The sequence below is a fragment of the Marinobacter xiaoshiensis genome (assembly GCF_031631795.1).
GTDB classification, from domain to species: Bacteria; Pseudomonadota; Gammaproteobacteria; order Pseudomonadales; family Oleiphilaceae; genus Marinobacter; species Marinobacter xiaoshiensis.
On record NZ_JAVMBO010000016.1, the window covers coordinates 1 to 56,495 of the forward strand.

Here is a 56,495-nt window from a genome sequence, read left to right on the forward strand (position 1 = left end):
GTAAGCGTCCGCCCATCACACCTTGCTAATGCTCACCGGCCTCCAGTTGTGCGGTAGCAGTTCATCAATGGCGTTGTTTTTCTGCGTCGGCAGTTTCGTCAGAACATCTTTCAAATAGGCATACGGATCATGCCCATTGAGCTTTGCGGACTGGATTAACGTCATCACCGCAGCAGCGCGTTGACCACTTCGCAATGAACCTGCGAACAACCAGTTACTCCGACCCAATGCCCACGGGCGTATCTGGTTTTCCATCCAGTTGTTGTCGATGGGCACTGCGCCATCGTCCAGATAGCGCGTCAGCGCTGTCCAGCGTTTGAGACTGTAGTCCAAGGCTCTGGCCGTGCCGGAGCCATCCGGCACTTTCTGTCGGTGCGCCAACATCCATTGATGCAGGGCATCGGCTATTGGTCTGGCCTTTTCATTTCTGATTTGCTGTCGCTTATCCGGCGGCAGGTCTTTGGCTTCTCGCTCGATCTGATACAGCTGACCGATGTATTCCAGAGCCTGTGCCGCTATTTGGCTCTGGTTAGCTTGGTGTAGGTCGTAGAACTTGCGACGGGCATGGGCCATACAACCGATTTCGGTGATGCCGTTGCCGAAGCCCGCCTTGTAGCCCGAGTAATCGTCGCAGACCAGTTTGCCTTGCCAGCCTTCCAGGAAGGTTCGAGCGTGCTCACCCGCCCGGGTTGGGGCGAAGTCGTAAACAACGGCCTTCAGATTGGAGAACGGTGTGGTGCAATAGGCCCAGACATAGGCTTTGTGGGTTTTTTTCTTGCCCGGAGCCAGCATGCTGACCGGTGTTTCATCGGCGTGCAGAACGCCGTGTTCCAGTAGTGCATTTCTAAGAGCATTCACCAGCGGTTGCAGCTGCACACCGCAAGCGCCTACCCATTCCGCCAGAGTTGAGCGCGGGATAGCGAGGCCAGCACGACCGAAGATACGTTCTTGACGGTATAGTGGTAAATGATCCGAGTACTTGGCCACCAGCACCTGAGCCAGTAATCCGGCGGTGGGAATGCCTTTATTGATAACCTGCGGAGGCACCGGTGCCTGGGTCAGGGTTTCGCACTGCTCACAGGCCCATTTGCCGCGGATGTGGCGCTCCACTGTGAACTCGCCCGGCACGTAATCCAGCTTTTCACTGACGTCTTCGCCTATGCGCTTGAGCTGGCAGCCGCAGCGACACTGAGTGTTCTCGGGTTCGTGATGGATCAGGGTGCGGGGCAACTCCGGTGGCAGTGGAGCCCGCTTGGGTTGTATTTTTGGCTTGGGCGGTGTTTCGGCGGCTGTGAGTTGTGCCAGTTCAGCCTCGATGGCAGCAATGTCGCTGTCGATCAGCTCATCCAGCAAGCGGCCTTGAACCGCATCCAGTTGTTCGCTGCGACGGGCGAACTTGTGGCGTTTAAGGATGGCCACTTCGTGGGTCAGTTTCTCGATGACTGCATCGCGGTGTACGAGTGCTCGATCCTTATTTTCTACGCGATCGAACAGATCCGTGACTAGGGCACGGAGTTGATCGGCGGAGAGTTGATTAAGGTCGGGACGTTGTGACATGCAGAACAGTATCCCAAGTCACGGCCACTGTGACGATTCGCCATTCTGATGATGGTCTGGGTAACCGGCTTGTGGTTACAGAATCGAGATCACACCGGCGGCACCGAGGCGTTGCCACGGCAACCCTTGAACCAGCGCAGCCAATTGTTCGTCTGTTAATAACAGTTGCTTGCCACGCCAGGTTTCGCCCCAGTGGAACTTGCCGCGATTCAATCGACGGGCACAGAGCCATATACCAAGACCGTCGTGGATCAACACTTTCATTCGGTTGCCCCGTTTGTTGGCGAACAGGTACGCACAATGGGGCCTGGCTGAGCCGAACACCTGGACGACACGCGCCAACGCGGTGTCTGGCCCAGCCCGCATATCCAAGGGCTCGGTGGCCAGCCAGATCTCGTCAATGCGGATCATGGCAACAGTTCGCGCAGAAACGCCGCGCATTGCTGACCTTGATCGGCGGGCCATTCCACCACAACCGGGCCGCCGGCTCGCGGAATCTCGATGCGGATGGTGCGATCCTTATCGGCAGGTTTCGTGGTATGCACGGCCGTCGCTGGAAAACGAACCGGTAGAAAGGCTGGGGCTTGGCTTCCATCGTCTTGCTTCGACTCTCTGATCCAGCGCCGAAGTTGGTTGGCGTTGAGGTCGTTATCCAGGGCAATGCGGGAAACAGAAGCTCCAGGTCTGTGGCACTCGGCCACCAGCCGAGCTTTAAATTCCGGAGCGTGTCGGCGACGTTTTCGGTAAGGGCGGGTTACGCTTACGTTGTTCATAGATAGTGTCCACTAAAGAATAAGTGGACACTATCTTGAAGCCTTCGGCATCACACTCAAGATGGGTTTGCCGGACGCTTACCTCTAAACGTCTAAGTTCCCGCCAAACGGTAACCGGTGGGCCTCCAATTTGCTGAAACTGGCGAATTCCGTGAATGCTTGCCCAGGCACGAACACGGGGAGCTACGTCTTTGGTGAGGTTGCCATGCCAATCCTCAGCGTCGCTCCCGTCCTCCTTGAAATCACCATCGATGTTCTTGCAAATGTACTTCACGATATAGCCAGTTGCTGAGCCACGTTCGTAGTCGATATCCACTGCATCAAACCTGAACTCGTCGGCTCCAGGTTCATCGCCATCTTCAAGCAAAGCATATTCACGCATTATCTCGACGAGCCGGTTCTTTTCGCTCGGTTCGATAAACAATAAAAGATGCCAATGCGGAGTTCCGTCATGGTGTGGTTCGGTGATGCGAAATCCGTAAATGCGGATGTCTTCACGATCTAACTGAGCCCGAATACGCGCCCAAATTCCCGTGAGGTATTGTTGGGCTTTTTTTGGTGTCGAGCCGCTGTACTTTGGGTTTGGTTGGCCAGTGGCTTTAACTGGGTGGTATTTGCTTGGCGTCGTTAGGGTAAGGAACACTCCGTCGTGACCCAGTTGGCGAGCGATAGTCTCGAAGCCGGATGCTCGAACAATCAGCTCGGATCTTCGAACGTAAGGGTTACTGACAGAAAGCGAAGCCAGCTCTGCAAGGGTGTACTCTTGGCATTGGTCGTTCACAGCTATCATTTCTTCAAGCAACGAGCGGTTTCTGGTCAGCTGTTCGAGATGAAGTTTTAACCCCCAGTCTGATACGTAAATGCCTTTTTGTTTTGAGACCAGGCCGTAGTTGCGGGCGACGTTGTCCAGCACTTGCTTCTGCTCTTTCCGTAACAGACGGCGCCACCAGCGGTCGTTTTTAGTTCGCTCAATCCGGCTGTTGTCCGTCTCTCCATCGGGAAGCGAAAAGCCGTAACGAGCAAGCAGTTTGGCAATGGCTTTCAGGGCAGTGGCGGGATCTTTGATTCGCGCGTTGATTTCTCCACAGGTTCTTGCTTTGGCTTTTGCAAAATCGATGATCTGAGCATCATCTACGGTAAGTTTGAGGTCTCGCCGTTGGAGTTTTTCAATTAAGTTTTCGAGGGCTGTTTCCAATGCCACGCACCCCTGTTCCTGACCTATTAGGTACAGGCGAGGTTCAAGCTTTGGAAATACCTGGGGGAGCCGTTGCCGAAAATCTGTTACTGCCAGTCGGGTTTGTCGGGTACCAATGGTGTAGAGGCGACCTTCAGTGCGGTAGTAACGGAAATCTCGTTGATTAGGGGAGGTCATTGAACCCTCCCGTAACGGTTTGGCTTCGTTACCGTAACGAAAAGCTGTTCGGCTGAGTGAGCCGTTAACGTAACAATCCGAGCAGGTTCCGTTAGATCGTTATTTGCGTTTTGACCTACCTGTAGGTTAATGGTGTGGGTGAGCACTATGGCATGTACCCTTTGGCGCACCTGAGGTGAACCTAGTGCGCTCTGATACCTATACCTAATAGGGGAAGGTTTCTCACTTTCTGATATTACGTGACGGAGAGTAGCCATCACGCAATCTCAGATGTAGATAGTCGAACCTGTTTGTTGATGTAGTCGTGAAGGTCGCTCAGCCGATATCGAACGGCGCGACTACCGATTTTGATGAAGGGAACCCGGGCACCGGCCCAACGGTCGCGCTCAAGGAACGCTTTGCTGACGCCAAGGTAGTTAGCGGCTTCACTTGTGGTAAGTAAATTTTGGATCATGGTCATACTCCTGTCTGGATCGTATGACGCCTAGCTTGTTATGAGTGAGAAGGGGTTGGAACACGCCTAGGGGGTAGAGATATATTCCTAGGGGGTAGGAATATAAGTGGGTATCTCTCACTAAGGACTGTATTTTGGGTGAGTCTATATCAATGGTTGATCTCGAAAGCTGTATTTATTGGCGGTATGATCGAGAGCACTAAGGGATAATGTGATTAAGCATTAGGAATTTGGAGGCGTAGGTGGGCAGGAGATCAGTTGAAGGATACGAGGGAGGGAATTGGCCAAGTACAACGGGCAATCCATCTGGTGGTGGGCGCGGTAACGGAGAGTCTTTAGATGCACGGGATGATGACCTCGAAAGCGATCCGAGTTACGTAAAACCAAGCGATAAGTCTTGCTGGGACGCAGTGCATAAAGCATACAGTGAACTCGCGTCAGAATCCTTCCGGTCAATGCCCCCGATGCCATTACAGGCACGTAGGTACGAAGGTGCCATAACGCGTTTCGAAAACTATGGAAATCAAGTGTTGTTTCAGGTTGATACAGACCTGAGAGAGTCTCCATTCAAAATATCTGAACAGCTGGTTGGCTATTGGAAAGGTCAGTGTCTTCAGCATTTTTCTACCCATAATTTGATCGGCGATCGAGTGAGGTTCATCGGTTCTAGAAAACCGTTGTTTGATAACCCCTGGATGAGAGTCAATCGATTTGAAAACCTTAACTGGTCTGAAGAGAGGTTTGTCCACGATGCCTCCCTATTTCAACTAGAAAATAAACTGAGACTGGGCGACCTTGGAGATAGATCGATTATTCGAGACTCTTTGGGCCATGAAAATAAAAAGCACTGGTTCTTATTGTCAGGCAACTATATCTGTCGCAGCGTTGGCTTCGTTACGCTAGAGCAGGCCTCGGCGTGGATAGCCTCGATTGAAACCAACTTACAATGGCGCGAGGGATGCAGGTTCAGCATCCATAAAAACTGGTTTGAATGCAGTATTGTCGATGCCAGTGGGGCTATGCCACAGTCTTGGCCTTCCTAGTTCGGACTTTCAGCTTAGGTGGAGCTAAATACTGCGACAGTGCGCCGTTTGTAGTTGGAGGCAGTCAACTACCAACTACAAAAAATTAAAGTGTTCTAAGAAGCTTTTTTTTGTGAATTCCAATCCAAATGCTTATTCGGTGGGCAGGATCGTCGGTTCTCAGCACATGATCCACTTCATTAATAAAATCATCATATAGCCGGGATGCTGCGTGTCGGTTTGTGAGGTGCTGATATCTTTCATCATAGACCGCCATCAATTTTGTGTTCAAGGTTGCGAATGCGCTGTTCTTGGCTTTGGCACCACGTTTGCCCGAATTTTTTGCCCGTAATTGAGAAAAGTGGATTCCATCGATGAAGGCAATCAAGTCACGAGCCTCAGATAACAAGCTATCACGTGCGCTGATGGCTGTGTGATAGAGCGAATCTTGTACATCAAACTCGCTATTATCTCCCCAAGAGCGATCCATATACTGTGTTTCTCCGCGGCCATACGCGGTTAACCGTTCATGGGTTTCAATCGCTTCAAAACATTTGCCCAAGGCGAGAACCGCAAAATAGTCCTCTGGTGTAGCGTTTGGAAATTCCGCTTGGTCGTTAAGATCGTAATCTTCAAACAGTGCCAGTATTTTCCGAGGATCCGTTAGAAAGACTACCGTCTTCTCTCGGCTCTGCCCAAATATAAGTTCGTGCCTAAATCGTTGCTCGGCGTTCGTCATTAACCAGTTTGAGAACTCGATTGCAAACTGCAGCTCAGCAAGTGATCGTCCCTGTAATTGCTCTTGGCAGCTTTCAATAAGATAGCCAAATGCCATAGTGAAATCTTTATGTCTGGCTTTAAGCGGCTCCTCCAAACACATGTCATAAGGCTCAAACGGATCTCGGCGATCAAAAAGTTCAGAGTCAAGAAGCGACATCAACAGATTCCTTGTTGAAGTGGTTAATAAAAAAATCAGTGATCTTTTGCATAGGCAGCCGCAGGCGCTCCACATCAAAGATGATGTAACCGTCAGTCACGTCGTTAGGATCCTTGTGGTTCATTAGCCGTTTCAGGGCGTAGGCCGGAATATCGAGTCGTTCAGCAGCGGTGATAAAGGTGCGCCTCAGATCGTGCAGAGTGAAGGTAACACCCGACAGTTTAGAGACGCGCTGAATGGCAGTGCGTGGCTCGGATAAATGCCCGCGCTCCGCGTCGCTCGGAAACACATAAGGGCTTTCTTGCTCTTTAAATCGGCGTAACAGCAGCACTTCAATGGCATCGCTGAACGGTAACCGATGAACGCGCCCGTTTTTGGTCTCAGTGATCGTCAGAGTTTTGTCTTTAAAATCCACCTGTTCCCAAGTGAGGGTTGCAGCTTCAGTTCGGCGCAGGCCAGTGAGCAGCACCAGATGCAGATAGTCCCGCGTCGTTTGGGTGTTCAGTTGCATTGTGGCGTCGTACCAAGCCTTGAGCTGATGATCCTTGATCAGGCTTTGTCGGCGTTCAACCTTATACCAGGCACGTTGATGGCTCAGTACATCAACAGGGTTTGCCACCAGGAAGGGTTTGCCGGAGGCGTCTTGGTAACGCTGCAAGGCGTGATTAAACACGGCCCGTAGAATCCGCATCCCATTGTCAGCCCGAGCAGGGCTGCGCTGTCCGTATTCGGTATGGCGATTCAGCACCATATCCCGGTTGATGTCTTTAAGGGCTTTGCTTTGCCAGTCCTTGAACATCTCCCGCATAGAACGGTTGTAGTCGTTGAGCGTATTAGGCTTCAGGCTTTTACGGGTAAACAGGTAATCTTCGAAGGCATCTTTTAACGTGATGCGTTGCGCGCGCTGTTCCTGAACTTCACGGATCGGGTCTATCCCGGTCGCAACTTTACCCAGAAATTTCTGGGCTTCCTTGCGCGCTTGTTCCAGGGTCAGGTTGCCATAGCGGCCAAGCGTCTTTCGTTTAACCCGGCCATCGACTCGTTTTTCTACGATGAACGATTTGGCTCCACCACTGGTCACCCGTAAACCAAAACCCGAGATGACTGAATCCCGATAAAAAGCCTGGCTGGATTTACCGTCCGGGCCGATCTGGGGCAGGGGAACTTTGTCGATAAAGCTCTTGGTAATTCTCAAGGGTAGGGCTCCACTCGAATTCGCCGGAAAGTCTCTTGCGCCTAAATGTAGACGCTATGTAGACAAAATTGGTTAAATTCTAGCGGATTTCTTCAAACAACTGCAAATATCGTTTTCTACGAATGCCACATAGTGCGCTGTTTTATATCGCTTATTAAAGCGATTTCAAATTTGTTCAAAGAAGGGCGCTAATAACTTAAAATCTCTCGACCTTCGGGTCGTGCCGGTTCGATTCCGGCCCGGAGCACCATTAAAGTCAGCTTTCCACGACGTTTAATACTCAATACATTTGAAATCCGCTCAAACTGGATAGCCTTCCAGGCTTGAACGCCGAAGGCGAGGCAAAGGCTTTGTGCCGCCTGCGCTTTACAGCTATCTGCGCGCCTACCACTGTTTTTTTATACAGCACTGTTGAATTCACGAAATCAGGAAGCCACGCATTTTCATGGAGCTCGCGGTAATACTGAACTAACCTGCTTTTAAATTTGAGACTGAATACGAGAGGCGAGCTTGGAAACAACCAAAAAATGAGAAGTGATCTGAGAGCCAAAATAGTCGAAGTGTGTGACAAAAAAATTGCAGCTAAAGGCAGCACTGTCAGCCTTTCTTTCTATGCATTCTTCGCCAACAAAAATGATGACGCAGAGCGGTTAATGGAAGTAGCTACATGGTGGATACAGACGCACCAGCTTGATCATTTTGAAAAAGCACAGAAAATCAGAGGGATGATAAAGGACGGGCTTTGATCTCGGGTGAATAACAGATAATCACTCCAGCCATGGCGACTCACAAAGGGTAATTACCTTATCTCTGGCTTTGGAACGGAAAACTAGCTGGCGATCGGTGACGAATTCGATTAAGCCCAAGAACATATCGGTTGACGAATTAATGCGCCGGGCAGGGGTGTAGCAGCATTGAATACGGAGTAAACCAATGACCAATGAAAAAATCGTACTGATCACAGGTGCCTCTAGCGGTATTGGTGCAGCCACAGCTGAGAAACTCATCGAGGCGGGGCACAAAGTCGTTATTACGGCGAGAAGTACCGGCAAGCTAAACGACATAGTCAAAAGGTGGGGCAACGACAGGGTTTTAGCGGTAACGGCAGACGTGTCCAAGCTAAACGAAATTACAAACGTGGTGGATAAAGCCATAGAAACATTCGGCAGACTCGATGTGGTGTTCGCTAATGCAGGCACAGGCGTTAACGCTCCGGGCATCGAAAACGGTGATCCTGACGAATGGAAAACGATGCTGGACGTGAATATCAATGCGCTGTTGTTTACCGCCAAAGCCAGCCTGCCCGCATTAAAAGAAACCCAGGGGCACTTTATTATTACCAGCTCCATTGCGGGCAAGATCACATTGAAAGGTTCTGTGTATGGTGCCTCGAAGTGGTTTGCTTACGGATTTGGCCAAAATCTAGCCGCCGAAATGGCTGAATGGAACGGTCGTTGTACCACCATCTGCCCCGGCATGGTCAATACGCCCTTTTTTGATGAGGCCAAGCCAGACAAGCTAGACCCCAGCGATATAGCCGATGCGGTTGTGTATGCTATTTCTGCCGACCCTAGATGCGATGTGCGTGAAATTACGCTGATGCCAACTAAGTAATTGGTCTTGAGCGACATTCGTTATCTGCGGCTTTATATTTTTCAAGGAACTAGCATGTTCATAGCAGAAACGCCGAGACTAGTGCTTCGGGAGTTGACCCTCAACGACGCTGGTGCGCTTGGGGAAATTCTTGGCGATCCAGAAGTAATGGAATTTTCGACCAATGGGCCGTGCACTGATGACGACACCCGAAAGTTTATTGACGGGTGTCTAACGTCATACAAAGAGCATGGCTTTGGTCAGTGGGGGGTTGTGGACAGTTCTTCGGGAGCCATCATTGGTTTTTGCGGCTTGAGTCCGGTTGACCTGAACGGGGTACAGGAGGTGGAGATTGGTTATCGCCTCGCTCGAAATGCATGGGGCCAAGGTTTGGCTTCAGAGGCTGCCGCGGCAGCGCTCGCGTACGGCTTTTCGAAATGTGGCTTGGATTCCATCATCGCGATTATCGCTCATCGCCATGTAGCGTCTGTTAGGGTAGCGGAGAAAGTGGGACTGAAAATGGATTTCTCAACAACCTACCGTGGCTGGGACGTGGGGATTTGGCGGAAAAAACATGAAGAATGGAATACCAGAAAGCCTCTCACAGAGATATTAAAATGACGTCCAACGAAAAACTTGAACGAAATCCGGTAGCTGATTTTATACTGATCTTACAGCTGGTTGCCTGGTTCATCGCCCTGAGCCCACTTTTCGGTGACTTCACCAGTTCTGATGCTGCAGGTAATGGAATGGCTCAAGGGTATGCTTTTATATTTGCGACTGTTCCTGGAATGATTTTTATCTTTCTTAGCAATTTTTATTTGGCGTTTAAAAAGCAGTTGAAGAAGTGGTGCAGGGTGGTTTCAGCAATCAATATCTTGGGGTTGCTTCTTCTGTTTCTGGTAATCAGTTAGTTATAAATCCTGGCTATTCCCTGACCACCTTTTTCACCGAGTCCGCTTTTGAAGATTTGGAGCCAACCTTTCTCCAGGCTTCGTATTCTTCGCCATTGATCCACGTAACGCCTATGTGTTCTTCCCAGTTTTCAAAGTCTGCACTTCTGTAGCTATCACCTCCGCAGCCGCCTGCACCATAGGCGATTTCGCAAACTCTCAAAATAATATATTCACCGTCATAATCGAGTACCTTCTTGCCGCGGCCACTATTGGTGCACTGGGTGAACAGGCGGGATGGGACTTTGAATATGACTTCTGCGGTTTTCTCATCACCACTGCCTGTTACTCGGGTGATGGAGCAGGTACCTGCGTAAAATTCGTCGCCGTTGATGGTCACATCCGGCTCCAGAGGTTCCCACCAGGCTATGGGCGCCACTTCCTTTTCTGATTCAACACTCCCGCTTTTGTAAAACTCACAGCCAGTCAGCAGTGCTGCTGCCACTGGTAAGACGAAAAATATACGGAGAGCTTTTGTCACGCGGCTTGCCGTAAACAATTTACTCACTAACTGATACATGCGAACCGCCCATAGAGAAACCTGGAGCCTAGTATACAGATTATGATCACCAGCTTACTTTGGCGCCAAGGGCTTACGCGTGAAAATACACAGTATCGGCGTGCCCTGTTGCCGAATGACAGGTTCAATATCCCGATGCAGAGCGTGGTAGTGATAGAAGGGAACTCTGGGGAACAAGTGATGGATGGAATGCAGATTCTGGCCCAGCCAAAACCACTCTAATGGCTTCATCCAGGTGGGCATTATCAGGCTGTTGGTGTTGCGGTAACGCTCGGCAGATTTGTAAGGGATGTGTGGCCGATAGGCGAACCAGTAGGCGGTGAAAAAGCCACCCATCACATACCCAAGAAGAACCACCCAGGCAGCGCCGGGTACATCGATCAGGGCAAGAAAGGCCACGCGCCAACCCAGGGAAACCGCTATCTCTGCACAATACACGCTGCGCTCTTTAATCGTGGCTTTGCCCCAGTGGGCACTTACAAAAAACGTATTTTGTAACCACAAAAACTGAAACACCGTGCGAATTGCTCCAATGGGCCCCCGGCCAATTCCGCTGATCAGATAATCAGGGTCTTTGTCTGGCTGGTTGGTGTATCGGTGATGGGTAAAATGCTCAAGCCGGTGTGAGGCGTAGGGAATGGCGATCAGGGGAGCCATTAAATAACCGCACAGATCGTTCACCCAGCGCAGCTTGTCATGCTTGCCATGAATGTTTCCGTGAACGGCCTCATGCACCGGGGTGTAGGCCATGTAGGTGAGCGCAGCAAGAACAAGTGTCGCGGCCCAGGCTGGCATCAGGCCGAATACAAAAAGCACCAAGTTGCCGATAAAACCAACCAGCACCAACGCCACTAAAGCGACCGTTGGCCACCCGAATTGCCCCATGTAGTGTTTTGCGAAAACAACGGCTTCGCGGTTGGCTGCGCTCACATCCTGGGGCATGCTTTCCTCTCGTTTTAATATTTGTTGGGAATATGCTTTCAATGTAATGTCTTCCATAACCTGCGCACAGGGCAGCTCTGGCCAATCGGGAAGCCCTTGTGGCCAGTTATGCTGATCAAACCCAAACTATAAAAGTACCTTGATGATTAACGCTGACCCCATTCTTCATCCCATTGTCATCAGCCAGGTAATGATTAATTTCGCCGCCAGCCTGGGTGTCGATAAGGACGCCTGTCTGCAGGGCACGGGCATTACCGATGAGGCCTTGATGGATGGCGAGGCACTCATTGCCCGCGATCAGGAAATGCGTTTGATCGAGAACCTGATTCTTGCGCTGCCAGACACGCCTGCACTGGGCTTGAAGCTTGGAATGCAATACAACGTGGCGACGTTTGGCATTTGGGGCTTTGCGTTGAGTACCAGCCGCACTCTCAGGGATGCTGCCAAAACTGCCATCCGTTACCTGCCGCTAAGCACTGCCTATTGTCGGCTGTATTCGTTCGATGAAGATGGGTTCTTTGGAATTGGTTTAGACCCGGCATCTATCCCCCCGCATGTGCGCCAGTTTTTGCTGGAGCGTGACCTGGCAACGGGTGTGAATCTGGTGCGGGAGCTGAGTTTGTCGGGCCTCGCAATCAGTAAAGCTGAGTTTGAAGGGCTTGAGCCTGCGTACTCTGGTTTTATTGAAGAGGTTCTTGGAGTTAACCCCGCCTATAACAGCCAACGTAACGCAATTATGGTGGCGGGCCTTGCAGCCGATAAGCCGTTGCCCACGTTCAATGCAAGATTGGTGAGAATGCTGAACGATCAGTGCCGTTTGCAGCTGGAACAACGGCAAACCAGTGGATTGTCCGGGCTGGTTCGGCAGCAAATTCTAGGCCCGCTTGGTTTGGTGGCAACACTCGATGAGGTGGCCAGCGCGCTCGCTATGTCATCACGAAGCCTTCGGCGGAAGCTGGAGCAGGAAGGTACCAGTTTTCGGGCTCTGGTTGATGAAGAGCGCCGACAAACGGCTACGCAGATACTCAGCGGTAGTGACATGAAACTCGACGAGTTAGCCATTCATTTGGGCTATACCGATACAGCCAGCTTTACCCGGGCTTTTCGGCGCTGGATGGGCGTCTCTCCGGGTGAATATCGCAAAACCAACGTGTTGTAACATGCGCTAAAGGTCGCTTCGACAGCGAACGCATCCTGCCTGATACTGACTGTTTTCTGATTTACGGTGAACGGAGGTAACCCGCCATGACAAATCTGCTGAAAAGGCATACCGATGAGATGGGCATTACAACCCTTACCCTGAGCCAGCCTGAACGGCGCAATAGTCTTTCTCTGGGCATGCTGGATGCTCTGGGTGAAGCTCTCGAAGACATCGCCGCAGACAGCGCTACACGGGTTGTGGTGATTGCGGCTGAGGGTAAGGTGTTTTGTGCTGGCCATGATTTGAAAGAAATTCGCGACCAGCTGGATAGCCACGAGTTTCAGTTGGCGTTGTTTAAGCGTTGTAGTGAGGTAATGCAGCAGGTGGTTAACCTGCCAAAGCCCGTTATTGCCCGGGTGGCGGGTGTGGCGACGGCAGCTGGGTGTCAGCTGGTGGCGAGTTGTGATTTGGCGGTTGCAGAAACCTCAGCTCGCTTTGCCACGCCGGGGGTGAATATCGGGCTGTTCTGTTCAACACCTATGGTCGCACTCTCTCGAGACGTATCACGAAAGCACGCCATGGAAATGCTTCTTACGGGGGAGATGATCGACGCCGCTCGTGCAGAGCAGCTAGGGTTGGTAAACCGTGTGGTCGATGAATCCTTGCTGGATGAGACGGTGTACGCCATGGCTCGCACCATTGCTGAGAAATCCGGGCACACGCTGAAAATAGGTAAGGGCGCTTTCTATAAACAGCTGGAAATGCCCCTGGCCGATGCATACGACTACACGGCCAGGGTGATGGCAGAAAACCTGCTTGCGGATGATGCCCGGGAAGGCATCTGTGCGTTTCTGGATAAGCGTAAACCGGAGTGGCAAGACCGCTAGCGATTACTGCAGTTCTGTTCGCCAAGCTTGAGTCGATCTCCGACCCCAATATCATTAGCTTCAAAGAAGCCTGCGTTCATTTCCACGGCGGAGATGAACGCAACCTCCGCAGGATAGCTGGGGCAGCGCGCGCCACTGGATGAGTCGCAAGGTTCCATCTGTTTGATGTTGCCAATCACGCCTTGGTTATTCAGGTAGGCGATATCGAGTGGGATGAGAGTTTGGAACATCCAGAAGCCATGATCCGGGCTCTGCTGCTCCTGATACTCAAACAGCATCCCGGAACTGGTTGCCATAGACTTTCTGCCCATCAAACCTTTCTGGCGATCCCTTGGCGCACGCGCCAGTTCCAGGCTGACGCTAACGGCGTTGGAGGCTGTTACGAAGCACCCTTCAATAACTGGCAGGCCGACTGATGGCTCGACAGCAGCCGAACCAGAGCAACCAGCCAAGGTGGCCACAAAGCAGAGCAGGGTGTAGCGGTATCGCATCAGGTGCGCAGCCGGTAACCGGTTCTGAAAATCCACCAGATACCTGCCATGCATGCGAAGAGAAAGAGCAATGTCATCCCCACGCTAATTCCTATGTGCACATCAGACACCCCATAGAAGGCCCACCGGAACCCGCTAATCAGGTACACCACCGGGTTGAACAAGCTGATGGTTTGCCAGATTTCCGGAAGCATATCGATGGAGTAGAAGGTGCCCCCAAGAAAGGTAAGCGGGGTTACGATCATCATGGGAACGATCTGCAGCTTTTCGAAACCGTCGGCCCATATTCCGATGATAAACCCGAACAAGCTGAAGGTTACGGCGGTCAGTATCAGGAACGACAACATCCAGAATGGGTGCAGTATGCTGTAGTCCACAAACAGCCTGGCGGTGGCGAGTATGATCAGGCCCAGTATCACCGACTTGGTTGCCGCTGCGCCCACGTAGCCCAACACCACTTCAACGTAAGACACAGGGGCAGAAAGCACTTCATAGATTGTGCCGGAGAACTTCGGCATATAAATGCCGAACGAGGCATTGGAGATGCTTTGCATCAGAAGCGAGAGCATGACCAAACCGGGGATGATGTAGGCGCCGTATGCAATGTTATCAATATCGCCCATCCGGGAACCAATCGCTGAGCCGAATACCACAAAATACAGACAGGTGGAGATGACTGGCGAGAGCACACTTTGCATAAGAGTGCGCCGCATGCGGGACATTTCAAAGTTGTAGATGGCTTTAACACCGTAAAAATTCATGCTTTCTCCTGTTAGCCTTTGGTGGCTTGTTCGTGCACCAGGCCGACAAATATGTCTTCCAGGGAGCTTTCCCGAGTGCGCAGGTCGCGGTAATCAACGCCTATATCTCCAAGGGTTCGCAGTAATCGCGCAACGCCTGCCTGCTCCTGCTGGGAGTCAAAGGTATATATCAGTTCGTAGCCATCTTCGGACAGCTCAACTGGCTCGGTTAGCAATTCACTCGGTACCTCGTCCAGCTTGTTTTGCAGTTGCAGGCGCAGTTCTTTCTTACCGAGTTTGCTCATCAGTTGGCTCTTTTCCTCCACCAGAATGATTTCGCCCTGGCGAATCACACCAATGCGATCTGCCATTTCTTCGGCTTCTTCTATGTAGTGGGTGGTGAGAATAATGGTGACTCCGTCTTCCCGGAGTTTCCGAACCATTTCCCACATGTCGCGGCGAAGCTCTACGTCCACACCGGCTGTCGGCTCATCAAGGAACAGTATGCGTGGCTCATGGGACAAAGCTTTGGCAATCATCAGCCGGCGCTTCATGCCACCGGAGAGGGTCATGATACGGTTGTTCCGCTTATCCCACAGGGACAAATCCCTAAGCACTTTTTCAATGTGAGCGGGCTTGGGCGCTTTACCGAACAAACCTCGGCTGAACGATACTGCATTCCACACAGTTTCAAACGAATCGGTGTTGAGCTCTTGGGGTACGAGGCCAATGGTTGATCGAGCCTTGCGGTAATCCCTGATTATGTCATAACCACCAGCACGGACTTCACCGGATGTCATGTTGGCGATACCGCAAATGATGCTGATCATGGTGGTTTTGCCGGCGCCGTTCGGGCCAAGCAAAGCAAATATTTCACCCCGATTGATTTCCAGATTGATATTTTTCAGGGCCTGGAAACCGCCCTCATAAATCTTGTTGAGGTTTTTAACGGAAATATCCGGCTGCACGGGCGTATTCCTGTTTTTGAAAGTGGGTCAGATATGCGAGCGCGGCATTTTCTCATGTATGGCGCTGGTTTAGAAATCTTTGCCTTGACGCAGATAGTGTCCATAATGCTTTGTGGTTTTCAACAGGGGGTTTAAGCCCGGTATCGATATGTTACGAACGATTTTGATCTTGGGTTTTGTTTTGGGCCTGGCGACCGTAGCTGTATTTGGCGTTCGCTGGTTACAAACCCCAAACAATGGGCCTGCAGACGCTGCGTTACCTGTATGCGACTTGTTGGGCTCTCCCTGTGAATGGGAAACAGGGGCCGGTCTTTGGAGTGTTAGCCTTCAGATTATCGGCGACGAAGGGCAGGGCACGGAATACCGGCTAGTTGTTTCTTCACCGGTGGCGCCTGAGCGCTTCATTGCGGTTCTGAGGGGGGAGTCTATGTACATGGGAGAGTACCCAGTGCCGCTAAGTGGGGGGGGTAATGGTCAATATTCGGCACGGTTTGTTGCGCCTTTGTGCACCGCTGACACTGAGATGGTTTGGCGTGTGGATCTGCAGAGTGGCCAGCAACCTCTTTCGGAATCCGTGCCCTTGAAACTGGTATTTCAGAGTGAGGATCATTTAACGCGATAGTCTGGCCCTTATTCACCCCATACCTTGGCTGACAAAAGCTCAGGAAAGTGTAAAATCATGCAAGAATTCGCGCTAACTTCAGAGAAAATATGATGGATTATGGGGAAAGTGTACAAAAGGTACTTCTGAGGAAGATTCGCAAGGCCGAACAGGATCTGATGCAGCTGAAGCTGGATTATTGCCGTTTTGTTTTTGGCCTTACTCATCGGGCCAGAGTGGTATCGGGTGATACAACTTACCTGGTTCTTTCAGTCGATGTGGAGTCTATGGCATCTACAGATGAAGGCGCATTTACTCGCCCGTCTGTCGCAGGTGTACCTGCAGACACGCCGAGCCAGGCAGAATCGGTGCCTCTGGGCACAGACTGGGTATTGGAGCAGCAGCACAAGGGTTAAGAGATCAGATCAGTGCGTTAGCGGTAATAGCTGAATAAAGGCTGTTTTCAGGCTGAACGTACTGGTGAGCCTGCCAGAATTCCGCGCCTTCAAGCCCGGCGCGGAAACAGGCCAGCAGTACGCCGCAAGAAGTCAGTGTAGCTATCGCCTGCACGGCTTCTGACTGCCGAATACCGGTTTTACGGGCGGCAATCTGGGCCACCAACCCTGCTAATGAATCACTGTGCCGTTCTGATTGGTCGCACAGGGCGCAACCGGCGCCGTATAACCAGGCTGCCGCATAAGCACGAACCGCTTCCGGCGCGTTGCTGAGTTGCAGGCCACTTATTCGACAGTCCCTTTCCTGAAGACCTGCAAGAATGTGCAGCTGGGTAAACAACTCTGTACGATCTGTGGTAGCCAGGCGCTTCTGTTTTTGAACAGATGGCTTTTCCTTGGGTGTTACAGGCAGGAGTCGGTTGTCAGCTGCAGTCGCCAGTAGAGGTTCAGAGCGAGTCAGAGTTAACATTCGCCACACCAGGGCCACAACCAAAACAAGCAGGCCGACCTGAGTCAGTACAACAAGTCCTTCGATCATGAGCGGTGCTACCTTGAATGAACTATTTCAGAACGTTTCAACAGTGTAACGGATTGTATCCTTTAGTCGTCGCGAACTCTTGGTCATAAACGGCCTTTAAATCGACTAACCTGCAGAAATTGTGACAAGGTTCCCAGTGGCTAATGAAAGAGAGAAGGCCCCAATACTCCCAAAGGCAGCCTGATGACAATTATTCTGGTACTCCACACTCTGTTGGTTCTTACTTTTACCATCCGGATTTTGTTACGGGATGATCTATCGCCGCCCGGGCGGCTCGCGTGGTTTGTGGTTCTTAATTTATTGCCTTATTTCGGCAGTGCTATTTATTTCCTGTTCGGCGAAACAGATATCGGCAACCGCGCAAGCAAACGACACAAAGAGGTCTTCCGCGAAATAAGAGCGAAAGCGTCCTGGTTTATGGGTGACGCCACCAATACTGAAACACTGATTGATCCCGTATACCGCCCCGCGTTTCGCTATGCGGGTTCGATAAATGGCTTCCATCCTTCAACAGGCAATACTGCCGAGTTGATGAGAGATGGCGATGAGACTCTTTCCAGAATGGTGGCCGATATCGACGCCGCTACCGATCATGTTCACGTGCTTTACTATATCTGGCTTGACGACAACACCGGTCACGCCATTGCTGAAGCCTTGATTCGAGCCGCACAAAGAGGTGTGGTCTGCCGTGCCATGGCGGATGGGCTGGGTTCCCGTGCAATCATAAACTCGCCGCTCTGGCAGCGTATGAAAGAGGCGGGCGTTCGTATGGCGGTTGCTCTATCCCTGAAGCATCCCATTCGCACCATTCTGACCAGCAGATTGGATCTTCGAAACCACCGCAAGATTACAGTGATTGATGCCCGCATTACTTATTGCGGCAGCCGGAACTCCGCAGACCCTGAGTTTCTGATTAAAGCCAAGTACGCGCCCTGGGTAGATATCATGCTCCGGTTTACCGGGCCGGTGGTGGTTCAAAATCAATTACTGTTTGCCAGTGACTGGATGCAGGCTACCAACGAGTCTTTGGATGGTATCCCTTTATCGTCTGGGCGGGGCAAAGAAGGATTTCCTGCACAGGTTATGGGCGTTGGCCCAACTGAGCGTCATGGTGCTACACCCCATCTTTTTGCCAACCTGTTTGCATGCGCCCAAAGCGAACTGACACTCTCTACACCTTACTTTGTTCCCGATGCTACGGTTCTTGAAGCCCTTTGCGCGGCTGCCTACAGGGGTGTGAAAGTAGCGCTGATCTTCCCTAAAATTAACGACAGCTTGATTGTGGCCGCTGCAAGTCGCAGCTATTATCACCGGCTGCTCGATGCCGGCTGTGTTATTCATGAGTTTAAAGGGGGATTGCTGCATGCAAAAACCCTCACCATTGACGGCAAAATCAGCCTGATCGGATCGTCGAATCTCGATTTAAGAAGCTTCGACCTGAACTATGAAAACAACATCCTTCTGCAGGATGAAGCCACAACGCAGGCCATCACCGAACGCCAACAGAGCTATATCAGTCAATCTGAGGTGGTCACTTTGCCTGAGGTTCTTGCCTGGCATTATCACGAAAGGATTTGGCACAACGTTATCGCAACCATTGGCCCTGTTCTATAACCAACGGCACCTGCGACACACGGGAAATACAAGATGCAACGTGGATTTACCAGGCTTAGTGTTTGTCTGAGCCTCTCTTTGATCATGGGTGATGCTTATGCCAGCCTGCCCGACACCAGAACCTCTGTTATCGAAGTGCCGGCTGGCACCGTTGGCCTTGGGGCAGCCCTGCGCAGGGGAACCAGCCCTTACACTGGTGTGGATAACATTTCTGGCATGGACAAAGACAGTAAGGCAGACCTTATCCCACTCTATCTTTATGAAGGTAAATGGTTATTCGCCCATGGCACCTCTGCAGGAGCGCATCTTTTCAAATCAGACTGGTTGAGTGTAAATATGCTCGCCAAATATCGATTCAATCAGCTCGAATCAGATGCCACCTCTTATTTTAACGGTATCAACGATAGGGATCAGACCGTAGATATGGGCTTTTCAGCCACGGTTTCCGGCGACTGGGGTTCACTTTCAACAACCTGGGCAAACGACATACTTGGTGTTCACAATGGCTATGAGTGGGATTTCACTTACGCTTATGGCATGGAGATCGGGCGCTGGTCTTTCACCCCATTTTTCAGCTACGTATACCAGGACAGCGATCTTACAGACTATTATTACGGCGTTGATGCCGAAGAGGCCAGGGCCGACAGACCTGTTTATAAGCCAGATTCTGCAGCGTTCTGGCGTGCCGGTGTTAACACTTCGTACCGGGCAACATCCCGCTTGCTGTTATTTACAAACGTTGCCTCTCAACATGTAGATAGTGAAATCTATAACAGCCCCCTGGTGGACGAGTCCCAGCTTGTTTCCGCCTCTTTCGGCTTTGCCTACCTGTTCGGAAATGCACTGGATGACTCAACCAAGCAGTCTGGCTCAGAGCGCGCTGGAGAGTGGTCGTGGCGGCTAAATGCCGGCTACCAGGCAGAGGGCCCTTTTACGCGAACAATGACAGGCAGGCTCAAGCGCAGCGAGGATGTTCACGCGTATATGGCCGGCTTAACTCTCGGAAAGCTGATTTCAGATGGCAAATACGTCGACTACTGGGGCAGGTTGTCCCTTAACCGGCGTTTTGAAAACGGATACCAGGATGACTTTGGTGAATACAATGCTTACGTGATGGCCATGACCCCGGCTAACCCGCCATGGTCATCTAAGGAGTGGTTTCGTTTAGGTATTGGCTTTGGCTTTTCTTACGCCGCAAAAGTTCCGTATGTAGAGCAGGTCAAACAAGCGGAGCGGGAGCGAAACACCTCTCACTTTCTCAACTACCTTGAAGGGCAAATTGATGTGCCACTGCGCCTGATGACTGAAAACAAAGCCGTTAGGAACTGTTACGTGGGCATTTCCTTGCTACACCGCTCGGGTATCTTTGCTAAATCTGACATTCTGGGCAGTGTCTCTGGCGGTTCCGACATGGTGTCTGGCCACATAGAGTGTAAGCGGTAAACGGGTAGGCCCTGAGTATTCAGCACCGAGACTTAGCAGGTTGGCATGGTTTTGAGGGCCAGCTTGCGACGAATATAGCGCCCAAGCGTATCAACACCTATGTTCAGCAGGGCTGTGATCAGGATTAGCACCATGGCACGGTCAAACCGGATATTCTGTATGGCGCTGTCTACATAGAACCCAAGGGTGTAGATGCCGAGAATCCCCAGAATGGCTGTCTCCCGCATGATAATTTCCCAGCGATAAAACAAAAATGCCAGAAATGAGCGATAAACGCGGGGTACCAACTCCCACCCATATCGGTTAATTCCGTTTGGCGCGTCGGGGCGAAGTTTGATTGTGTTGGTTTGTCGGCCTATCAGGTGCCCTATGATACCGCCGTTGTGCAAGGCCAGGGCTACCACTGCGGGCAACATCGACGGCCCCCAGAGTTGGAGGAGAATATAAGCCAGAATGTATTCCGGCGTAGAGCGCGCTATTACCAATGCAACATGGCCAGCATTGCGCCTTATGGGCCCGCCAAAGTGGTTGGAAATTAACGGGAATGCCAGCAGCGATATAATCCCTGTGGCCACCAGCGCAATCTGGGTAAGCACAATGGTGTTCCAGATGCCCGGCATAGCCTCGTTAATCATCAGGTCGTTCAGCCAGGGCGCAAGGCCAGCAAGACCCTCTCCATTACGCAATGGCGCGGGAACTATGTCTTCAGTAAAAAAGCGTTGCACGTTACCCCACACAATGGGCAAGCCTTCGCCAAGAAAGAAGGGAGCGCCGAGAATATACACGGGCAGCAGCTTTGGACGCACCCAAAGGGGCATTGTGGCAATCAACACGTAAAACAGGATCAGCATGGCGCCGGCGTCTGAATACAGCCCTTGGGAGAACGATGCCTCCAGGTAAAAGCCGAGTGTTGGCAAACCAACAAAGCCCAGGATGGCGCTGGAGCGCAAGCCGCACTCAAGGCGGTACGCGGTATAGGTCCGCATTTTCACCCAGCAGTCTGGAATGCGGGTGTAGAGAAATGCCGAGATGATTCCTGTGCCTGGTGGCAACGCCCGACCGGGCTCCGGATCGGCTTCTTCGAGAATTTCCGAGTACACCTTGGCAAAAATGCCCGCGTAAGGGATGGCAATTGCCAGTACCCCGGTTAGGGGATGAAAGCCAAAGAATTGAAGGAAAATCAGCGCCCAGAACAGCTCGTGTATTGCGCGAACAAATGCACAAAACATGCGCACGGGCAGGGATCGGTAAGCCAGAGCGAGAAGGAATCCCGCTACTCCCCCAAGCGCAACGCCTACGAACGCGAACGCAACCGTTCTAAGCAGGGCGGTCATCAGGCCTTCACTGCTGAAAAAGTTGGGCGTTACGATTCCAAGGAAGAAATTGCCCAGATCTCGCCAGGGATTGGATGCTGTGATGGCAATATCGGCAAACAGAAGCCCGACCAAGGCAATGGCAAGGAAAATAAAACTGGTACGAACCGTTGGGGAAGAGAACATGGAACGGCCGAGTTACCTAGTAAAGAGACATGATGTCTGAAGCCACAAGGTTCGCGCTTGGTTCATCGAGGGCGATTTGGCCATCCTGAATGCCCACTATTCTGGTGCAGTAATCCAGCGCCAGATCAACGTCGTGCAGCGCAATAATACTGGTAGAAAACCGATCCCGAAGTAGCGTCATTACCGTATTTGCCATGGGCCCATCGAGCGCTGAAACAGGCTCATCAGCTAGCAGAATGGATGCCTTGCGGTATAAAGCGCGGGCAATCGCAACACGTTGTCTTTGCCCGCCTGACAGTGACGCCGTGGGTGTCCAGAACTTTTCCGTCATTCCAAGTGACTGAAGAAGGGTGGTCACCTCAGCGCGGTCCTTGGCAAAGGGGCGTGCCAGTGTAATCGTGTTATACCAGGTTGAGTGCTTGTCCAGTTGCCCCATGTATACGTTATGGAATACTGACAAAGCACTCACCAAACCCAGCTCTTGGGGGATAAGCGACGACTCCCGATTGACACGTTCGTGCATCAAACGGATGAGTGTGGATTTACCAGCGCCGCTTTTACCCACGAGCGCGATTTTTTCGCCCGGGTTAACCTGCAGCGAAAGCGGGCCTATAACCCGCTTGCCGCTGAATGAAGCCGTAAGGCCAGAGAAAGCGAAGCCTGACATCAATCGAGGATTCCAATCTCTTCAGCTGTTTTACGAATCGGCTCATAGTCGTCGTTAGAGGCGGGAATAAAACCTGAGCGTGGGAAGCTTTCCAGCAGTTCAGGGTTATCGAGGTTCAACAGTGCTTCAGTAACGCGCTGCTTGAAGCCTTCGCCAAAACGCTCATCTACATCACCGCGAATAGTCCACTGGTAATCCGGGTAGGCGGGGGTTTTCCATATAACCTGAACGGCATCCGTATCAATGTTCCCGTCACTCAACTCTTTCTCCCAAACCTGGAAGTTGAGCGCTCCAATATCGTAGGTTCCGGCTTCAACCAAACGCAGAGTGCGTGTGTGATTACCGCTGAAGCCAACGCGCGAGAAGAAATCCTCAGGCTTGGTACCAAAGGTGTCGCGCACATAGAACTCTGGCATCAGGCGACCAGACGTTGAGCCTTTGGATCCGAAGGTGAAGGTTTTGCCCTTCATTGGAGCTTCCAGATCGCTGAGTTTCTCAGTCGGCTTAATTGCAGTGGTGGTATTGGCAATAAAATAGGTTTCGAAAGCTTCGTCTTCAACACCTTGAGCGATTGCCTCAGAACCTGGAACCAACCTGCGGGCCTGCACGCCGGAAAGGCCACCAAACCAGGCGAGCTGAACCTGGTTGTTACGGAATGCAGAAACCGCTGCAGCATAGGATTTCACTGGAATGTAACGTACATCAACATCCAGTTGCTCGGAGAGGTAATCTGCCACTCCACGAAAACGCTCTACCAGTTTGGTTTCGTCCTCATCAGGGATCGCTGTAAATACAAATGTTTCCGCCGATGCGGTTACGGCGGTGACGCAGAACAAGCTGGATACCACTAACTTCCGTATAAGATTCAAAGCCATTTGAAATCCTTGATCGGTTATGTGACTGATATAGTACAGGTGAAGGATACTCTGATTGCCGCAAAGCCTGAACAGCTATACGGTTTAAGGGTTTAATCAGGTCATATATCCGGGCACTATTCTCCGGAAATAGCTTGTAAGTCTACCAAAGTTTCACCCGGGCTCTGAAAGGGGGCCCTTATACCAAAGATGCTTATGGATATTATCATCATTACGCCTGCCGCTCCTGGCTCCAAAGCTGGAAACAGGGCAACCGCTGAGCGCTGGCAGGCGTTGCTGGAACAATCAGGGCATCAAGTGTCCGTTATCACGGAATACAAGGGTGAAGCCTGTGATTTATTTCTCGCGCTGCATGCCTGGCGAAGCCACGATGCCATTCGTTTGTTTCGTGAATCCTGGCCGGGTAAACCTTTGGTCGTCGCTCTCACGGGAACAGACATCTATCGGCACCAGTATAAATACCCTGAGCAAACTCTTTATTCCATGCAGGTGGCTGACGCGCTGATTGGATTGCATGCTCAAGTGGGGGACGATATTCCCGAAAGATTCCGGGACAAACTGGTCACGCTTTTCCAGTCAGCTGACAAGCCACCTGAGGCGCCGGGAGCGGCTGCTTCTGCGACGTCAGACTTCAATGTGTGTGTTATCGGCCACCTCAGGTCTGAAAAGGACTCACTGCGAGCAGCCAAGGCGGCAAGGTTGATGCCCACAGCTTCCCGAATTCGTGTGATGTGTGCAGGCAAGGCACACGACGCTCACTGGGAAGGCCTTGCGACCCGGGAAGCCGATGAGAACCCACGATTCCACTGGCTTGGTGAGCTTGAGAAAGCCGATGTTTTGCAGCTGATGGCCACTAGCCAGTTGTTGGTAATGAGCTCCCTCATGGAGGGTGGCGCTAATGTGGTCTCAGAGGCCTGCCGTGCCGGCTTACCGGTAGTAGCCTCCGATATTTCCGGTAATATCGGGTTGCTTGGTAAGGATTATGGCGGGTACTACCCGGTAGGCAATACGTCCGCGCTGGCTGCTGTGCTCACGCGGGCTGAGACGGATTCAGCATTTTTGGTTCAGTTACGAGAGCAGGTGAGCCAGCTGGCTGGCAAGTTCACACCAGAAAAAGAGCAGGAATCCCTGGAGCAGGCGCTTTTACTTGCCGTGCAGCGCTGTTCCAGGAATCAACCCTGAGTTCATTCCTTTAAGGTAATTGGCTCGATTGGTCCACTTTCATCTTGTGGAGTAACCCGACCGATAATGGCTGTGTGCGGATAGCCCAGGGCTTTCAGCTCTCGAACACACTCTTCTGCCTTATCAGCCGCAATACTCGCCAACAAGCCGCCCGCAGTCTGCGGATCAAAAATCAGCGGATAGCGTGGGTGATTCACCCATTTTTCCTGATCCCGAATACCACGACGCAAGCGTATGTTGGCCGGTTGAAGAGAGCTGAGAATGCCTGCTGCAGCTGTTTCTTCCGCTCCGGGCAGGATGGGTATCGCAGATAGGTCCAGCTCTGCATCCACACCCGATGGCCGTGTCATTTCAACCAAGTGACCCAACAATCCGAAACCGGTCACATCGGTACAGGCTTTTGAACCTGAACGACGCAGGCAGTCTGCCGCCGCCTTGTTGGACTGCACCATGGAGGCGAGGGCCGAATCTATCCATCGTCCTTTGGCCGCCAAGCGGGCGTGAGCGGCGAATAGCGTTCCAGTGCCAATCGGCTTGGTGAGAATGAGTACATCACCAGCTCGCAAGCCGCCTTTACTCATCACTTCATCGGGATCTATCAAGCCATTAACTGCAAAGCCCAGAGCAAGCTCCTGGCCTTCACCAGTATGACCCCCCACCAAAGCACAACCGGCTTCATTCAACACATCTACAGCGCCAGACATCATCTGGAAAACAACGTCCTCCACTTTGGATTCAATACCGTAAGGCACCGTAGCCACAGCGGTGGCACTCTGGGCTTCTGCGCCCATAGCAAATACATCGCCCAAGGCATGGTTGGCTGCAACGCGGCCAAATGTGTAAGGGTCGTCAATAAATGCTCTGAAAAAGTCGACGGTATGCACCACCGCTTTTCCTGGCGGGACTCTCAGCACGGCTGCGTCATCGGGCGCATGCAGGCCGATAATAATATCGTCCCGATCAATGGGCCGAAGCTCACCCAGTGCACGGGAAAGCACCGTACTGCCAACTTTGGCACCGCACCCACCGCAGCGCATAGCAACTGCAGAGATGGCCTGGGATGCCTCCTCAGGATTCTGGGCTGCTGCTGTATCGGGCAGGGCGCCAGATTCTTCCATGGCAGGAAGATCGGTGAATTTTTCCATGAATCGGCGGTCGATCCAGTCTTTCCAGCGCCACACCAGGGCACCATCGAACTGCATATCACCACGGGAAGCTACCGCATACTTGTCACCGGTGCTGATCAACGCCAACCATTTTTTCTGGGGATGGAAATCTTTGGGGGCCTTGCCCAATGCCATGCGTTTAAGGTTGTCCGCCAGAGGGGGGCCTTGACGCACAGCAAACACCCCCGCTTTCTCGCGGGGATGGTTAACCACGTTAGCGATATCGCCGGCGGCAAAAATGCTGTCGTCGTTCTCAACCTGCAAGGTGTCTCGCACTCGCAGGAACAGGCCGTCGTCCAGCGCCAGGCCGGTTTCTTGAAGCCAGGCTGGTCCGCCTGCTCTGGTTACCCAAAGAACTTCATCGGCCTGCTGGGTTTCGCCAGAGGCAGTGCGCAACAACCTGTCGCTGACCTTTTCTACCGGGGACCCAAGGTGGAGTTTTACGCCACGATCAGAGAGTGTCTTTCGGAAAATCTCACGAACTTTGGCGTTATGGGTTGGAAGAATTTCCTTGGCTGCATCAAATAGATGAAAGTGCAGCTGATCAGAATCCCGTCCACGTTTTTCCAGTTCGTTCTTGAGCCGGTATTGCATGGCGAGAGTGAGTTCTACGCCTCCTGCACCTGCGCCTACAACACCAACGGTTAAGGGCCCTTGGTGATTCTCGATACGGGAGAGCAAGGCAAGCCATCGATTATTAAATCCGGTGATTGGTTTTACAGGCACTGCAAATTCAGAAGCGCCTTCAACCTCATTCACTCTGGGAGAAGAGCCTATATTGATCGAGAGTATGTCGTAAGGCACATCCGGACGGCCTTTGCAGATCACACGCTTGCGATTGCGATCTATGCCTATGGCTTCGGAGCGATAAAAACGTGCGCCAGCAAATTCTGCCAACCGGCTCAGGTCGATGTGCACATCATCGTAGCTGTAATGCCCAGCCACATAACCTGGCAGCATTCCGGAGTAGGGGGTGTGAGTATCACGGCAAATAAGGGTCAAGCGCACGCCGGGAACGGGTTTCATTGCAAACCGTTTGAGTACCCCGACGTGGCTGTGCCCGCCGCCAATCAGAACTATGTCCCGTAATACAGGCTGGTCAGGCGTTCGCATCAGTTAATTTTCTTGGCTTCGGCCGCCAGTTGGTCGAACCCCTTGATGCTGGAGAAAGCCTTCAGCTTATCCGTATCATCTGCCGATGGATTGGCAATCTGGTCGATGGAGGTTATGCCAGCCTCTTTCATCTTTTTGGCCGTTGCAGGCCCAATACCTTTAACCAAGGTAAGATCGCTTCTGTCAGCGGCTTTCGCTACTTTCGCTGCAGGAGCTTTTTTTACTGCGGGCTTTTTGGCTGCGGCTTTTTTAGGTGCTGCTTTTTTGGCAGCAGGCGCTTTGGCTTTGCTTTCTTTCTTGGGTGCGGTGCTTTTCGCAGGGGCTTTCTTAAGCTGTTTTTTGCTTTCTTTTTCAGCCTTGCGAATGTCTTCTTTCGAGGCAACGCCCAAACGCTCGAGAATGCTGGACTGCAGTTCGTGGAACTCTTCCAGCCGGCGTTCAAACTCATCAGTGAAACGCTTCATTTCACGCTCACGAAGCTCGTCCACTTCTTTCAGTAGCTTACGCACCGGATCCTGAACCTGGTGTTGCAGGGAATCGAAGTGCTTCATCGCATCGTTGATCAGCGCTTCTATCTGGGCAGATGTCTTCTCAAATTCCTTGTTGACCTTCTTTACGATTTTATCAACGCTCGATTTGGCATTTTTCGCCATGGTATTCACTCCTTGAGGCGGGTAGAACGGATAATAATCAGGCCATATGCCGCATGCTGGACACGGAACCTGAGGAACGTCGTGATTTCAACGACTGCTTTTTGGAAAGCACCTCTCTGATACGGCGTAACTTTTCTTCAAGAGTGGTGTCACCGTCAGACTTTAAATCAGAAAAATCGATTGAGTAGAAAAAGTTGCTGCAGTGTTTTCTGCGTTCGGTAATAAGTCCAGGCACGTTCTCCGCCCGAATTTTATCAAACGGCATATCCATAACCAGATCAAGCGTGACTGTATCGCCGGGGTTGAACATCTTGTCCGTCTTCATAACGCAACCGTAAGAGTCCAATTCAAATAGCGCAGCTTCAACCCGTTCCTTGCGGAACAGGCCGTGCCGGATTGTGAATTGGGCGACCAGATCGGGCAACGCTTCGTTCATGAATACCAAGTCTCTACAGAAGCTGTTTGAATACTGATTAAACAATAGACACTGATAGCAAGATTTGCAACGCCATCAGTGTCATACGATAAACCTTTAATACTGTTCTTCAACACCTATCGGGTGATAATTTCATACATGTCAATTCTGCGGTCTTTAAGGTTGGTAACAGAGCCTTCGTTACGCACCAATGTGAGTTTTTCGAGATCCATGTCCGAGAACATAATCATCTCGGTATTTGGCGTGGTCTCTGCCATCACTGCATCGTGAGGGAAGGCAAAGTCAGAAGGTGAAAACACCGACGATTGCGCGTACTGCACATCAAGGTTTTCCACTTTCGGCAAGTTACCAACACTGCCAGTGATTACCACATAGCACTCGTTTTCGATAGCCCTGGCCTGGGCGCAGTGGCGAACCCTCAAATAGCCGTTCTTGGTATCTGTCCAGAATGGCACGCAGATTATGTCTACTTCTTTCATTGCTGCAATTCGCCCGAGTTCGGGAAACTCGATGTCATAACAGATAAGAATCGCAACACGGCCAGAGTCTGTGTCGAAAACTTCAAACTTGTTGCCACCTTCAACCACCCAATCACGGCGCTCGTGTGGGGTAATGTGGATCTTCCGCTGTTCGTCTACACGACCATCCCGATGGCATAGATAGGACACGTTATAGACCCGGTCGTTCTCCAACAAAGGCATGGAACCGGTGATGATATTGATGTTGTAGCTCACCGCCATCTCTGACATACGATCCCGGAACTGCTGCGTGAAACCGGCGAGGAAACGTATGGCTCGGGTTTGATCTACTTGATCGGTCAAACCCATCAGAGGCGCGTTGAAAAACTCCGGGAAGAGTGCAAAGTCACTCTTGTAATCGGAGAGTGCATCCACAAAGTACTCAACCTGCTCCAGCACTTCCTCAACTGAACCAAACTCTCGCATCTGCCACTGAACGGCACCCATACGAACCTGGGTTTTCTTTTCGTTCAACACAGAGGAGGGCGGGGTATAGAGAATGTTCCGCCACTCGAGCAAGGTTGCATACCCCAGAGACTTTTCATCCTCTGGCAGGTATTTGTGCATCAGCCGGGTTACCTGAAAATCGTTGGAAAGCTGGAAGCTCAAAATCGGATCGTAGATGTCTTTGCGGTCAACGCGATCAATGTACTCGGCCGGAGTGTACTGCTCGGAATACTTGTGATAGCCGGGTATACGCCCGCCCGCAAGAATGGCACGCAAGTTGATTGAACGGCATAGTTCCTTGCGAGCTTCGTACAGCCGGCGCCCAAGCCGATACCCGCGATATTCCGGATGGATAAACACATCCAGCCCGTAAAGTGAGTCGCCCTTCGGGTTATGCCGGATCTGCTCATTGCTCAGAATCAGGTCATCATAGGTATGAGGGTTACTGAATCGCTCGTATTTGACGGAAACAGTCAGAGCAACGGCCACAAGCTCGCCATGATCTTCAATACAGATCTGCCCGTCGGGGAATTGCTCAACCAACGCCTTTATGGTGTCTTTGGGCCAAGCCCCACCAATATCGTCGTAGACCCGATCCATGAGTACCTGAAGCTGTTCATAATCATCAAGCTTCAGGTTGCGGAGGTTTAGATGCAGCTCTTCATGGGCCATTCAGTGGGGCTCCTGTACGGCGTGGAAATGAATTTACGAAACAAGTTTATCAGAAGGCATTAAAGAGTTCGCACAGACGGCCGTTAATCAGTGAAACAAAATAGGGAGCGCGCCGTGCATCTTACATTTGGTCAAAAGCTACTCGTCACTTTCAGCATTCTACTCTTGCTGGTTATGGCCGCCTTCACAATTTCCGGCAACCTCCGTTTGCAAAACACGTCGCAAACCTATGTGGATTCATTAATCGAAAACACTGCAGAGCAGAATACGTCAAGCATTGCTGAATGGCTCAACACCCGGCTTATAATGACCGAATCAACGGCTAAAGCTCTCGAGTCAGTGGCAGACGATAAGCAAGCACATACGTTGCTGCAGGCAATTTCAACAGGCGGCAATTTCAAGGATGTGTACGTGGGCCGTGCTGACGGGTACATGTTGATGAAAAGCCAGGCCGATACTGACACTCTACCTGAGGGCTATGATCCGCGCACCCGCCCCTGGTACAAAAGAGCCATGGAGCTTGGCCGCTCATCCTTTACTACTCCATACCTGGATGCTGCAACCGGCGAAATTATTATCTCTACATTTGCCCCGGTGAAGCGTGGGACGCATCAAGGTGTTGTGGGTGCGGATATTACCCTTAACGCCATTGAGCGCATGCTGTCTGTGATCAATCTGGCAGGCACTGGTTATGCTGCGCTGATCAGCAATGACGGCACGGTGCTGTACCACCCAACCCGGCGCCTGATAGGTAAAAATATCAGCTCGCTACTTGGTGGGGCTCCAAAGCTGAAAGAAGGCTTGCACAGCTTTAAGCAGGAAGGTGCTGACTGGAGCGCCAGCTTTCATGCTATCAGCGATGCCCGCGGTGTTGACTGGTATTTGGGTACCTTCGTTAACCAGGACAAAATAAGCGCCCCTGTTCGAAACGCCATGATAACCGGCGTGATAATGGCTGTTGTTGGGCTTCTGGTATCACTTGTTGTACTGCATTTGGGAATTCGTACCCTGATGGCTCCGATTCGCAGGTTGAATGCAGCCATGGCAGACATAGGCTCAAACGATGCAGATCTCACCCAGCGTTTAGACGACAGCGCCCGCGACGAGTTCGGCCAGTTGGCTGCAAGCTTTAACCAGTTTGTCGGTAAAATTCATCAGGTGGTTCGTGAAGTGCAGCAGGGTAGCAGCGAACTGGCTACCAACGTAACGGCGCTCAGAAGCACGGCCAAGACCAGCCGCAGCAGCGTTGAAAATCAACAAACCGAAATCGATATGGTGGCGGCCGCGATTAACCAGATGTCCGCAGCAGCCCATGAAATTGCACAAAACGCCCAGCAAACGGCAGACGCAGCTAACACAGCGGATGACGACAGCAGGGCATCGCTGGAAACCATGTCTGCATCACGAGATGCGGTGCAGCAGCTGTCTCGCGAAGTAAGCACAGCTGCAAAAGTCATCGATTCACTAGGTCGCGATGTTGCCTCTATCACAACGGTGCTGGAAGTTATTCAAGGCATTGCTGAACAGACCAACCTGTTGGCACTGAACGCAGCCATTGAAGCTGCGCGGGCCGGAGACGCTGGTCGCGGTTTTGCCGTGGTTGCAGACGAAGTAAGAAACCTTGCGCGGCGCACCCAAACCAGCACTGAAGAAATAAACGATATGATTGAGCGGCTGCAGACCGGTGCCAATGATGCGGTAGATGTAATGAACGCATCAACAGCGGTATCTAACGTAAGCATGGAAAAAGCGCAGGATGCCATGGATTCCCTGAACCGCATCACTAGCGCCATTACCGCTATCAGCCAGATGACATCTCAGATTGCCACTGCCTCAGAAGAGCAAACCTCGGTTACGGAAGAGCTGAATTCGTCGATTACCCGCATTGCGGATCAAGGCCAGGAAGCCGCTGCCGCTGCCAGTGAGAATGACGTTTACAGTGGACAAATAGAACAGATTGGCCACACCCTTGATGGCAACGTATCCCGTTTCCGGGTTTGATTGGGGCTTAATCGCGAAGTAGCTCAATCCGCCAGCGCAGGTTGTTCAGCGTATCGCGGCCAATGCTTCCTGACTCTTCACTCAGGAAGGGGTTGTCCAAAACGATGATGGTGCGTTTATCCAGGTTAAGATTAGCAACCGCCGCACCATAATACTGCTCAAGAAACACGCCAAAACTGCCGTCCCGAATGGCGCGCTCCATTCCGAGCTGCAAACGGTGCGCTGTTACCTGGTCTTCAGGGCCTACAAACAGGTAAGAGGGCATTGGATAGGCCAGCACCAGGTTGGGCTCTATCGTCATCTCGGGGTCATTTTCCATTTGCAGGTCGTTAATTACCTCACTGACACCCCTGGCAAAGCAATCGAAACGGTGTTTTCTTAACATTCCAAAGAGAATTTCGTAACGGGAATGGGTAATAACTGGAATCTCGTTGTTTCTGAGTATTGGAGTGTCTGGCCAGTGATCCCCTTGGCCAATTCGCACGCCCCTCTCACGAAGATCGTCTAGGGAGTGAATACCCTCAAACAGTGAGAGACTTTCTGGCATAACCACGCACACGCGAAAACCAAGCAACCCTCCGTCTACAGGAACCGGCACAGGGGTCAAAAACTGCTCCCGCTCCGCTGATGTGGCCACGTTTGCAATATCCACCATACGGGTTCCGCCTCGACCCAGCTCGCGCAGTGCTCGCCCTTGGCTAAGCTCCTGGCTCCGGATAATGCGGAACTCCCCATACTCGGGTGTTTTTTCCAATGCCAGAGTAACCAGTGCATAGATAGCAGGGCTATCGTAATTCCGGTACCAAAGGACATACTCTTGTACAGGGTTGTGTGCGGGGTTTGCATGAGCAAAGCAACTCGACACAAGCGCACAAAGGAGTGTGAGGGAGAGCCTGGTGGCAGCAAACAGTTTGGTGCCTGCTTGGTCACAGGTTAAACGGCGTTGGGCATATCGCACTATCCGAATCCTTGTGAAATGTTCCGAATCCGTTCCAGCTCGCATAGGCCAGCTGTTTTGACGTTATGACTAAGATTACGGGTAATCAAACTTTAGATCAGAATTCTCCGGAGAGCCGGCAAATCTCTCCAGAAATATGTAAAAGAGTGTTGCGATGTGTGTCCGGCATTGTAATCATCCGCCTCAATACAACTTACGGAGCACAATGATGGCCTTAATAGACAATATTATCGGGGCGACCGGTCAATGGATTTCAACCACAGACCCCAAGGCAACCCTGGCGCAACCCGTCGAGTGGCTGAAGAAAACCGGCGGCTACGCCGCCGTTAACCGCCTTATAGGCTTGTCGATTCCGTTCGCGCCCCGAAACCGGTTCAGCGTTGAAGAGGTTCGCCCGGGTTACGTGCGAGCGCGCATACAGCTCAAAGGTAACAAGAACCACTTTGGCAGCCTGTACGCAGGGGCTTACTTTCTTGTGGCGGAAATTCCGGGTGGGGTACTCACCTTGTTTGATCTTGGCCCCGCCTACACACCAATCCTGAAGGAAATGACGCTGCAATTTTTGCTGCCCGCCAATTCGGATGTGACTGTCGAGTTTGAATTGTCACCGGAAGAGGTTGCGGGCATTCTTGCAGACGCTGACGCTACTGGTCGGGCGAAATTCAGCCTCACCGGAGAACTGCGGGATATGGACGGCAATCACGTTGCTACATCCATTGCTCAGTACCGGGTTCGCAAGAAAGGCTTCAAGCCCGCGGCATAAGGAGAAGCCTGAGGTTGTTCCTCAGGCTGGATCCAGCTTGGCAATGGCGGCGAGGAATATCTCGCCGTATTTCTCCAGTTTTGCCGCACCCACACCGTTCACGCCGGCTAGCTCATCAAGCGTTTGAGGCTTGCGTTCCAGCATGTCGAAAAGAGTGGTGTCGTGGAAAATAACGTAAGGCGGCACGCCTTGTTTGTCCGCAAGCTCCTTGCGGCACGCCCTTAACGCCTCCCAGCCCACGTGATCTGTAACCTGATCTTTAACCGGGCTTCCTGTTCTTCCACCTGAAGAGCGGCCTGAAGACTTTTTAACGACGGGGTCTTTGCGCAATTCGACCTTGTGCTCGCCTTTCAGTAGTGGACGGCATTCTTCAGTGAGCTGCAACGCGCCATAGCCATCGGGATCAGTTCTCAAGTAACCGTTAGCCACCAGTTGACGGAACACCGATTTCCATTCGCTAGCCGAAAACTCCGCACCAATGCCATAGGTTGATACCTGATGGTGTCCCAATTGCAGCACGCGCTCATTTTCTGAACCCCGTAACACATCAATCAGGTGGGTAACACCAAAACGCTGACCCGTACGGAACACACAAGAGAGTGCTTTTTGCACCGCCACCGTGCCATCCCAGGTCTCAGGCGGGTTCAGGCAGGTGTCACAGTTACCGCAAGGCGCATCCAGTGCATCGCCAAAATAGTTCAGCAAAACTTGTCGGCGACATTTGGTTACTTCACACAGCCCGAGCATAGCGTCCAGCTTTTGCCGTTCAATACGCTTGAAATGATCATTGCCCTGGGAAGCTTCCAGCATCTGCCGGAGTTTAATCACGTCCTGAAGTCCGTACACCATCCAGGCGGTAGAAGGCTTGCCATCACGGCCCGCACGGCCGGTTTCCTGGTAATAGGCTTCCAGGCTTTTGGGTAAGTCGAGGTGTGCTACAAAGCGCACATCCGGTTTATCAATGCCCATGCCGAAGGCGATGGTGGCCACAATAATCACACCATCTTCCCGGAGGAAACGCTCCTGATTACGTGCCCGATCGTTGGCCGGAAGCCCCGCATGGTAGGGCAGTGCGGTGTAACCTTTCTGGGCTAGCATCTTCGCAGTGGCATCCACTTTGTTGCGGGATAAGCAATAAACTATGCCACAGTCGGCTTCATGTTCTGCTTTAATAAAATCAAGCAACTGCTTGTTTGCGTTAATCTTAGGCGCTATTCGATACTGAATATTAGGGCGATCAAAACCGCTAATGAAGTGCCGCGCCTCGGTGAGGGACAGGCGCTCCGCGATCTCTTTGCGGGTGCGCTCATCGGCCGTGGCCGTTAACGCAATCCTGGGGATGTTTGGGAATTCGTTAGCGAGCACCGCCAACTGCAGATAATCAGAACGGAAGTCATGCCCCCATTGGGAAACGCAGTGGGCCTCGTCGATAGCAAATAACGAAATGGACGCATCGTGCAGTAGTTGCAGAGTACGGGGCTGTATGAGCCTCTCAGGTGCACAATAAAGAAGATCAAGCTCACCGGTGCCAAGTGCGTACTCGGTAGCGCGCGCCTGCTCGAAATCCATTGTGGAATTGAGAAAGGCCGCTTTCACTCCCAGTTCACGCAGTGCAGCAACCTGATCTTGCATCAAGGCGATCAGTGGCGAGATAACTATCGCCGTACCGGAGCGAACAAGCGCAGGCACCTGATAACAAAGAGATTTACCGCCGCCGGTGGGCATAAGCACCAAGGCATCGCCACCAGACACCACCTCATGGATGATATCTCCTTGCAGAGGGCGGAAGGATTCGTACCCGAACACTTCGTGCAATACCTGTTCGGGGCTTCTGCCAGAAGTTGTGGGCCTCTCGGCAGAAAGCTGTTCAAAGTCCTGGTCGGGATACATAGAATAACCGGTCAATCGCGAGGCTGGAGTGAAATCAGGTAGCGGATCATACCAGATTCACCGCAAGGAATGGCCGGACAAGCCGTGTTTTTGGGAAGCAAACCCACGGGAAAACCGATACAATATCGCGGTTTTAAGCCTAGGTTTAACAGCTCAAGATAATCGATACACACAACAACAGGGCAGCCATGCAGGAATTTGACGCCATCCGTCCCTATTCGGACGAAGAAACCGGCCCGGCGATTCAACGGTTGGTTAACGACCATGAGTTTTTGGATATGGTCGGGCGCTTCAAGTCGCCCTTACTTGCACGCTGGGCCCCGGCACCTTTGCGATTTTTTACGCGACGCTGGCTTTCCAGCCGATTTGGACACTTCACAAAGGTAGATGATCTGCAGGCTGGGCTTTCTGGCTATATCGGTGAACTGATTGAAAGCACAACGGCCCGTGTAACCACCAGCGGCCTGGAGAATTTGAGCAAGCAGGGCGCCTATCTTTTCATATCCAACCACAGGGATATTGTTTTTGATCCCATGGTGGTGAACTACCTGTTGTTCCATAACGACTTGCGTACCACTCGGATCGCCATTGGTGACAACCTGCTCGCAAACCGTGTATTTGCTGAGATGATGCGGCTTAACAAGAGCTTTATTGTGCGCCGTGACATGACCAGCCCGAGGGAAATGCGTGACGCATATATCACCCTCTCTGGATTTATCAACTACAGCGTTGCCAGTAACGAGAATATCTGGATTGCCCAGCGAGAAGGGCGCGCTAAAGACGGTCGTGATTTTACCGACCCGGCAATCATCAAGATGTTTTACATGAGTTGTAAAAAGAGCGGGTTGAGCTTTGCAGAAGCCATGAACAAGCTCCGCATTGTTCCGGTGTCCATATCCTACGAATACGATCCTTGCGACGCTGATAAAGCCCGCGAACTGGAAACAAAAGCCCGCAGTGGTAGCTACAAAAAAGCAGAAGGTGAAGATACCGAGCAAATCATGAAAGGGCTGACCCAGTTCAAGGGCCATGTGCACGTCCATTTTGGCGCCCCCATTCTCGATGCGCCCGAGAACGCCAAAGAACTTGCTGCAGTGATCGACACCGAGGTGCACGCAAATTATCGCCTGCACGCCTCTAACCTGATCGCCTACGAGATGCGCGGCCAGAATGCTGAGGGCGCTTACAGCCTGGATGTTGTTCGAGAGTCAGTGGTAACCGCCGAAAACTGGTCAGAAGCCGAGATTCAAACCGCGCGCGCGGAAATGGAAAGAAGACTCGAAGCTTGTGATCCGGCAATTCGACCCTATCTGTTGGATATGTATGCTAATCCGGTTCAAAGCGCACTGGATGCAAACGCCAGGTTAAACGCACCGGAATAATCCGGACAACAATCTCCCTTTCAGAAAACGAGGTACTGCGTGCAGGATCTTCAATATATCGAGCTGGAAACCCGAGCCAATCCCACCGCTGCTGTTATCTGGCTGCATGGCCTTGGCGCAAGCGGGCATGATTTCGAACCGGTAGTGCCAGAGTTGGGTTTGCCAGACGATGCAGCGGTACGTTTTATCTTCCCCCACGCGCCCAATCTGCCGGTCACCATCAATGGCGGAATGTCCATGCCAGCCTGGTATGACATCAAAGCGATGGATATTGACCGAATTGTAGATACCGACCAATTGATGGCATCGGCCCGCGCCGTGGGCAAGTTGGTTGATCGGGAAATTGAACGCGGTATTCCTTCCGAGAACATCGTTATTGCAGGGTTTTCACAGGGTGGGGCGGTTGCTTATGAGCTTGGCCTGACATACCCGAAACGTCTGGCAGGCATTCTGGCACTTTCCACCTACTTCGCCACAGCGAAAACGGTAAAGCCTTCCAAAGCAAACGCCGGTATTCCAATCAATATTTATCACGGAACCTTTGACCCAATGGTTCAGGAATCGCTTGGTGTGCGTAGTGTGGAGGCACTCAAGGAAATGGGCTACGAGCCGGCGTACATGACCTTCCCTATGGAGCACAGTGTGTGCCTTGAGGAAATTCAGGAGATCGGGCGCTTCATTCACAAGCACGCCCTCTAAAAACCATTAAAACGTGCCGGCATTCAGGTTCAGAGATAAAAGGTTAGCTGCGCCAGAATGCCGGTGAGAGCACAATCACCACACTAAGAATTTCCAATCGTCCCATTAACATGCCAACCGCCAGAATCCATTTGGCGGCATCCGGTAATGGGCCAAAGTTCCCCGCAGGACCGATGATGTCCCCCAACCCAGGGCCTACGTTGGTGAGTGCCGTCAATGCACCTGACAACGACGTGATAAAGTCGAGCTGCATGGCTGCCAGAGATACTGTGATCAAAAGCAGGCACAACAGAAAGATAAACGTATAGGCGATCATAGACGCGATAATGTCATCACTGACGGCCCGCCCATTGTAGTTACGGGAGAGTACCGCCCGTGGGTGCAGCAAACGGATTAACTGCTCACGAAGCACAATCAGAGAAAGCTGAAAGCGGAAAATTTTCATGCCGCCTGACGTTGAGCCGGAACAGCCGCCAATAAACATCAGGAAGAAAAACAATACGAACGCCAGTGGCCCCCAGGCGGAATAGTCTTCAGAGGCATAACCGGTTGTCGTCACCACCGAGGTCACGTTAAACAAGGTTGCTATGTAATTATGAACCGGGTCAAAAGGCACCGGTGAAACCGCCCACCTGTATAGGGTGAGAAGCGCCGGCACAACCAGTAATATGGTGAGAAACAATCTCACCTGTTGGTCTTTGAATAACACTCCGCGCTGACCATGCATCTCTCTGACAAAAAGAAAGAATGGCAGGCTGCCAATCATCATGAAAAACGAGGCTTCCACAAGGATCAGATCGTTGAACTTACCCATGCTCATATCCGACGTGGAGAACCCCCCGGTCGCAATACTGGTTAAGCCATGGTTAAACGCGTCGAACAGTGACATTCCGGATAGCCAGTATGTAACAACTGCGATTGTTGAGAACACGAGGTAAACAAAGAGCAGCCCACGGCTCAGGGTTTTCATTCTTGGAAGCGCTTTGTCTGTCCATTCTGAAGACTCGGTGGCAAACAGGCGCATGCCGCCTACACGCAGGAATGGAAGCACGGCTACGAACATGCCGATTATCCCTATGCCGCCAATCCACTGCAGAATCGAGCGCCAGAGAAGCAGGTCTTTATCCATGGTGTCCAGGCCACTGAATACCGTAGCGCCTGTAGTTGTGATGCCTGAAGCACCTTCAAAAAACGCATCTGCAGCAGAAATGCCGTCATCGCTAAGGTAGAAGGGAAGTGCAGAGAGCAGGGCGATAATGAACCAGGACGACACGGTAAGCACGAACATGTACCGTGGTTTCAGATCGCGGGGCTGTCGGTAAGTAGTGGCAATGCCGAACAGCCCTATGCCGAAAACGATGGCCGCGGACTCTACAAACGACGCTGCATTCGGCGCATCCGAGCCCAGCATCAAAAACACAGGCAGCGTCATGAATATGCTTAGCAGCACAAACATGAGACTTACAATAAAAATAACAGGGTAGAGGTTTCTCAATGGATGCCCGAGCTAGCTGAACCGAGAGAGGGCGTCAGAATACCTCCGGGGGCGCTCAACCGCAAGAAAACTCACGGTTTGCAGCAGGATTACCCAAGTATTAAAACACCGTCAGCAAAGGGCTTTTTAGCATTCCTGGTGTGGAAATGCCGGGCAGTTTGTTGCAGTCTGAATAACACAGCTCTGGAACCGGGGAACAACATTGAACCACCTTGCGCATCTTTTTCTTGCCCCCGACTCGCCTGAAGCGCGGGTGGGTAGCATGCTTGGGGATTTCGCCCGCGGTGTCGACGTAGCAGCACTCCCATCTTCTGTAAGGTTAGGGGTTCGACATCACCTGGCGGTAGACAGCTTTACCGATAAACACCCCGACGTACTGGCCAGCAAGCGGCTTTTTTCTGCCCAGCGCCGCAGGTTTTCCGGGATCGCGCTGGATATCCTCTATGACCACTTTCTTTTACAGCATTGGAGCGAGTTCACTAATGCCGATCAGAACACCTTTATCAGTAACGTTTATGCAGAGCTGCAGAATAACGAAAACCTCATGTCACCGGATATGACCAAAACCGCCCGACATCTTGTTTCCCACGACTGGTTTGGCTCCTATCGGGATCTAGATAACATCGGTTACGCCCTGGACAGGGTGGCCGCACGCATACGCTTTCAAAATTCATTTGCCGGAATCATTGACGAAATACGGCCTTTGCATTCAGAGCTAGAGGATTATTTCTTATCTTTTTTCCCGGATTTACAATCATTTGCTGGAGGAATTGAATGAGGTTTCTGATCCCTTTAGGTCTTGCTACCGCGCTTATTGTTCCCGCCACAGCTTTCGCCGAGAAAGCAGACAAAAGCGTCGTACCTGTTCCCGAAACACTCGGCTTTGTGGAGTGGGTGGTGATGAACGATACCGGCCTGAGGCTAAAAGCCCGGCTGGATACAGGTGCAAAGACTTCCTCACTCCACGCGGTGAATGTGGAAGAGTTCAAGCAAGACGATCAGAAATGGGTGAGATTCCAGATTCCTCTGGCCGACCATAAAGATCACCCCATAACAGATGACAGCACGATAGATCACGAAGAGGTGATTCTTGAGCTGGAGCGACCTGTAGAGCGCACAGTGCTTATAAAGCGCAAAGGAGCTCCATCCCAACGACGTTATGTTGTGATGCTGGATTTTTGCATTGCAGGCACCAACCACAAAACCCAGTTCTCCCTCACCGACAGGGGAAATTTTTCTTACCCGGTTTTGCTTGGCCGCAGATTTATGAAGGATGACAATATCCTGATCGATTCTGCTGACAGCTTTATTGCCAAAAAAGACTGTGAGTACATGAATCTGGAGGAGCTTGCAGACAAGCAACAGGCGAACATTGTTAAGGCAGATGGAGCGAGTTAATTCTGCACATACCCACAGCAAACAGATGCCGTGGGTATGTGCGAGTGGAGCTAAGGATGCATGGGGAGCCTGTAAATAAATCTGTGTAACTGCCCACCCCATTACAGGTGGCCGTCCAGGCGGTCACCGAATTCGATAATAAAACGATTCAATGCCGGCTTCCAATCCCGGATCGGCATGGTCCATTTCTTCGAGGCCTGCTGGATCGCCAGGAAGGCCACTTTCAGTGCCGAGTCATCACTGGGGAACAGCTTGCGGCGCTTGGTCGCTTTGCGGATCACGCTGTTCAGCGATTCAATGGCATTGGTGGTGTAGATCACCTTCCGGACCACTCGACGGTTTCTTCAAATAGCGGTATTGCAACGTCTACGCCTTCCTCCTTTAGCCTTTGCGCAATCTCAAAGGATCGATCATTCAAACGGAGAAAATCCCAGGGGATGAAAGGTATCTTGTTTGCGGTACAAAAATCTGCGGCCCATTCCGGGGCAACCACGATATAGCGGCGATCAAACTTTTGCGCTGCCTTGATGGCGTTGACACTCCAACCGAGCAGGGCAATGTAACCTTTGTTGAGATCCTTCGGTGTCTCTGTTCCTTTTACAGAGTCCATCTCTGGATCAAGCCAGGCCTCTATCGCTGCGGGCATTTGTTTTTCTGATGCTATAGACATCTACTATCCTCCTTGCTGATTAACCCAGACAAGGCGCTAGCATTAAAAATGCACCGAGAAACTGAGCGATTTGGTCGTGCTCTGAATTCAATATAGCCCTATTAGTTGCAATTAGAAACGAAATGGGCGGAATAGTTCTCTTCCAGTAGTGCGTGGGAGTGCCTGGCTGGCCCCAACTCTTATTTCGCCACTACACCTTGTGTAGCTACGTTCGACGAGAAACCGAAGCAGTTTTCTCTAGATCGGCACATTTCACCGTCATCAAGGCATTATCACCGTTTGTCGAATTTGCATAACGCCAGTGTGTCTTTCACTATGATTCAATAGAAAGGGGAGAGCTGCCTATGGTTCCCGGGGCAGACGTTGAACGTGCAATAGAGCTTGGCCGTGCCAGTTGGGCAGTGGGTTATGAGTAAAGCTCGACTGACTGACATCAGAAACATTGAAATTGGCGGATCGACATCATGAACATAATTATCATTGGCGCAGGGATTATGGGTACCACCTTTGCCACCCTGGCAAAGGAGCTGGCGCCCAATCTCGACATAACCATTCTGGAAAGGCTCGACAGCGCTGGAGCTGGTAACTCGTGGGCATTCAACAACGCGGGAACCGGGCACGAGGCAAACTGCGAGCTAAACTATACGCCTGTGGATGGCGAAGTCCTTTCCGTTGAAAAAGCCTTGAAAATCCACGCCCAATTCAACGTAGCCAAGCAGTTTTGGGCTTATCTGGTTAAAAAGGGGGCCATCAATCAGCCTACAAGCTTTATCAATCAGACCAAGCACTGCACCCTTGTTTCCGAGTCAGCCATTGATGAATTGAAGTTGCGGTTCCAGGAAATGTCCGCGCACCACTTTTTTGAGCAGATGCGTTACTCCGATGACTTCGACGAAATTAAAAGCTGGATTCCCCTGACAATGGACGGCCGCCCTCGCCATGAAAAAATGGCGGCCACCGTTATTGAGACAGGCACGGACGTTAACTTTGGCTCTTTAACAGAACAAATGGCGGCCTATGCGGTGGCAAATCTGGGCGTTAAAGTCGAGTACGGCACTCATGTTACACGGGCTCACCGGAGCCCCACCGGGCGCTGGGTTATAAACGCCAGTAAAAACGGGCGAACTGTTCAATACCGGGCTGATGTGCTTTTTGTAGGCGCCGGCGGTGGCGCGTTCCCGTTACTGAAAAGAAGCCATTTACCCTCCCGGAATCGATATGCCGGCTTTCCTGTTGGCGGGAGATTTTTGCAGGCCGAAATCAGCGAAGAACAGGCGCAGAATTACAAGGCAAAAACCTACGGAAGAGCCAAGGTTGGGGCGCCTCCCATGTCTGTTCCGCACTTGGATTTACGGTCAGTAGATGGCAAATACTATTTGCTGTTTGGACCATTCGCCTCGTTCAAACCTGCGCTCGAGAAGGGTCGTGGATTTTTTGACTACCTTACCTCAATCCGGCTGCACGACATTCCCAGTTTGCTTAACGTCGCCATGCGACACTCCCACTTGGTCAGATACCTGATTTCAGAAACCTTTAAAGGTGAAAAAAGCCTGTTTGAAGAGTTGGAAGACTTTGCTCCCGGACTAAGCAAGAGATTTGATTGGAAGGCTATTGAGGCTGGCCAGCGGGTACAAATCATTAAAGATCGCGACTTGCAGATGGGCACTGAAATTCTGGTATCCAAGGATAAATCCTACGGTACATTACTGGGAGCCTCACCGGGCGCATCGGTTTCACCGGAGGTAATCTTGCGTTGCCTGGAACTGATGTTACCGTCTGTTTTTTCAGAAGAAGATGTGCAAGCAAAGAAAAAACGGATCTTTCCCGAGGATAATCTCGACGCTTTGATCGCTCAGCCTGATCGATACCGGGAGATTCGCGATGCAGTTAATAGCCAGCTGGGAATAACCCAGTCCGTGAGTTAGTAGAACCAAATGCACAGGTGAGGGCGGCCACACTTGGCAACTTTAATTTTTACAGGAGATTAGTAATGAGCAATCTTACGAAACGCCCGGACGAAGCTTTCGACCAGGAGTGTTCGGAACCTGCCGGGTGTAAGGAGGTTGAGCTATTGATTGAACCTCGCGACAGGGATTTGGGCGGTTTTTCAGTAAGACGCGTGCTCCCAACTATTCAGAAACGTATGGTTGGTCCCTGGATATTCTTTGATCATATGGGACCTGCGGAGTTTGCCGCCGGTGACGGCATCAACGTGCGACCACACCCCCATATCAACCTGGCCACCGTTACATACCTTTTTGAAGGTGAAATTCTGCACCGGGATTCACTGGGAAGTCTTCAGCCCATTCGCCCAGGCGACGTTAACCTAATGGTTGCAGGCAAAGGTATTACCCATTCTGAGCGAGAGCGGCCAGAAATTACGGCAACAACACATCGCCTGCACGGTCTCCAGCTATGGATGGCGCTGCCTGAAGCAGATGAAGAGATCGACCCGGCTTTTTATCATTATGCGAGTGCTGACATCCCTCGGGTTGATGTAAACGAGGTGCCCATTCGAGTCATTATGGGCAGCGCTTTCGGTAAAACGTCGCCAGTGAAAGTGTTTGCAGACACTCTTTACGTTGAAGCACATCTGAAGGCCGGGCAAAGCATCAAAGTGCCAGATGCAGACGAGCGTGCAGTTTACATCGCTGCAGGCGAACTGTGCGCCGGAGACACGACAATACCCGAGTTCGCCATGGCAGTGTTGTCCGATAAACCTGGGCTTGAGCTAACTGCAAAACGCGATGCCCGCATTGCGATTGTTGGCGGTGAGAACCTGGGCAAGCGTTACATGGAATGGAACTTTGTTTCCAGCCGTCGCGAACGCATTGAGCAAGCCAAGGCCCAGTGGAAAGCTCAGACGTTTCCAAAGGTGCCGGGTGATGAGGAAGAGTTTATTCCGTTACCGGAATAGTGTTGGGTATCGAGCGTCAGCAAGCAAAGAGAGGGCAGAAGGCAAGGTTAACGGAAGGTTAAAACGCCGTAAATTTGGATTTCATCTATGGCTATCACACATTTGATGGGTCAGATTATAGGGAGATGGAAAACAACGCTGTTTATTTTGAGGAGAAGTGCTGATGACTATTAGAAAAAACTTGCTGATCGCATCTATTGCTACCGCTGGTATCGCTACGGCAGGCACAGCATCGGCCGCAGATATGTACAAGTCTGGCGTTGGAGCGCTGTATGCAGGGCTGAACTACACCTTTATAAACATTGACGGGCGACTCGCTGACGCAGACGTTGGAACTCTGTCCGGCAAAGTTGGAGTAATGGCAAATGAATATATTGGCCTGGAAGCGCGCGCCGGCTTTGGTGTAGACGACGATAAAATTGCCGGAGTTGATGTAAAGCTCGACAACTTCTTTGGCGGCTACGCTACCTTCAATATGGTTAATGAAAGCCCGTTTACGCCATATGCAGTTCTCGGTTTCACTCGAGTTGAACTTGAGGTTGGTAACCGTTCAGACGATGAGTCAGATTTCTCTTACGGTGCCGGCGTAAACTTCGAGATGGCGCAGAATCTGTCCGGTAATCTCGAGTATATGCGCTACTACGATGACAGCGACGTTACCGTAGACGGTATAGGCCTGGGTGTTCAGTTCAATTTCTGAGCCAGCCTCGCAACAAAGCCCGTGCGCCCAAAAGCCACGGGCTTTTTTTTGTGGTGATTACGTTTTGGCTGGAAATTTTGGGTATCGTGGAATCAGGGACTTAGAAAGAGAATACAGATAGCGTAAATTTTTCCTTAAAGCTAAAGCGTAAGTTATTCGAAAAAATAAAGCTAAAACGTAAGTTTTTTTCCTTTAAAAATATTTAAAAACATGAATATAGGCGGTTCACTTAAAGTAATATAGCATTACCGCAGTGAATGGCAAATAGCTCTGAAAGACGTTGGTTTTGAAAGGACTGCTATCAGGATAGTGTCAATTCGGAATGGTTGCGAAGGGGAGAGGGAGTGCCGCTACAGATCGCAGCGGTTGGCGGGTGTCACTTGAGAGCAGCGTTCCAATTATCGATTAGATCGTCGTAATCCGGATCTTTGTCACACGAGCCGATCTCGTCAAAATTTACGTAGAACCCACCCCGATCAAAACCGACGTCAGTGATGACCAAGGTTTGACCGAATTTGTGGGCACGCCGGTTAAGCTGTTCGAAAAGAAGGTGTCGCGAATCGACAGCCAGATCTTCTGGATAGAGAAAAATGAGATAGGGGAATCGTGACGATGGCGGCGGTAGAGATGCGGCATATTCATCAAGCAACCGTCGAAGACCTCTTCTGGCCTTAAAAGCTGACATTGAGGAAACACCGCTTTTCTGCTTGTCATCGTCCGTCATTTACGCCGCCTCGCTCACTGGCAGTTTGTCCCGTTTAACAATACCCACAAAATGCCCACCTGGCAGTTCTGTCAAAAGCACATCGGCCTTTGAAGGACTGAGTCGTTTCCATATTTCTGAAGTTGGGATTCCTTGGATGAATGATTCCCGTCTGGCAATGCGGTAACTACTCAAGAATTCTTTGATAGTGCTGAATTCGTAGCGAACACCAGGACCGTACCACCGCTCACTTGGCAGCATTCCCTCTTTGCCGAGAAAATCGAGTACATTTTCCGGCACCGCAAGCATTTTCATTACGGTCAAGCGGTCCAACTCTTCATCAGCGGCTCGTCTCATGAACGAGGACTCGCAGTGCTCAATGAGTGTCTCCCTTTCGATCCTAATTCGTGCCAAACACCCTGGAGCATTGGTCAATGAGAAAGATAAGCTTCCCGAATGTAGCCATTCGATGCAGTCCACCAGGTCGAATCCGTACCTCTGTACTATGCCATCCGCTTCATCGATAGTAAGCCTACTGATTTTTTCCGCCGGTTCGGGAGATACCTTTCCAAAGAGATGCGAAATATCATCGGATACCTCTCTTAAGTTGAAAACGCGGTCCCGAAGAATCTGTGATGTTGATAGACACCGAATGACGTTCCTGGAGACTAGTTGGTTAACTTGAGAAATGGACAGTCCTAATACTGCCGCTACAGTATCGGACTCACAGATATCCTCGGCTTGCACCGATATAAAGTGCTTTTGATGTTTTTTCGGTATCACCAATTCAGGAACGTCGGGTAAGACCGGTTTATCCTCGCCGAAGGACACATGTGCCGCTGCAATTGGGCTCGCCAAGTTCTTTATTCGTAAGGCATGCGTCTCAGCTAAACCGTTATCAAAATGGCCCTCTGGTCGAAGGGAGTGATACCTCCTGGACAGCGCTTCGTTCCACTCTGGATCACAAACCAAACGGTAAGCGCTTTGCATAAGCTGAGAATGTAGCTTTGGATCGTAAGGAACCTGGGCTCTAGGCCAGACACTGTGCCCTTTACTGAACGCAGAATGGAGGTAGCCCCGATACAGCCTGTCTAGATCAGAGACCGACTGTTGCGCCTTCAGGTAGTCTTGCCATTGCTGAGGGTTTGGGCCCCTTGATCCCCAAATGTATCCACAGCTTTTACAGCCACTGAGGATATTCTCGTCCCACTTGAACGAGCACTGGCACTCAGGACAAGAATCCAGGATTGGACTGACGTGCAGGTCGCAAACAATCCGGTGAGCGATCTGCCATTCAAAGCGATGGTAGTGGCTTTCTGAAAGACAATGCTCGCAGATTCTCGGTGAGCCAATAGTGATGTCCGTTATGATCCGTCGCGAATCCTCACACTGATATTTCTGCCTTAGATGAACAAAATGCTCGCTAAGGGATGAAGGATTACAGCCATAAATGCTCTCAAGCGAATCCAGCCATTTATCCATTGAAACGGACTTATCCGGCAAGAAACGAGGTAGTGAATCACCGAAGACTTGGCGAGAGAAAGCGTCCGGGCTTCTGAAGCCATAGATTGTGGCTAATCTCACACTGAATCCCGGTAGACTCTCATCCGGACTGGGTAGTGGTCGATATGGAAGCTGCATCACAACCTCCCCGCAATTTCTTTCACTTTTGCAATCGGCAAAAGAAACGGATTTTGGGAAAGAAAAGCGCCTGCCGTGGTGTCGCCTGACCCGACAAATGCCCTTTGGTGCGCTTGAGCCAGGTGATCGAGGGTGATTACCTCGTCATCCTTCTGAAAGTCGATCAACTCATCAAGTAGATTGGCGATAAACCCGGGTACCCCGAGGGTTGCGCAGTACAGCCGAAGGAGATTGTTTTCCTCGGTCAAATGCTTGCAGTGAAAGGGGAGCGCCTGTTGCAAGAGATCAATGTAATCTCGAAAAACCAAGTAATCTTCACGAGACCGAATTGAAAACGCCCGGAGGTGATAGGCTCCTTTAAAACGACGACGCATCTGGTTACCGCCCAACTCGAGCGTCGACTGAACTTGATCCGTGCCGACAAGTATCCAGGGCACGCCGGTCTCATTCATAGCCCTTTTAATGAAGCGCACAATTTGCGGGAATTCTTTTGTTTTCTGAGGCAACACCTCCTGGAATTCATCAAAAAAAACCAGTTCCACACCAAGTTCTTTGAATGCCTTCTTCATGAGAGCAAACAGCTTGGGCATCGTTGCGGTTGAGGGGTAGGGCCAATTCAGGGCATGTAAGACCTCTTGTACAATCATCTTGTCGGTCTGGCCGCTGTGAGTCTCAATTTTCACAACTGGAATGCGTGTGCGATCCCTTTCTTCAACCCTTGGGTTTTCCATGAGGTACTCATCGATTAGCGTGGTTTTCCCCACACCGGAATCACCGTAAACAATCGTTCCTTTCGCCCTCGGCCCCCGATTTGCGTGGATTCGCTTAATGGCATCCAGGGCTTGGCCAAAGGCCGGGTGTTCGATGATGGTATCCAGAAAAGCTTCTCGTTTCTCGTTAATGCGGCTCATGAGTTACGCCTCCTGACCGTCATTTTTCGGTCGTTGGGCGCTTCCGGCAGAGTTGCTCGCTCCGGGTCTGATTCGGTTGCACCGATGAGAGGTTCTGGAATAGCCACTGAGACAGATTTCGTCAGATCTGAGTTCTTCTCCCCCTGAGAAAAGTAACCCTCCAGCTGCTGGTCCGTAATCAACTGTGCTTCAGTTGCTTCAGGCTGTTTGCGGCTTCGCTTAGAACCCTCGATTTGTCGTACACGAGACTGGGAATTTTCGAATTCAGCTGAGTCCTTGAGTGTGTCTTTCTGTGTCCATTGCTGGACCACCTTCGACTGCGCCTTAAACTTCGTCAAGGTCATACCCTCGGGAAGATCCTTTGTGCAGGGGACGGATAAATACGTCCTCGATTTAGGGTCAAGAACCATGATTTGCGTCAGATCTTGCGATGACGAGCGCACCTCAACCTTGCATTTTTCACCGTATTTTTTGACTGACTCAAAATAGAGATTCTGTAGTGCAACAGAGTGGTAGCGAAGTTTGTTTTGATAGATACCCTTGTTCGGATCAAGTACACGTTTAGTCAGGGTGCCACCAAATGAGTTTGCAAAGCTCAAATCATCAACCATCTCAGGTTCGCCATATTTCTCAACGCCCTCCAGCCATTTTTCATGAGGCGTCATACCATTGAGCTTTGGTTGAGCCGCATGGTTATAGCCTTCGACCAAATAGGTAATCATCATTTTTTCGACTTCATGGGCCATGAAACCCCGTATGTCCTTGAGTTTATGGTCCAGTTTGAAGCCGGGAGATCGTTTAGGAACATAGCCCCTCAGTCGTTGTAGAAAATCTGCTCTTAGAACTTTGAAATAGCTTTCGATGTGGGGTTTTTTCCAGCCTTGTCGAGCCTCGGTTACCTCTCGGTGAATCTGGTAATGCCCAGCGAGGTTCGTGAACGACTCAGAGATGATCGCGGTGCCAGGATCACCGACAATGGTTGTCGGCTTTCCGCCTGGCCAGGGTTTGGTGAGATACGGAAAGTCATGATGCTTATCGTGCAATATTGACTTCAGGCATTCAGTCACTCCCTCGGCATTCTCTGATTTATTGAACCCGTATTGCATCGCAAAGCCAACGATCGCTTTGGAGTAAACGTCTATCGCAAGGTAAATAACCAACTGATTAGCAATCAATGTCAGATGCTCGTCCAGCAAGGCCATGGTCACATGGACAGCATCAATTTCTACTCGTTCAAGAGGGTGTCGCACCTCGTAGGTCCGCAGAGCAATTCGAGTTGCCTCGACAAGCGCAGAGTTTCCCTGCTGCTTTTTGATTTTGATTCGCGGGTCGGTTCGATGGAAATGGTCGTAAAAAGCCTGCTGACTTGGAATGCGATTCTTGGACTCAAGAGCTTTCGCTCGGCACCGAAATTCGCGGTAGGCTCTGGCAACTGTGCAGTGATTGCGAGTTAGTACCAGCTCATCAATAGTATTGGTCATCAACTCCAGATACTCAGGTGCGATCGAAGATTTCCTCCTCGACGTTCTGCCAGCGGGGAAAAAGACCAATATATCTTTGCCAGCTTGTGTCCACTTTCTAAACCACTTATACAGAGTGATCGGACGAGGCACTGGGTTTACGGCATCTCCGTGCTTTTTCACTACGTCTTTAATGACTGTTGCGGCGGTATTTGTACTGCCGGTGTTGTCGTAGTGGGTCATGGGCTCAAGATAGGCGAGCAAGCGCGCAGCTTCTTTTGCTTCTTTCGTCGTCAAAAAAGGCTTTCGAGCGATTTCTGAGTCTGGGCTGTCGACGTTAAAACGCATTCGCCCCTCTTGGTAAGCGATCTGAAGTACCTTTTTCGAAACTTCCTTCTGCGCGGCGTCCTCCGTAAATAGGATAAAAAAGTCTTCATTCTCGTTAGCGATAATGGCGTTCTTACCGTCCAAGACAATACGGCTACCCGGAGCAAACAATGACTTATGCATAGTCAGCCCCCCATACGGTTGTCCAAGGGCCAATTTGTTGGCGACTGTCGAAACCGAGCAGTCCTTGAGCGAGACCAGCATAGACTGTGTTTAAATCAAGCCTTACTCCATTGGAGCGGGCGAGAACACTTTGAACCGTGGTGGGTTCCCGAACCGATCCAAGCGCGGAATAGGCCGTGTCACAGAATGGGTATCCCAGGTATCGGTACAGGAACGCCAGGTTCCCTCGCCATTTACAGTTGTAGGGAGCCGTCGATAGGCGCAGTTTCAAAGGAACGCCAAGGACGTCATTAAATAGTTCGGTCAGAAATTGATGTTTGTTCTGGAAAAGTGGCGCGTTCGCACCCCTCCAGCTCTTAATTTCCTCAAACCAGAATCGTCCGTCAGTGCCCTCACAAAGAACGTCAGGGGTATAGCGTCGCTTACAGCCGTTTCTTCGGTAAGAGAATGTGTCCGGTTGGGTTTGGTAGCGACGGATAGTTGTATCAAATTCTAATTCGTATAAAGCACCGACTTCGGTTCTGCTCTCACAGAACATCTGTCCTCGGTTTTTCTTCGAGTAGAACTCGATGGCAGGTTTAATCCGGGAATACTTTTCGCGATTTTTTACAGGCATGTCTTAATCCTCAACTTGGGGAAAGACTAGCGCTACAAATTATCTGCGTCCATACTAGATTTTATATAAAAACCTTAAAAATCATATATTTAATTTTTATAATATTATGATTTTCGAAGTGTTCATCATGGTAAATACATGAATTCTAAATGTATAATTAATTATATATAAAATATTATATATCGCATTTTGTTATAAGAAGTTTTGATCAAATATGAAAATAATTGGTAGTAACACGAGGAAATTTGATCATGAAACCAAAAGTTCCAGTAGGACACCTTCGTCAAACGCAGATTTTTGATGGGCTTTGCTGCACAAGTCACGTTTTGGAAGAACTTAAGAGTCAAGTTTTTCTGGCCAGAAATGGGACTTATCGGGGCGAAGGTATGGAGAAACGTGTTGTTGCTCCTGCGAAAACTGTGTGGAAACCTTTGTTAAAATGAGAAAAAATGGACTCAGGAGACTAAATATGGCCATTGAATTCGTAAGCAAGTGGTTAAAACGGCGTCTCTCCCCAGAAGAAAGGGAAATCATCGAACTGCTCAACGACAATTCCATAGTGTCCATGAAGGTTGTGGGTCGAGGCACCTTGACGATGGATTTGGATGAAGCCCGAAGCGCCATGGTCAAAGACGCTTTTGGTGAAAAGTCAAAGGCGGAGTCACATTAATCATGCTTGCTCTTCTGCTGGTGTCTCTGGCTATTTTGCCTTGCAGCAGCATCTTTACCATTTCTACCTCCAATTCCCCTGCTGTTACAACGCTTTCATGGGTATGGTTTTGAACTAACACTTTGAAGCCAGGCATCAGTGAGTCCCATTTGGGTCCTCGGTTTCAGCAAGTAAGGCCAAGCCACGTTCGAGCAGTGCTGGGCTGAGCAAATAGCCAATCGTTTTTCCCCTCTTAGTAACAGCTACTGTGCGATCCTGAAAACAACGAGTAGGACTGCGACTTAAATCGCTAACCGTCACTGTTTGTTGAACTGGCAGGAGTTCTGGGGACTGTTGGTGGGCCATCGAATACTCACTCCTTTGAACACTTTTTAACTATTAGAAAGATTCTTGTTTCAGCTCATGGAAGCCTAAAAGACGATCGCAGACTATTCGTTGCGACGCATGGGGAGGGTATAGCATACAATTGAGGGTTTATCCTCGCGCCTTTCACAAGAGTCCTCCTGCGCGCGTATTCCAGCGAGCGTGAACACCGGTACTGGGAATGTGAACACCGATTCCGGAAAATCACCGAGAAGGGGTTCTACCCCTTTAGTGCGAACACTTTTAAAAAGAGGCACACTGTGCCATAGGGGGGTTCATGATCTGGCGCAGAAACGGAGTAGAACCCATCCTGGATCAGGTAGAGATTGTAGGGTCATGCGGTCGGTGGGGTGATTGGGCTTTTGAGGTGCCCAGTATTAACTAAGTAGGAGACAATTGACGTGCGAGGTCAGTGGACAGGGACATACAGGGTACAAAACGTTGAAGGAGACATGCTAGTCAATATCGATGAGGTGGGTGACCACTTCGAGTGTGAAGTCTACATTGCACCCTTCGATAGTGACATTCCTGCTTCAATTGGATATGCGGCAACTATCGATAAGGGGAACCAACAACGTGTAAAGGCATTTGTGAACCCGTTTGATCCCAGAAGTGCGCAACAAGCAAAATGGGATTCGATTAAGCATCTTTATCCAGAATCTGTCTTTCACAATGACGAACTTGATGTCGATATAAGCTTAAAGGGGGGTAATTTATCTCTCCAATCGGTTGATAGTCCAGATCGGTTCAGCGGTGTTGCTTCCAGGTTTTATGCACCTAAACGGTCTAAAATTAAAGCAGGCGTATTGGGATGGGGCGAGTTTAAGGCCAACCTTTCGGACTTTGCCGACTCGAATTTTCTCTTCCGTGGACAGGCACAAGACTGGCCACTCAGGACATCATTTCATCGCCGAGGACGATATCGAATAAATCAGTTTATCAACACTGATGTTCGCACTCTGCATAGGCAACTGAGCGGTCTAACTGATCACTTATTTGATTTGACTGTGCCAGACCAAAACGGTGCATTTCTCAACCTATTACAGCACCATGGTTATCCGACACCGCTTCTTGATTGGTCCTACTCTCCCTACGTAGCTGCTTTTTTCGCGTTTCGCGATGTTAAAAAAAACTCGAAAGAAGAAGGCCACGTGAGAATTTTTCTTTTCGACGCTGAAGCATGGAAGTTGGACTTCAACCAGCTGACACAACTCGTCTTGCCTCGGCCCCATCTTTCGGTGATGGAGTTTTTGTCAGTGAATAATCCCAGGCAATCGCCGCAGCAGGCAGTAACTACTGTCACCAATGTTGCGGATATCGAGAGCCATCTCCTTTTTCGCGAACAGATGAATAGCACCAAATACATTCATGCAGTGGACATACCCTACATAGACAGGGAGGAGGCGATGAAGGATCTCAAGTTCATGGGTATTACTGCGGGCTCTATATTCCCAGGAATCGATGGGGTCTGTGAGGCTTTAAGGGAAACAAAATTTGATGCTTAGAATCATTTTCCTGGAGTTGACTAACCAGCAAATATTCAGCGTCGCCAAGGAGACGTTCCAACAAAGACAGGTGAGTTGAAAATTTTTCAGCAACCGCTGACAAAAGATTTCTTGGTAGCCATCCCCAGATACAGGCTGGAGGAGGTTATCATTGTCTGGTTCCAAAGGCTGCCATCTGCAAGGCACTAAAATACCTAAGTCAAGCCTCATGGCCGAACGTGATTGGTTAGAGTTTTTCTTTGGTATTCAGGGACTGGGCCGAACATGATATTTGGGAAGGCAACCGGACTCACTGCCACAGTTAAAACGCCAGGTCCCGGTGTAAACACCCCTGTTTTAGCAGCACTGCTGATTAGAGTTTTCTGCCCGTTGGTGTTTCGCCAGATATTCCCATGGCGTCAGGTCTTCCAGTGAATCGTGGGGACGCTCATCGTTGTATTCGGTCATCCAAGATTCAGTTAGCTGTCGGACTTCAGTCAGATTCCGGAACACATACATGTTCAGAATTTCGTCCCGGTAAGTTCGATTGAAGCGCTCAACATAGGAGTTTTGAGTTGGTGTTCCCGGTTTGATGAACTCCAGTGTTATGCTGTTTTGCTCAGCCCAGTCGGCCAGAGCGATGGAGATAAACTCCGGTCCGTAGTACCTGCGCAGTTTGGCTGGATAGCCTCGCCAGGCGATGATGCGTTCCAGGACCCGAATAACTCTGGGCGCGGGAAGGTTCAGGTCGATCTCAATGGCAAGCGCCTCCCGGTTAAAATCATCTACCACGTTGAACGTTCTGAATCAACGCCCGCAGAACAGACTGTCACTCATAAAATCAATGGACCAGCACTGATTGAATGTTGCTGGCACGCTCAACGGCTCGGGGTTTCGTGTTGGAAGCCGTTTTTTACCTCGTCGCCGTTTGTTCAGGTTCAGCGCGCAATACAACCGGTATACCCACTTGTGGTTCCAGCTGTGACCCCAGCGCCGCAGAACCTTGAACAGCTTGCTGAAACCGTAGGCTGGGTAGCGCTCAGCCGCAGTCTGAAGGGCTGCAATCACCGGAGTATCTCGGGACCTATCCGGTCGGTAGCGATACACAGAGTCACGGATGCCAGCGATTCGACAGGCCCTGCGTGTACTGACACCGTCAGCCTGTTTGAGATAATCCACCAGTTCTCTTCGAACGGCTGGCTTTACAGCTTTTTTTCGATGACATCCTTCAGCAGTTTGTGATCCAGACTCACTTCAGCATACATCTGCTTCAGACGCCGATTTTCCTCTTCAAGCTCCTTCAGGCGCTTCACATCAGAGGCTTCCATACCGCCGTATTTGGACTTCCAGTTGTAGTAGGTCGCATCGGAGATGCCATACTCACGACACACCTCTTTGACCAGGCGACCGCCCTCAACCTCTTTCAGGATCTTGACGATCTGAGACTCGCTGTAGCGCGATTTTTTCATGTCGTTCTCCGTTTGCCTCATTGTAGGCGGGAGAACTCTAATTACGCATGCACCGATTTTAGGGGATGGTTACAAGGCCACCTCCTAATTTCCCAGCCCATCATGACCCCAGCAACCAAAACTCGCTCATTTGCAATGTTCGGTAAACCGGTCTTTAATCTGAGCAATAGCCAACAAGCATGACTCACTGATAGCTCATGCCCCCGCTTTTGGCACCGGCAAGGTTCGCTGGTGGTTTTCCTTTCAAGTTTGGAGGCGCTGGATTTCCAGTCAGTCTTGCTTAAACGAATGTGTTACCGCCGACAGTCTAGTGCAGGGGAGGTCGTTCATTAAACCTTTACCGTTCTGCGTCTTGCTGCCCGGTCACATTGACACGGCTTCACAGACGATGCCTGGTTGAACCAATGCTTCCTTTGTTTAGGATCGTGCTCTTGGCTGGTTTTCTTACTGGATGCTCTACTTCTAATGTAACGACTGATGATGCTGGCCGCACAGTAATTCATCACTGGGGGTACACCAGAATCATCAAACCGCCTGTTTCGTCTTCGGACGATCAGTTTTATGTGGCAGGTTACAAACTCATGGGGTTCAGCATCGGCGAGGGGTTCACCCTTGGATACAAAAGCGATGAGTTCATCCAGGTACCAACGGATTGCCGTGTTCTCGTTGTAGTGAATGACCAAGTCCAGTTCAAACACCTTCTGGATCACATTGATACGATTGGAGCGAAGGATCTATGCGCTACCGTTTCCCCCAAATAGGTTCGTTGATACCGCTTCTCACCATACTTGCGGGCTGCTCAACACCCCATCACACCAACACTATGGTATTTAGTACCAATACGAAATTCGCCCTCGACTTATCCGTTAACCCGGCCGGAGGCACGCCTGACTTTACCTTCGGCTATAAGCGGCAAGAAGTTGTTTGGATGCCTTTGCTGGCAAATAAGAATTTTAAAAAAGAACCTCCAACACCGATCAACTGTGGCGAAAAATGCATGTTTGTTGGTGTGGATGGTAACCAAACAGATACCTATTCCGTGTTAGCGAGTTTCGGGGCTAAATTTGGGGGCAAAGCATCAGCCAGTGGCACCCAGGAGACCTCTACATCGGGCAGTGGTGGCCTTGCTCAGTTCTTTGCAACCGGCCTTGCTGCCCGAAATCTCGCTACAGAGGGGGGCGCTCGCCTCGTTTCCATTCAGGGAGCCGATTCCGACGCGTTGGCGTTGGCTGAGCAAAACCTCAAATATCAGGCACGTGAGGCTGCGCTTATTGAAGCCAGGCTCAAAGCGGAGATGACCCCGGAAAAGTATAATGAAGTCGCAACCGGCGTTACTGAAAAGAAAAAAGTTCTACAAGCTAAAGTCGCAGAAATTATTGAGCACATTACCACCGAGAATAAGGCTCTGGATAAAACCAAGTGGGAAGAATTGGTTGGCAGAACAGAGCTAACCAATGCAAATCAGAGCGTACTCACCGGACTTGGCGATCTAACCGTCGTACGAAAGTACCTAGAAAGTAGGGCCCGCGAGCCCTCCGAAGCAGAGATCAACGCGTTACACAGCAAAATAGGAGATTTCTCCGATGACGAAAACTCTTAGAGTTCGGGCTGTTAAGAAAACTGACGTCGAATCCATCGTCCGGTTAAGGACAAGCTATCAGCAGCAGCAGCAGGAGGCTTTGCGGAACAACGATCCAGATAAATTCCAGTTCGTTTATGAGTCGGACAATGTGGACACAGCGTTGATTGATGCCATTGAGCAAGGCATATATCGTTCTGAGGACCTCAAAGAATCTCATATTTTTGTCATTGCTGAGAGGGACTGATCAACACACCGAGCGTTCATCGAGGCGCTGCAAAGCGTCTAGTTGTTAAGAGCAAATCCGAAGGCCGAACTTACTTTTTAATCGATGCTCCTGAGCTTAGTTACTTAAAACCGTCCAAGATAAGGTCGGGAAAGGTATAGCACACAACAGAAGGGTCTTCTTGCGCCTCGTATAGACGCCCCGAGCATCTACACGCGAGCCCACGCTCTATATCTTTAGGAGCGAAGAGTCGGCCGTCTTTCTGACCAAACGGTACGCGGAGGGCTCCGTATTCCGCCACATCGAATCCTTTAAAGAAGCAATAAAAACATAAACATACCGAAACTCTCAACCGATAGCTCGGACTGGCGGGAGGTTGGTACCCTGAGGCATACAAGAAAAAGCAGGTATGGGATCGGGGAGGAGTGAGTGGTTCCACTGAAGCCACTCACACTTCATTCATATTAACTAGGAAAGTAATTTATCAGGCTGGCTCGGAACCTGTCCTATCCGACAGTTGACGAATCAGTTTTTCCACGTCATCTACACTAAAACCTTTTTCGAAC

At 50.8% G+C, this 56,495-nt stretch carries 55 protein-coding genes and 3 pseudogenes; 27 read left to right on the forward strand and 31 right to left on the reverse strand.

From position 1 onward, the window contains the following. Positions 1-15: 15 nt before the first annotated feature. The 5 genes from tnpC to RKA07_RS11400 form a co-directional block, all read right to left on the reverse strand. A complete protein-coding gene (gene tnpC / locus RKA07_RS11380) occupies positions 16-1,557 on the reverse strand; it encodes an IS66 family transposase (protein WP_200371917.1) in 1,542 nt (513 codons plus the stop codon). Positions 1,558-1,632: 75 nt separating this feature from the next. Then, positions 1,633-1,968, reverse strand: coding sequence for an IS66 family insertion sequence element accessory protein TnpB (tnpB, locus tag RKA07_RS11385; protein ID WP_200371918.1), 336 nt, complete (start codon positions 1,966-1,968; stop codon positions 1,633-1,635). After that, complete coding sequence (gene tnpA, locus RKA07_RS11390; protein ID WP_200371919.1) at positions 1,965-2,330, reverse strand: IS66-like element accessory protein TnpA; 366 nt, start codon at positions 2,328-2,330, stop codon at positions 1,965-1,967. Before tnpA ends, tnpB begins: the two co-directional genes overlap by 4 nt. Then, the gene (locus tag RKA07_RS11395; RefSeq protein ID WP_310966372.1) at positions 2,269-3,702 is read right to left on the reverse strand and encodes a replication endonuclease; all 1,434 of its coding nucleotides are present in this window, start codon (positions 3,700-3,702) and stop codon (positions 2,269-2,271) included. Before RKA07_RS11395 ends, tnpA begins: the two co-directional genes overlap by 62 nt. A gap of 256 nt (positions 3,703-3,958) precedes the next feature. Beyond that, positions 3,959-4,156, reverse strand: coding sequence for a helix-turn-helix transcriptional regulator (locus tag RKA07_RS11400; protein ID WP_200371812.1), 198 nt, complete (start codon positions 4,154-4,156; stop codon positions 3,959-3,961). 527 nt (positions 4,157-4,683) lie between these two features. Here RKA07_RS11400 and RKA07_RS11405 point away from each other — a divergent pair. Further along, positions 4,684-5,199, forward strand: a complete 516-nt coding sequence (locus RKA07_RS11405; protein ID WP_200371813.1) for a hypothetical protein — start codon at positions 4,684-4,686, stop codon at positions 5,197-5,199. 85 nt (positions 5,200-5,284) lie between these two features. Here the strand turns inward: RKA07_RS11405 and RKA07_RS11410 are convergent, their stop codons facing one another. Together RKA07_RS11410 and RKA07_RS11415 are read right to left on the reverse strand one after the other, a co-directional pair. Then, positions 5,285-6,115 carry a hypothetical protein gene (locus RKA07_RS11410; protein ID WP_200371814.1) on the reverse strand — a complete coding sequence of 277 codons (831 nt, stop codon included), beginning with the start codon at positions 6,113-6,115 and terminating at the stop codon, positions 5,285-5,287. Continuing rightward, positions 6,102-7,310 (reverse strand): tyrosine-type recombinase/integrase, encoded by a 1,209-nt coding sequence (locus RKA07_RS11415; protein WP_200371815.1) that lies wholly within the window; start codon positions 7,308-7,310, stop codon positions 6,102-6,104. The genes RKA07_RS11410 and RKA07_RS11415 overlap by 14 nt, the downstream gene beginning before the upstream one ends. Before the next feature lie 527 nt (positions 7,311-7,837). Between RKA07_RS11415 and RKA07_RS11420 the strand changes: the two genes are divergently transcribed. From RKA07_RS11420 to RKA07_RS11435, 4 genes are all read left to right on the forward strand, one after another. Continuing rightward, positions 7,838-8,056, forward strand: coding sequence for a DUF6500 family protein (locus RKA07_RS11420; protein WP_200371816.1), 219 nt, complete (start codon positions 7,838-7,840; stop codon positions 8,054-8,056). 187 nt (positions 8,057-8,243) lie between these two features. Further along, a complete protein-coding gene (locus tag RKA07_RS11425; RefSeq protein WP_200371817.1) occupies positions 8,244-8,924 on the forward strand; it encodes an SDR family oxidoreductase in 681 nt (226 codons plus the stop codon). A gap of 54 nt (positions 8,925-8,978) precedes the next feature. Continuing rightward, entirely contained in the window at positions 8,979-9,524 is a 546-nt protein-coding gene (locus RKA07_RS11430) for a GNAT family N-acetyltransferase (protein ID WP_200371818.1), read from the forward strand. Further along, complete coding sequence (locus RKA07_RS11435) at positions 9,521-9,817, forward strand: hypothetical protein (protein WP_200371819.1); 297 nt, start codon at positions 9,521-9,523, stop codon at positions 9,815-9,817. Before RKA07_RS11430 ends, RKA07_RS11435 begins: the two co-directional genes overlap by 4 nt. A gap of 13 nt (positions 9,818-9,830) precedes the next feature. Here the strand turns inward: RKA07_RS11435 and RKA07_RS11440 are convergent, their stop codons facing one another. Next, the gene (locus RKA07_RS11440; protein ID WP_200371820.1) at positions 9,831-10,337 is read right to left on the reverse strand and encodes a hypothetical protein; all 507 of its coding nucleotides are present in this window, start codon (positions 10,335-10,337) and stop codon (positions 9,831-9,833) included. A gap of 93 nt (positions 10,338-10,430) precedes the next feature. Then, complete coding sequence (locus RKA07_RS11445) at positions 10,431-11,318, reverse strand: fatty acid desaturase family protein (RefSeq protein WP_200371821.1); 888 nt, start codon at positions 11,316-11,318, stop codon at positions 10,431-10,433. 142 nt (positions 11,319-11,460) lie between these two features. Between RKA07_RS11445 and RKA07_RS11450 the strand changes: the two genes are divergently transcribed. Beyond that, positions 11,461-12,477 carry an AraC family transcriptional regulator gene (locus tag RKA07_RS11450; RefSeq protein WP_200371822.1) on the forward strand — a complete coding sequence of 339 codons (1,017 nt, stop codon included), beginning with the start codon at positions 11,461-11,463 and terminating at the stop codon, positions 12,475-12,477. An 86-nt stretch (positions 12,478-12,563) separates the two neighbouring features. After that, complete coding sequence (locus RKA07_RS11455) at positions 12,564-13,346, forward strand: enoyl-CoA hydratase (RefSeq protein ID WP_200205220.1); 783 nt, start codon at positions 12,564-12,566, stop codon at positions 13,344-13,346. Here the strand turns inward: RKA07_RS11455 and RKA07_RS11460 are convergent. The 3 genes from RKA07_RS11460 to RKA07_RS11470 are packed head-to-tail and all read right to left on the reverse strand — an operon-like array spanning position 13,343 to position 15,545. Further along, positions 13,343-13,873: a DUF192 domain-containing protein gene (locus RKA07_RS11460; RefSeq protein ID WP_310966374.1), complete on the reverse strand. Its 531-nt coding sequence runs from the start codon at positions 13,871-13,873 to the stop codon at positions 13,343-13,345. The genes RKA07_RS11455 and RKA07_RS11460 overlap by 4 nt on opposite strands. Beyond that, positions 13,837-14,598: an ABC transporter permease gene (locus RKA07_RS11465; protein ID WP_200205221.1), complete on the reverse strand. Its 762-nt coding sequence runs from the start codon at positions 14,596-14,598 to the stop codon at positions 13,837-13,839. The genes RKA07_RS11460 and RKA07_RS11465 overlap by 37 nt, the downstream gene beginning before the upstream one ends. 11 nt (positions 14,599-14,609) lie before the next feature. Further along, a complete protein-coding gene (locus RKA07_RS11470) occupies positions 14,610-15,545 on the reverse strand; it encodes an ABC transporter ATP-binding protein (protein WP_200205222.1) in 936 nt (311 codons plus the stop codon). 148 nt (positions 15,546-15,693) lie between these two features. On the opposite strand from RKA07_RS11470, the gene RKA07_RS11475 reads away from it, so the two are divergent. Both RKA07_RS11475 and RKA07_RS11480 read left to right on the forward strand, forming a co-directional pair. Beyond that, positions 15,694-16,167 (forward strand): hypothetical protein, encoded by a 474-nt coding sequence (locus RKA07_RS11475; RefSeq protein ID WP_200371823.1) that lies wholly within the window; start codon positions 15,694-15,696, stop codon positions 16,165-16,167. Positions 16,168-16,256: 89 nt separating this feature from the next. Then, complete coding sequence (locus tag RKA07_RS11480; RefSeq protein ID WP_227715024.1) at positions 16,257-16,562, forward strand: hypothetical protein; 306 nt, start codon at positions 16,257-16,259, stop codon at positions 16,560-16,562. A 4-nt stretch (positions 16,563-16,566) separates the two neighbouring features. Here RKA07_RS11480 and RKA07_RS11485 read toward each other — a convergent pair whose 3' ends face one another. Next, the gene (locus tag RKA07_RS11485; protein ID WP_200205224.1) at positions 16,567-17,139 is read right to left on the reverse strand and encodes a hypothetical protein; all 573 of its coding nucleotides are present in this window, start codon (positions 17,137-17,139) and stop codon (positions 16,567-16,569) included. A 183-nt stretch (positions 17,140-17,322) separates the two neighbouring features. Between RKA07_RS11485 and cls the strand changes: the two genes are divergently transcribed. Together cls and RKA07_RS11495 are read left to right on the forward strand one after the other, a co-directional pair. Further along, the gene (cls, locus tag RKA07_RS11490) at positions 17,323-18,753 is read left to right on the forward strand and encodes a cardiolipin synthase (protein ID WP_200205225.1); all 1,431 of its coding nucleotides are present in this window, start codon (positions 17,323-17,325) and stop codon (positions 18,751-18,753) included. 33 nt (positions 18,754-18,786) lie between these two features. Further along, entirely contained in the window at positions 18,787-20,196 is a 1,410-nt protein-coding gene (locus tag RKA07_RS11495) for a MipA/OmpV family protein (protein ID WP_200371824.1), read from the forward strand. 32 nt (positions 20,197-20,228) lie between these two features. On the opposite strand, the gene RKA07_RS11500 is transcribed toward RKA07_RS11495, so the two are convergent. Genes RKA07_RS11500 through RKA07_RS11510 form a run of 3 tightly spaced genes read right to left on the reverse strand, consistent with a single transcriptional unit; the run spans position 20,229 to position 23,237 of the window. Continuing rightward, on the reverse strand, positions 20,229-21,695 hold the full coding sequence (locus tag RKA07_RS11500; RefSeq protein WP_200205227.1) for a PhnE/PtxC family ABC transporter permease: 1,467 nt from the start codon (positions 21,693-21,695) through the stop codon (positions 20,229-20,231). 16 nt (positions 21,696-21,711) lie between these two features. Next, positions 21,712-22,362, reverse strand: a complete 651-nt coding sequence (locus RKA07_RS11505; RefSeq protein ID WP_200205228.1) for a phosphonate ABC transporter ATP-binding protein — start codon at positions 22,360-22,362, stop codon at positions 21,712-21,714. Then, positions 22,362-23,237 (reverse strand): putative selenate ABC transporter substrate-binding protein, encoded by an 876-nt coding sequence (locus tag RKA07_RS11510; RefSeq protein ID WP_200205229.1) that lies wholly within the window; start codon positions 23,235-23,237, stop codon positions 22,362-22,364. The genes RKA07_RS11505 and RKA07_RS11510 overlap by 1 nt, the downstream gene beginning before the upstream one ends. A gap of 195 nt (positions 23,238-23,432) precedes the next feature. On the opposite strand from RKA07_RS11510, the gene senB reads away from it, so the two are divergent. Then, positions 23,433-24,419, forward strand: coding sequence for a selenoneine biosynthesis selenosugar synthase SenB (gene senB, locus RKA07_RS11515; RefSeq protein WP_200371825.1), 987 nt, complete (start codon positions 23,433-23,435; stop codon positions 24,417-24,419). Positions 24,420-24,421: 2 nt separating this feature from the next. Here senB and selD read toward each other — a convergent pair whose 3' ends face one another. From selD to RKA07_RS11535, 4 genes are all read right to left on the reverse strand, one after another. Then, complete coding sequence (selD, locus tag RKA07_RS11520; protein ID WP_200371826.1) at positions 24,422-26,698, reverse strand: selenide, water dikinase SelD; 2,277 nt, start codon at positions 26,696-26,698, stop codon at positions 24,422-24,424. Next, the gene (locus RKA07_RS11525) at positions 26,698-27,351 is read right to left on the reverse strand and encodes a helix-hairpin-helix domain-containing protein (RefSeq protein ID WP_200371827.1); all 654 of its coding nucleotides are present in this window, start codon (positions 27,349-27,351) and stop codon (positions 26,698-26,700) included. The genes selD and RKA07_RS11525 overlap by 1 nt, the downstream gene beginning before the upstream one ends. 37 nt (positions 27,352-27,388) lie before the next feature. Beyond that, entirely contained in the window at positions 27,389-27,787 is a 399-nt protein-coding gene (locus RKA07_RS11530; RefSeq protein ID WP_200371828.1) for a hypothetical protein, read from the reverse strand. A 116-nt stretch (positions 27,788-27,903) separates the two neighbouring features. Further along, the gene (locus tag RKA07_RS11535) at positions 27,904-29,424 is read right to left on the reverse strand and encodes a bifunctional GNAT family N-acetyltransferase/carbon-nitrogen hydrolase family protein (protein WP_200205234.1); all 1,521 of its coding nucleotides are present in this window, start codon (positions 29,422-29,424) and stop codon (positions 27,904-27,906) included. A gap of 114 nt (positions 29,425-29,538) precedes the next feature. On the opposite strand from RKA07_RS11535, the gene RKA07_RS11540 reads away from it, so the two are divergent. Further along, positions 29,539-31,425 (forward strand): methyl-accepting chemotaxis protein, encoded by a 1,887-nt coding sequence (locus tag RKA07_RS11540; RefSeq protein WP_200371829.1) that lies wholly within the window; start codon positions 29,539-29,541, stop codon positions 31,423-31,425. Positions 31,426-31,432: 7 nt separating this feature from the next. On the opposite strand, the gene RKA07_RS11545 is transcribed toward RKA07_RS11540, so the two are convergent. Then, the gene (locus RKA07_RS11545) at positions 31,433-32,383 is read right to left on the reverse strand and encodes a hypothetical protein (protein WP_227715025.1); all 951 of its coding nucleotides are present in this window, start codon (positions 32,381-32,383) and stop codon (positions 31,433-31,435) included. 208 nt (positions 32,384-32,591) lie between these two features. Here RKA07_RS11545 and RKA07_RS11550 point away from each other — a divergent pair, with 208 nt between their 5' ends. Next, positions 32,592-33,146, forward strand: a complete 555-nt coding sequence (locus tag RKA07_RS11550; protein WP_200371830.1) for a DUF4442 domain-containing protein — start codon at positions 32,592-32,594, stop codon at positions 33,144-33,146. 21 nt (positions 33,147-33,167) lie between these two features. Here the strand turns inward: RKA07_RS11550 and recQ are convergent, their stop codons facing one another. Next, positions 33,168-35,036, reverse strand: a complete 1,869-nt coding sequence (recQ, locus tag RKA07_RS11555; RefSeq protein WP_200371831.1) for a DNA helicase RecQ — start codon at positions 35,034-35,036, stop codon at positions 33,168-33,170. Between the two features lie 188 nt (positions 35,037-35,224). Between recQ and RKA07_RS11560 the strand changes: the two genes are divergently transcribed. Further along, positions 35,225-36,418: a 1-acyl-sn-glycerol-3-phosphate acyltransferase gene (locus RKA07_RS11560; protein ID WP_200371832.1), complete on the forward strand. Its 1,194-nt coding sequence runs from the start codon at positions 35,225-35,227 to the stop codon at positions 36,416-36,418. A 39-nt stretch (positions 36,419-36,457) separates the two neighbouring features. Beyond that, complete coding sequence (locus RKA07_RS11565) at positions 36,458-37,117, forward strand: alpha/beta hydrolase (protein WP_200205239.1); 660 nt, start codon at positions 36,458-36,460, stop codon at positions 37,115-37,117. A gap of 43 nt (positions 37,118-37,160) precedes the next feature. Here RKA07_RS11565 and RKA07_RS11570 read toward each other — a convergent pair whose 3' ends face one another. Continuing rightward, the gene (locus tag RKA07_RS11570; RefSeq protein WP_200205240.1) at positions 37,161-38,573 is read right to left on the reverse strand and encodes a TrkH family potassium uptake protein; all 1,413 of its coding nucleotides are present in this window, start codon (positions 38,571-38,573) and stop codon (positions 37,161-37,163) included. Between the two features lie 241 nt (positions 38,574-38,814). Between RKA07_RS11570 and RKA07_RS11575 the strand changes: the two genes are divergently transcribed. Both RKA07_RS11575 and RKA07_RS11580 read left to right on the forward strand, forming a co-directional pair. Then, positions 38,815-39,390: an acyl carrier protein phosphodiesterase gene (locus RKA07_RS11575; RefSeq protein WP_200371833.1), complete on the forward strand. Its 576-nt coding sequence runs from the start codon at positions 38,815-38,817 to the stop codon at positions 39,388-39,390. Beyond that, a complete protein-coding gene (locus RKA07_RS11580) occupies positions 39,387-40,010 on the forward strand; it encodes an ATP-dependent zinc protease family protein (RefSeq protein ID WP_200371834.1) in 624 nt (207 codons plus the stop codon). The genes RKA07_RS11575 and RKA07_RS11580 overlap by 4 nt, the downstream gene beginning before the upstream one ends. A 101-nt stretch (positions 40,011-40,111) precedes the next feature. On the opposite strand, the pseudogene RKA07_RS11585 reads toward RKA07_RS11580, so the two are convergent. Both RKA07_RS11585 and RKA07_RS11590 read right to left on the reverse strand, forming a co-directional pair. After that, positions 40,112-40,339: pseudogene (locus RKA07_RS11585) on the reverse strand (transposase); the annotation flags it as partial. Then, positions 40,333-40,680 (reverse strand): annotated as a pseudogene (locus RKA07_RS11590) (carboxylate--amine ligase); the annotation flags it as partial. The pseudogenes RKA07_RS11585 and RKA07_RS11590, both read right to left, overlap by 7 nt. 464 nt (positions 40,681-41,144) lie before the next feature. Between RKA07_RS11590 and RKA07_RS11595 the strand changes: the two are divergent. The 3 genes from RKA07_RS11595 to RKA07_RS11605 all read left to right on the forward strand — a co-directional run bounded on the left by RKA07_RS11595 (position 41,145) and on the right by RKA07_RS11605 (position 44,297). After that, positions 41,145-42,605: a malate:quinone oxidoreductase gene (locus RKA07_RS11595; protein ID WP_200371836.1), complete on the forward strand. Its 1,461-nt coding sequence runs from the start codon at positions 41,145-41,147 to the stop codon at positions 42,603-42,605. 65 nt (positions 42,606-42,670) lie between these two features. Continuing rightward, positions 42,671-43,597, forward strand: a complete 927-nt coding sequence (locus tag RKA07_RS11600) for a pirin family protein (protein WP_200371837.1) — start codon at positions 42,671-42,673, stop codon at positions 43,595-43,597. A gap of 163 nt (positions 43,598-43,760) precedes the next feature. After that, positions 43,761-44,297: a porin family protein gene (locus RKA07_RS11605; protein ID WP_200371838.1), complete on the forward strand. Its 537-nt coding sequence runs from the start codon at positions 43,761-43,763 to the stop codon at positions 44,295-44,297. 376 nt (positions 44,298-44,673) lie between these two features. Here RKA07_RS11605 and RKA07_RS11610 read toward each other — a convergent pair whose 3' ends face one another. Genes RKA07_RS11610 through RKA07_RS11630 form a run of 5 tightly spaced genes read right to left on the reverse strand, consistent with a single transcriptional unit; the run spans position 44,674 to position 50,138 of the window. Further along, a complete protein-coding gene (locus RKA07_RS11610; protein ID WP_310966377.1) occupies positions 44,674-45,021 on the reverse strand; it encodes a hypothetical protein in 348 nt (115 codons plus the stop codon). Next, positions 45,022-46,641, reverse strand: coding sequence for a TniQ family protein (locus RKA07_RS11615; RefSeq protein ID WP_310966378.1), 1,620 nt, complete (start codon positions 46,639-46,641; stop codon positions 45,022-45,024). Continuing rightward, on the reverse strand, positions 46,641-47,552 hold the full coding sequence (locus RKA07_RS11620) for a TniB family NTP-binding protein (RefSeq protein WP_310966379.1): 912 nt from the start codon (positions 47,550-47,552) through the stop codon (positions 46,641-46,643). Before RKA07_RS11620 ends, RKA07_RS11615 begins: the two co-directional genes overlap by 1 nt. After that, positions 47,549-49,522, reverse strand: a complete 1,974-nt coding sequence (locus tag RKA07_RS11625; RefSeq protein WP_310966380.1) for an integrase catalytic domain-containing protein — start codon at positions 49,520-49,522, stop codon at positions 47,549-47,551. The genes RKA07_RS11620 and RKA07_RS11625 overlap by 4 nt, the downstream gene beginning before the upstream one ends. Beyond that, positions 49,515-50,138, reverse strand: coding sequence for a hypothetical protein (locus tag RKA07_RS11630; RefSeq protein ID WP_310966381.1), 624 nt, complete (start codon positions 50,136-50,138; stop codon positions 49,515-49,517). The genes RKA07_RS11625 and RKA07_RS11630 overlap by 8 nt, the downstream gene beginning before the upstream one ends. A gap of 251 nt (positions 50,139-50,389) precedes the next feature. On the opposite strand from RKA07_RS11630, the gene RKA07_RS11635 reads away from it, so the two are divergent. The 3 genes from RKA07_RS11635 (at position 50,390) to RKA07_RS11645 (ending at position 52,676) form a co-directional block, all read left to right on the forward strand. Next, positions 50,390-50,581 (forward strand): hypothetical protein, encoded by a 192-nt coding sequence (locus RKA07_RS11635; RefSeq protein WP_310966382.1) that lies wholly within the window; start codon positions 50,390-50,392, stop codon positions 50,579-50,581. A gap of 26 nt (positions 50,582-50,607) precedes the next feature. After that, on the forward strand, positions 50,608-50,808 hold the full coding sequence (locus RKA07_RS11640; RefSeq protein ID WP_310966383.1) for a hypothetical protein: 201 nt from the start codon (positions 50,608-50,610) through the stop codon (positions 50,806-50,808). A gap of 815 nt (positions 50,809-51,623) precedes the next feature. Beyond that, entirely contained in the window at positions 51,624-52,676 is a 1,053-nt protein-coding gene (locus RKA07_RS11645; RefSeq protein WP_310966384.1) for an FRG domain-containing protein, read from the forward strand. 336 nt (positions 52,677-53,012) lie between these two features. On the opposite strand, the pseudogene RKA07_RS11650 reads toward RKA07_RS11645, so the two are convergent. Further along, a pseudogene (locus tag RKA07_RS11650) lies at positions 53,013-54,124 on the reverse strand (IS3 family transposase). Positions 54,125-54,705: 581 nt separating this feature from the next. Here RKA07_RS11650 and RKA07_RS11655 point away from each other — a divergent pair. Genes RKA07_RS11655 through RKA07_RS11665 form a run of 3 tightly spaced genes read left to right on the forward strand, consistent with a single transcriptional unit; the run spans position 54,706 to position 55,950 of the window. Continuing rightward, positions 54,706-54,885: a hypothetical protein gene (locus tag RKA07_RS11655; RefSeq protein ID WP_310966385.1), complete on the forward strand. Its 180-nt coding sequence runs from the start codon at positions 54,706-54,708 to the stop codon at positions 54,883-54,885. Continuing rightward, on the forward strand, positions 54,861-55,724 hold the full coding sequence (locus RKA07_RS11660; RefSeq protein ID WP_310966386.1) for a hypothetical protein: 864 nt from the start codon (positions 54,861-54,863) through the stop codon (positions 55,722-55,724). The genes RKA07_RS11655 and RKA07_RS11660 overlap by 25 nt, the downstream gene beginning before the upstream one ends. After that, positions 55,708-55,950 carry a hypothetical protein gene (locus tag RKA07_RS11665; protein ID WP_310966387.1) on the forward strand — a complete coding sequence of 81 codons (243 nt, stop codon included), beginning with the start codon at positions 55,708-55,710 and terminating at the stop codon, positions 55,948-55,950. Before RKA07_RS11660 ends, RKA07_RS11665 begins: the two co-directional genes overlap by 17 nt. Positions 55,951-56,495: the final 545 nt, after the last annotated feature.

Excerpts from the sequence above, each read along its gene's own strand:
- tnpC (WP_200371917.1), bottom strand. The coding sequence starts at position 1,557 with ATGTCACAACGTCCCGACCTTAATCAACTCTCCGCCGATCAACTCCGT.
- tnpB (WP_200371918.1), bottom strand. The coding sequence starts at position 1,968 with ATGATCCGCATTGACGAGATCTGGCTGGCCACCGAGCCCTTGGATATG.
- tnpA (WP_200371919.1), bottom strand. The coding sequence starts at position 2,330 with ATGAACAACGTAAGCGTAACCCGCCCTTACCGAAAACGTCGCCGACAC.
- RKA07_RS11395 (WP_310966372.1), bottom strand. The coding sequence starts at position 3,702 with ATGACCTCCCCTAATCAACGAGATTTCCGTTACTACCGCACTGAAGGT.
- RKA07_RS11400 (WP_200371812.1), bottom strand. The coding sequence starts at position 4,156 with ATGATCCAAAATTTACTTACCACAAGTGAAGCCGCTAACTACCTTGGC.
- RKA07_RS11410 (WP_200371814.1), bottom strand. The coding sequence starts at position 6,115 with ATGTCGCTTCTTGACTCTGAACTTTTTGATCGCCGAGATCCGTTTGAG.
- RKA07_RS11420 (WP_200371816.1), top strand. The coding sequence starts at position 7,838 with ATGAGAAGTGATCTGAGAGCCAAAATAGTCGAAGTGTGTGACAAAAAA.
- RKA07_RS11425 (WP_200371817.1), top strand. The coding sequence starts at position 8,244 with ATGACCAATGAAAAAATCGTACTGATCACAGGTGCCTCTAGCGGTATT.
- RKA07_RS11430 (WP_200371818.1), top strand. The coding sequence starts at position 8,979 with ATGTTCATAGCAGAAACGCCGAGACTAGTGCTTCGGGAGTTGACCCTC.
- RKA07_RS11435 (WP_200371819.1), top strand. The coding sequence starts at position 9,521 with ATGACGTCCAACGAAAAACTTGAACGAAATCCGGTAGCTGATTTTATA.
- RKA07_RS11445 (WP_200371821.1), bottom strand. The coding sequence starts at position 11,318 with ATGCCCCAGGATGTGAGCGCAGCCAACCGCGAAGCCGTTGTTTTCGCA.
- RKA07_RS11450 (WP_200371822.1), top strand. The coding sequence starts at position 11,461 with ATGATTAACGCTGACCCCATTCTTCATCCCATTGTCATCAGCCAGGTA.
- RKA07_RS11455 (WP_200205220.1), top strand. The coding sequence starts at position 12,564 with ATGACAAATCTGCTGAAAAGGCATACCGATGAGATGGGCATTACAACC.
- RKA07_RS11465 (WP_200205221.1), bottom strand. The coding sequence starts at position 14,598 with ATGAATTTTTACGGTGTTAAAGCCATCTACAACTTTGAAATGTCCCGC.
- RKA07_RS11475 (WP_200371823.1), top strand. The coding sequence starts at position 15,694 with ATGTTACGAACGATTTTGATCTTGGGTTTTGTTTTGGGCCTGGCGACC.
- RKA07_RS11480 (WP_227715024.1), top strand. The coding sequence starts at position 16,257 with ATGATGGATTATGGGGAAAGTGTACAAAAGGTACTTCTGAGGAAGATT.
- RKA07_RS11485 (WP_200205224.1), bottom strand. The coding sequence starts at position 17,139 with ATGATCGAAGGACTTGTTGTACTGACTCAGGTCGGCCTGCTTGTTTTG.
- cls (WP_200205225.1), top strand. The coding sequence starts at position 17,323 with ATGACAATTATTCTGGTACTCCACACTCTGTTGGTTCTTACTTTTACC.
- RKA07_RS11495 (WP_200371824.1), top strand. The coding sequence starts at position 18,787 with ATGCAACGTGGATTTACCAGGCTTAGTGTTTGTCTGAGCCTCTCTTTG.
- RKA07_RS11500 (WP_200205227.1), bottom strand. The coding sequence starts at position 21,695 with ATGTTCTCTTCCCCAACGGTTCGTACCAGTTTTATTTTCCTTGCCATT.
- RKA07_RS11505 (WP_200205228.1), bottom strand. The coding sequence starts at position 22,362 with ATGTCAGGCTTCGCTTTCTCTGGCCTTACGGCTTCATTCAGCGGCAAG.
- RKA07_RS11510 (WP_200205229.1), bottom strand. The coding sequence starts at position 23,237 with ATGGCTTTGAATCTTATACGGAAGTTAGTGGTATCCAGCTTGTTCTGC.
- senB (WP_200371825.1), top strand. The coding sequence starts at position 23,433 with ATGGATATTATCATCATTACGCCTGCCGCTCCTGGCTCCAAAGCTGGA.
- selD (WP_200371826.1), bottom strand. The coding sequence starts at position 26,698 with ATGCGAACGCCTGACCAGCCTGTATTACGGGACATAGTTCTGATTGGC.
- RKA07_RS11525 (WP_200371827.1), bottom strand. The coding sequence starts at position 27,351 with ATGGCGAAAAATGCCAAATCGAGCGTTGATAAAATCGTAAAGAAGGTC.
- RKA07_RS11530 (WP_200371828.1), bottom strand. The coding sequence starts at position 27,787 with ATGAACGAAGCGTTGCCCGATCTGGTCGCCCAATTCACAATCCGGCAC.
- RKA07_RS11535 (WP_200205234.1), bottom strand. The coding sequence starts at position 29,424 with ATGGCCCATGAAGAGCTGCATCTAAACCTCCGCAACCTGAAGCTTGAT.
- RKA07_RS11550 (WP_200371830.1), top strand. The coding sequence starts at position 32,592 with ATGGCCTTAATAGACAATATTATCGGGGCGACCGGTCAATGGATTTCA.
- recQ (WP_200371831.1), bottom strand. The coding sequence starts at position 35,036 with ATGTATCCCGACCAGGACTTTGAACAGCTTTCTGCCGAGAGGCCCACA.
- RKA07_RS11560 (WP_200371832.1), top strand. The coding sequence starts at position 35,225 with ATGCAGGAATTTGACGCCATCCGTCCCTATTCGGACGAAGAAACCGGC.
- RKA07_RS11570 (WP_200205240.1), bottom strand. The coding sequence starts at position 38,573 with ATGTTTGTGCTGCTAAGCATATTCATGACGCTGCCTGTGTTTTTGATG.
- RKA07_RS11580 (WP_200371834.1), top strand. The coding sequence starts at position 39,387 with ATGAGGTTTCTGATCCCTTTAGGTCTTGCTACCGCGCTTATTGTTCCC.
- RKA07_RS11595 (WP_200371836.1), top strand. The coding sequence starts at position 41,145 with ATGAACATAATTATCATTGGCGCAGGGATTATGGGTACCACCTTTGCC.
- RKA07_RS11600 (WP_200371837.1), top strand. The coding sequence starts at position 42,671 with ATGAGCAATCTTACGAAACGCCCGGACGAAGCTTTCGACCAGGAGTGT.
- RKA07_RS11605 (WP_200371838.1), top strand. The coding sequence starts at position 43,761 with ATGACTATTAGAAAAAACTTGCTGATCGCATCTATTGCTACCGCTGGT.
- RKA07_RS11610 (WP_310966377.1), bottom strand. The coding sequence starts at position 45,021 with ATGACGGACGATGACAAGCAGAAAAGCGGTGTTTCCTCAATGTCAGCT.
- RKA07_RS11615 (WP_310966378.1), bottom strand. The coding sequence starts at position 46,641 with ATGCAGCTTCCATATCGACCACTACCCAGTCCGGATGAGAGTCTACCG.
- RKA07_RS11620 (WP_310966379.1), bottom strand. The coding sequence starts at position 47,552 with ATGAGCCGCATTAACGAGAAACGAGAAGCTTTTCTGGATACCATCATC.
- RKA07_RS11625 (WP_310966380.1), bottom strand. The coding sequence starts at position 49,522 with ATGCATAAGTCATTGTTTGCTCCGGGTAGCCGTATTGTCTTGGACGGT.
- RKA07_RS11630 (WP_310966381.1), bottom strand. The coding sequence starts at position 50,138 with ATGCCTGTAAAAAATCGCGAAAAGTATTCCCGGATTAAACCTGCCATC.
- RKA07_RS11635 (WP_310966382.1), top strand. The coding sequence starts at position 50,390 with ATGAAACCAAAAGTTCCAGTAGGACACCTTCGTCAAACGCAGATTTTT.
- RKA07_RS11640 (WP_310966383.1), top strand. The coding sequence starts at position 50,608 with ATGGCCATTGAATTCGTAAGCAAGTGGTTAAAACGGCGTCTCTCCCCA.
- RKA07_RS11645 (WP_310966384.1), top strand. The coding sequence starts at position 51,624 with ATGCTAGTCAATATCGATGAGGTGGGTGACCACTTCGAGTGTGAAGTC.
- RKA07_RS11655 (WP_310966385.1), top strand. The coding sequence starts at position 54,706 with ATGGGGTTCAGCATCGGCGAGGGGTTCACCCTTGGATACAAAAGCGAT.
- RKA07_RS11660 (WP_310966386.1), top strand. The coding sequence starts at position 54,861 with ATGCGCTACCGTTTCCCCCAAATAGGTTCGTTGATACCGCTTCTCACC.
- RKA07_RS11665 (WP_310966387.1), top strand. The coding sequence starts at position 55,708 with ATGACGAAAACTCTTAGAGTTCGGGCTGTTAAGAAAACTGACGTCGAA.